General features: G+C 66.4%; 60 protein-coding genes and 1 pseudogene (1 of these 61 cut by a window edge). 32 read left to right on the top strand and 29 right to left on the bottom strand.

Features of this window, described 5'->3' with window-relative positions:
* From GV832_RS13255 to trpS, 7 genes are all read right to left on the bottom strand, one after another.
* A protein-coding gene (locus GV832_RS13255) for a GNAT family N-acetyltransferase (protein WP_354001965.1) crosses the window boundary here: on the bottom strand, positions 1–170 show its 5' end (the start). Its footprint begins 241 nt before the window's first position; only the first 170 of its 411 coding nucleotides appear in the window; the start codon lies at positions 168–170; its stop codon lies beyond the left edge, outside the window.
* A complete protein-coding gene (gene tsaB / locus GV832_RS13250) occupies positions 167–775 on the bottom strand; it encodes a tRNA (adenosine(37)-N6)-threonylcarbamoyltransferase complex dimerization subunit type 1 TsaB (protein ID WP_168775356.1) in 609 nt (202 codons plus the stop codon). Before tsaB ends, GV832_RS13255 begins: the two co-directional genes overlap by 4 nt.
* Positions 765–1,322 (bottom strand): NifU family protein, encoded by a 558-nt coding sequence (locus tag GV832_RS13245; protein WP_168775355.1) that lies wholly within the window; start codon positions 1,320–1,322, stop codon positions 765–767. The genes tsaB and GV832_RS13245 overlap by 11 nt, the downstream gene beginning before the upstream one ends.
* A gap of 73 nt (positions 1,323–1,395) precedes the next feature.
* Positions 1,396–1,548 (bottom strand): hypothetical protein, encoded by a 153-nt coding sequence (locus GV832_RS13240; protein ID WP_168775354.1) that lies wholly within the window; start codon positions 1,546–1,548, stop codon positions 1,396–1,398.
* A gap of 95 nt (positions 1,549–1,643) precedes the next feature.
* Positions 1,644–2,102 (bottom strand): DUF2867 domain-containing protein, encoded by a 459-nt coding sequence (locus GV832_RS13235; protein ID WP_354001964.1) that lies wholly within the window; start codon positions 2,100–2,102, stop codon positions 1,644–1,646.
* Positions 2,099–2,554, bottom strand: coding sequence for a universal stress protein (locus GV832_RS13230; protein ID WP_168775353.1), 456 nt, complete (start codon positions 2,552–2,554; stop codon positions 2,099–2,101). The genes GV832_RS13235 and GV832_RS13230 overlap by 4 nt, the downstream gene beginning before the upstream one ends.
* 246 nt (positions 2,555–2,800) lie before the next feature.
* Complete coding sequence (gene trpS, locus GV832_RS13225) at positions 2,801–3,841, bottom strand: tryptophan--tRNA ligase (RefSeq protein ID WP_168775352.1); 1,041 nt, start codon at positions 3,839–3,841, stop codon at positions 2,801–2,803.
* 75 nt (positions 3,842–3,916) lie between these two features.
* Here trpS and GV832_RS13220 point away from each other — a divergent pair, with 75 nt between their 5' ends.
* Positions 3,917–4,618 carry a rhomboid family intramembrane serine protease gene (locus tag GV832_RS13220; protein WP_168775351.1) on the top strand — a complete coding sequence of 234 codons (702 nt, stop codon included), beginning with the start codon at positions 3,917–3,919 and terminating at the stop codon, positions 4,616–4,618.
* Positions 4,619–4,747: 129 nt separating this feature from the next.
* Here the strand turns inward: GV832_RS13220 and GV832_RS13215 are convergent, their stop codons facing one another.
* The 3 genes from GV832_RS13215 to GV832_RS13205 form a co-directional block, all read right to left on the bottom strand.
* Positions 4,748–6,763: a M3 family metallopeptidase gene (locus GV832_RS13215; RefSeq protein WP_168775350.1), complete on the bottom strand. Its 2,016-nt coding sequence runs from the start codon at positions 6,761–6,763 to the stop codon at positions 4,748–4,750.
* An 81-nt stretch (positions 6,764–6,844) separates the two neighbouring features.
* On the bottom strand, positions 6,845–7,642 hold the full coding sequence (locus GV832_RS13210; RefSeq protein ID WP_354001963.1) for an amino acid ABC transporter permease: 798 nt from the start codon (positions 7,640–7,642) through the stop codon (positions 6,845–6,847).
* Positions 7,643–8,428: a transporter substrate-binding domain-containing protein gene (locus GV832_RS13205; protein WP_168775349.1), complete on the bottom strand. Its 786-nt coding sequence runs from the start codon at positions 8,426–8,428 to the stop codon at positions 7,643–7,645.
* Positions 8,429–8,664: 236 nt separating this feature from the next.
* Here GV832_RS13205 and GV832_RS13200 point away from each other — a divergent pair, with 236 nt between their 5' ends.
* Positions 8,665–9,459 (top strand): DODA-type extradiol aromatic ring-opening family dioxygenase, encoded by a 795-nt coding sequence (locus GV832_RS13200; RefSeq protein ID WP_168775348.1) that lies wholly within the window; start codon positions 8,665–8,667, stop codon positions 9,457–9,459.
* A 171-nt stretch (positions 9,460–9,630) separates the two neighbouring features.
* On the opposite strand, the gene GV832_RS13195 is transcribed toward GV832_RS13200, so the two are convergent.
* The 4 genes from GV832_RS13195 to GV832_RS13180 are packed head-to-tail and all read right to left on the bottom strand — an operon-like array spanning position 9,631 to position 13,383.
* Positions 9,631–10,734, bottom strand: coding sequence for a HesA/MoeB/ThiF family protein (locus GV832_RS13195; protein ID WP_168775347.1), 1,104 nt, complete (start codon positions 10,732–10,734; stop codon positions 9,631–9,633).
* Positions 10,735–10,744: 10 nt separating this feature from the next.
* The gene (gene dut / locus GV832_RS13190; protein WP_168775346.1) at positions 10,745–11,209 is read right to left on the bottom strand and encodes a dUTP diphosphatase; all 465 of its coding nucleotides are present in this window, start codon (positions 11,207–11,209) and stop codon (positions 10,745–10,747) included.
* 29 nt (positions 11,210–11,238) lie between these two features.
* Positions 11,239–12,480, bottom strand: coding sequence for a bifunctional phosphopantothenoylcysteine decarboxylase/phosphopantothenate--cysteine ligase CoaBC (gene coaBC, locus GV832_RS13185; protein WP_168775345.1), 1,242 nt, complete (start codon positions 12,478–12,480; stop codon positions 11,239–11,241).
* 39 nt (positions 12,481–12,519) lie between these two features.
* Entirely contained in the window at positions 12,520–13,383 is an 864-nt protein-coding gene (locus tag GV832_RS13180) for an RNA polymerase factor sigma-32 (RefSeq protein ID WP_168775344.1), read from the bottom strand.
* A 48-nt stretch (positions 13,384–13,431) separates the two neighbouring features.
* Here GV832_RS13180 and cobU point away from each other — a divergent pair, with 48 nt between their 5' ends.
* From cobU to GV832_RS13135, 9 genes are all read left to right on the top strand, one after another.
* Positions 13,432–13,983 (top strand): bifunctional adenosylcobinamide kinase/adenosylcobinamide-phosphate guanylyltransferase, encoded by a 552-nt coding sequence (gene cobU / locus GV832_RS13175; RefSeq protein WP_168775343.1) that lies wholly within the window; start codon positions 13,432–13,434, stop codon positions 13,981–13,983.
* 70 nt (positions 13,984–14,053) lie between these two features.
* On the top strand, positions 14,054–14,917 hold the full coding sequence (locus GV832_RS13170) for a glutathione S-transferase (RefSeq protein ID WP_168775342.1): 864 nt from the start codon (positions 14,054–14,056) through the stop codon (positions 14,915–14,917).
* Positions 14,918–15,096: 179 nt separating this feature from the next.
* Positions 15,097–16,092 carry a BMP family lipoprotein gene (locus GV832_RS13165; protein ID WP_168775341.1) on the top strand — a complete coding sequence of 332 codons (996 nt, stop codon included), beginning with the start codon at positions 15,097–15,099 and terminating at the stop codon, positions 16,090–16,092.
* Complete coding sequence (locus GV832_RS13160) at positions 16,092–17,645, top strand: ABC transporter ATP-binding protein (RefSeq protein ID WP_168775340.1); 1,554 nt, start codon at positions 16,092–16,094, stop codon at positions 17,643–17,645. The genes GV832_RS13165 and GV832_RS13160 overlap by 1 nt, the downstream gene beginning before the upstream one ends.
* Complete coding sequence (locus GV832_RS13155) at positions 17,642–18,757, top strand: ABC transporter permease (protein ID WP_168775339.1); 1,116 nt, start codon at positions 17,642–17,644, stop codon at positions 18,755–18,757. The genes GV832_RS13160 and GV832_RS13155 overlap by 4 nt, the downstream gene beginning before the upstream one ends.
* Positions 18,757–19,722, top strand: coding sequence for an ABC transporter permease (locus GV832_RS13150; RefSeq protein ID WP_168775338.1), 966 nt, complete (start codon positions 18,757–18,759; stop codon positions 19,720–19,722). Before GV832_RS13155 ends, GV832_RS13150 begins: the two co-directional genes overlap by 1 nt.
* Positions 19,722–20,519, top strand: a complete 798-nt coding sequence (locus tag GV832_RS13145) for a purine-nucleoside phosphorylase (RefSeq protein ID WP_168775337.1) — start codon at positions 19,722–19,724, stop codon at positions 20,517–20,519. The genes GV832_RS13150 and GV832_RS13145 overlap by 1 nt, the downstream gene beginning before the upstream one ends.
* A 108-nt stretch (positions 20,520–20,627) precedes the next feature.
* Positions 20,628–21,545 (top strand): sulfite exporter TauE/SafE family protein, encoded by a 918-nt coding sequence (locus GV832_RS13140; RefSeq protein ID WP_168775336.1) that lies wholly within the window; start codon positions 20,628–20,630, stop codon positions 21,543–21,545.
* Positions 21,542–22,285, top strand: coding sequence for a TIGR02186 family protein (locus GV832_RS13135; RefSeq protein ID WP_168775335.1), 744 nt, complete (start codon positions 21,542–21,544; stop codon positions 22,283–22,285). Before GV832_RS13140 ends, GV832_RS13135 begins: the two co-directional genes overlap by 4 nt.
* Positions 22,286–22,343: 58 nt before the next feature.
* Here the strand turns inward: GV832_RS13135 and GV832_RS13130 are convergent, their stop codons facing one another.
* Positions 22,344–22,811, bottom strand: a complete 468-nt coding sequence (locus tag GV832_RS13130; RefSeq protein WP_168775334.1) for a PaaI family thioesterase — start codon at positions 22,809–22,811, stop codon at positions 22,344–22,346.
* Positions 22,812–23,249: a PaaI family thioesterase gene (locus tag GV832_RS13125; protein ID WP_168775333.1), complete on the bottom strand. Its 438-nt coding sequence runs from the start codon at positions 23,247–23,249 to the stop codon at positions 22,812–22,814. It abuts the gene before it with no gap.
* A gap of 77 nt (positions 23,250–23,326) precedes the next feature.
* On the opposite strand from GV832_RS13125, the gene GV832_RS13120 reads away from it, so the two are divergent.
* The 12 genes from GV832_RS13120 (at position 23,327) to GV832_RS13065 (ending at position 33,282) form a co-directional block, all read left to right on the top strand.
* Entirely contained in the window at positions 23,327–23,704 is a 378-nt protein-coding gene (locus GV832_RS13120) for a MerR family DNA-binding protein (RefSeq protein ID WP_168775332.1), read from the top strand.
* 81 nt (positions 23,705–23,785) lie between these two features.
* On the top strand, positions 23,786–24,175 hold the full coding sequence (locus GV832_RS13115; RefSeq protein WP_168775331.1) for a MerR family transcriptional regulator: 390 nt from the start codon (positions 23,786–23,788) through the stop codon (positions 24,173–24,175).
* 3 nt (positions 24,176–24,178) lie between these two features.
* Positions 24,179–25,900 carry an acyl-CoA dehydrogenase gene (locus GV832_RS13110; RefSeq protein ID WP_168775330.1) on the top strand — a complete coding sequence of 574 codons (1,722 nt, stop codon included), beginning with the start codon at positions 24,179–24,181 and terminating at the stop codon, positions 25,898–25,900.
* A gap of 126 nt (positions 25,901–26,026) precedes the next feature.
* The gene (locus GV832_RS13105) at positions 26,027–26,236 is read left to right on the top strand and encodes a hypothetical protein (protein WP_168775329.1); all 210 of its coding nucleotides are present in this window, start codon (positions 26,027–26,029) and stop codon (positions 26,234–26,236) included.
* Between the two features lie 112 nt (positions 26,237–26,348).
* The gene (locus GV832_RS13100) at positions 26,349–26,969 is read left to right on the top strand and encodes a glutathione S-transferase family protein (protein ID WP_168775328.1); all 621 of its coding nucleotides are present in this window, start codon (positions 26,349–26,351) and stop codon (positions 26,967–26,969) included.
* 9 nt (positions 26,970–26,978) lie between these two features.
* Positions 26,979–28,184: an acetyl-CoA C-acetyltransferase gene (locus GV832_RS13095; RefSeq protein ID WP_168775327.1), complete on the top strand. Its 1,206-nt coding sequence runs from the start codon at positions 26,979–26,981 to the stop codon at positions 28,182–28,184.
* Between the two features lie 191 nt (positions 28,185–28,375).
* Complete coding sequence (locus tag GV832_RS13090) at positions 28,376–28,795, top strand: hypothetical protein (protein WP_168775326.1); 420 nt, start codon at positions 28,376–28,378, stop codon at positions 28,793–28,795.
* A gap of 45 nt (positions 28,796–28,840) precedes the next feature.
* Complete coding sequence (locus tag GV832_RS13085; protein ID WP_168775325.1) at positions 28,841–29,281, top strand: hypothetical protein; 441 nt, start codon at positions 28,841–28,843, stop codon at positions 29,279–29,281.
* A 1-nt stretch (position 29,282) separates the two neighbouring features.
* Positions 29,283–29,753 (top strand): cupin domain-containing protein, encoded by a 471-nt coding sequence (locus GV832_RS13080; protein ID WP_168775324.1) that lies wholly within the window; start codon positions 29,283–29,285, stop codon positions 29,751–29,753.
* Entirely contained in the window at positions 29,750–30,691 is a 942-nt protein-coding gene (locus tag GV832_RS13075) for a cupin domain-containing protein (protein ID WP_168775323.1), read from the top strand. The genes GV832_RS13080 and GV832_RS13075 overlap by 4 nt, the downstream gene beginning before the upstream one ends.
* Positions 30,692–31,123, top strand: coding sequence for a hypothetical protein (locus tag GV832_RS13070; RefSeq protein ID WP_168775322.1), 432 nt, complete (start codon positions 30,692–30,694; stop codon positions 31,121–31,123).
* Positions 31,120–33,282 (top strand): FAD-dependent oxidoreductase, encoded by a 2,163-nt coding sequence (locus tag GV832_RS13065; protein ID WP_168775321.1) that lies wholly within the window; start codon positions 31,120–31,122, stop codon positions 33,280–33,282. Before GV832_RS13070 ends, GV832_RS13065 begins: the two co-directional genes overlap by 4 nt.
* Here the strand turns inward: GV832_RS13065 and GV832_RS13060 are convergent.
* The 6 genes from GV832_RS13060 to GV832_RS13035 form a co-directional block, all read right to left on the bottom strand.
* A complete protein-coding gene (locus GV832_RS13060) occupies positions 33,255–33,872 on the bottom strand; it encodes a Hint domain-containing protein (protein WP_168775320.1) in 618 nt (205 codons plus the stop codon). The genes GV832_RS13065 and GV832_RS13060 overlap by 28 nt on opposite strands.
* Before the next feature lie 86 nt (positions 33,873–33,958).
* Positions 33,959–34,609 carry a sulfotransferase family 2 domain-containing protein gene (locus tag GV832_RS13055; RefSeq protein WP_168775370.1) on the bottom strand — a complete coding sequence of 217 codons (651 nt, stop codon included), beginning with the start codon at positions 34,607–34,609 and terminating at the stop codon, positions 33,959–33,961.
* Positions 34,610–34,780: 171 nt separating this feature from the next.
* Positions 34,781–35,722, bottom strand: coding sequence for a 2-hydroxyacid dehydrogenase (locus GV832_RS13050; RefSeq protein ID WP_168775319.1), 942 nt, complete (start codon positions 35,720–35,722; stop codon positions 34,781–34,783).
* Positions 35,719–36,060 (bottom strand): tRNA-binding protein, encoded by a 342-nt coding sequence (locus GV832_RS13045; protein WP_168775318.1) that lies wholly within the window; start codon positions 36,058–36,060, stop codon positions 35,719–35,721. Before GV832_RS13045 ends, GV832_RS13050 begins: the two co-directional genes overlap by 4 nt.
* On the bottom strand, positions 36,057–36,854 hold the full coding sequence (gene proC, locus GV832_RS13040) for a pyrroline-5-carboxylate reductase (protein ID WP_168775317.1): 798 nt from the start codon (positions 36,852–36,854) through the stop codon (positions 36,057–36,059). The genes GV832_RS13045 and proC overlap by 4 nt, the downstream gene beginning before the upstream one ends.
* Before the next feature lie 54 nt (positions 36,855–36,908).
* Positions 36,909–37,412 carry a type III secretion system chaperone family protein gene (locus tag GV832_RS13035; protein WP_168775316.1) on the bottom strand — a complete coding sequence of 168 codons (504 nt, stop codon included), beginning with the start codon at positions 37,410–37,412 and terminating at the stop codon, positions 36,909–36,911.
* Positions 37,413–37,720: 308 nt separating this feature from the next.
* Here GV832_RS13035 and GV832_RS13030 point away from each other — a divergent pair, with 308 nt between their 5' ends.
* The 4 genes from GV832_RS13030 (at position 37,721) to GV832_RS13015 (ending at position 40,530) form a co-directional block, all read left to right on the top strand.
* On the top strand, positions 37,721–38,047 hold the full coding sequence (locus GV832_RS13030) for a hypothetical protein (protein ID WP_168775315.1): 327 nt from the start codon (positions 37,721–37,723) through the stop codon (positions 38,045–38,047).
* A gap of 29 nt (positions 38,048–38,076) precedes the next feature.
* Entirely contained in the window at positions 38,077–39,012 is a 936-nt protein-coding gene (locus tag GV832_RS13025) for a copper uptake system-associated protein (protein WP_168775314.1), read from the top strand.
* 41 nt (positions 39,013–39,053) lie between these two features.
* A complete protein-coding gene (locus tag GV832_RS13020) occupies positions 39,054–39,605 on the top strand; it encodes a 2OG-Fe(II) oxygenase (protein WP_168775313.1) in 552 nt (183 codons plus the stop codon).
* 286 nt (positions 39,606–39,891) lie between these two features.
* Positions 39,892–40,530 (top strand): pyridoxamine 5'-phosphate oxidase family protein, encoded by a 639-nt coding sequence (locus GV832_RS13015; protein WP_168775312.1) that lies wholly within the window; start codon positions 39,892–39,894, stop codon positions 40,528–40,530.
* Between the two features lie 159 nt (positions 40,531–40,689).
* On the opposite strand, the gene GV832_RS13010 is transcribed toward GV832_RS13015, so the two are convergent.
* Positions 40,690–41,001, bottom strand: a complete 312-nt coding sequence (locus GV832_RS13010) for a hypothetical protein (protein WP_168775311.1) — start codon at positions 40,999–41,001, stop codon at positions 40,690–40,692.
* Positions 41,002–41,350: 349 nt separating this feature from the next.
* On the opposite strand from GV832_RS13010, the gene lepA reads away from it, so the two are divergent.
* From lepA to GV832_RS22530, 3 genes and pseudogenes are all read left to right on the top strand, one after another.
* Positions 41,351–43,150, top strand: coding sequence for a translation elongation factor 4 (gene lepA / locus GV832_RS13005; RefSeq protein WP_168775310.1), 1,800 nt, complete (start codon positions 41,351–41,353; stop codon positions 43,148–43,150).
* Positions 43,151–43,196: 46 nt separating this feature from the next.
* Positions 43,197–44,219: a hypothetical protein gene (locus tag GV832_RS13000; RefSeq protein ID WP_168775309.1), complete on the top strand. Its 1,023-nt coding sequence runs from the start codon at positions 43,197–43,199 to the stop codon at positions 44,217–44,219.
* Positions 44,220–45,095: 876 nt separating this feature from the next.
* Positions 45,096–45,530 (top strand): annotated as a pseudogene (locus GV832_RS22530) (Pycsar system effector family protein); the annotation flags it as partial.
* Positions 45,531–45,613: 83 nt separating this feature from the next.
* On the opposite strand, the gene GV832_RS12995 reads toward GV832_RS22530, so the two are convergent.
* On the bottom strand, positions 45,614–45,847 hold the full coding sequence (locus GV832_RS12995) for a hypothetical protein (protein ID WP_168775308.1): 234 nt from the start codon (positions 45,845–45,847) through the stop codon (positions 45,614–45,616).
* A gap of 483 nt (positions 45,848–46,330) precedes the next feature.
* Positions 46,331–46,786 carry a nucleotidyl cyclase domain-containing protein gene (locus GV832_RS12990; RefSeq protein WP_168775307.1) on the bottom strand — a complete coding sequence of 152 codons (456 nt, stop codon included), beginning with the start codon at positions 46,784–46,786 and terminating at the stop codon, positions 46,331–46,333.
* A 362-nt stretch (positions 46,787–47,148) separates the two neighbouring features.
* Between GV832_RS12990 and GV832_RS12985 the strand changes: the two genes are divergently transcribed.
* Positions 47,149–49,056: an oxidoreductase gene (locus GV832_RS12985; RefSeq protein ID WP_168775306.1), complete on the top strand. Its 1,908-nt coding sequence runs from the start codon at positions 47,149–47,151 to the stop codon at positions 49,054–49,056.
* A gap of 132 nt (positions 49,057–49,188) precedes the next feature.
* The gene (locus tag GV832_RS12980; protein ID WP_168775305.1) at positions 49,189–50,025 is read left to right on the top strand and encodes an EamA family transporter; all 837 of its coding nucleotides are present in this window, start codon (positions 49,189–49,191) and stop codon (positions 50,023–50,025) included.
* An 86-nt stretch (positions 50,026–50,111) separates the two neighbouring features.
* On the opposite strand, the gene GV832_RS12975 is transcribed toward GV832_RS12980, so the two are convergent.
* The 4 genes from GV832_RS12975 to GV832_RS12960 form a co-directional block, all read right to left on the bottom strand.
* Complete coding sequence (locus tag GV832_RS12975) at positions 50,112–51,317, bottom strand: M24 family metallopeptidase (protein WP_168775304.1); 1,206 nt, start codon at positions 51,315–51,317, stop codon at positions 50,112–50,114.
* A gap of 399 nt (positions 51,318–51,716) precedes the next feature.
* Positions 51,717–51,914: a hypothetical protein gene (locus GV832_RS12970; protein WP_168775303.1), complete on the bottom strand. Its 198-nt coding sequence runs from the start codon at positions 51,912–51,914 to the stop codon at positions 51,717–51,719.
* 343 nt (positions 51,915–52,257) lie between these two features.
* Positions 52,258–52,902: a response regulator gene (locus GV832_RS12965; RefSeq protein WP_168775302.1), complete on the bottom strand. Its 645-nt coding sequence runs from the start codon at positions 52,900–52,902 to the stop codon at positions 52,258–52,260.
* Positions 52,899–54,272: a sensor histidine kinase gene (locus tag GV832_RS12960; RefSeq protein ID WP_168775301.1), complete on the bottom strand. Its 1,374-nt coding sequence runs from the start codon at positions 54,270–54,272 to the stop codon at positions 52,899–52,901. The genes GV832_RS12965 and GV832_RS12960 overlap by 4 nt, the downstream gene beginning before the upstream one ends.
* Between the last annotated feature and the right edge of the window lie 29 nt (positions 54,273–54,301).

The following is a 54,301-nucleotide window of genomic DNA, read 5'->3' as shown; positions in this document are numbered from 1 at the left end:
GTCAGAAGCTCGGCCTCTCCGGCCACGACCTGGGCCATGAGAAAGCCGCCGGGCCGCTCCAGCGTGAAGGAGAACCGCCCCTCCTGCGTGGCGGCCAGCTCCTGCGCCGACCAGGGCGGCGGCAGGGTGAAACAGGCGGCATGGAGCCGCGCCATCTCGTCGGGCGTCACAGGATCACCGGGGGCGGGTCGGAGGGCGGGAGAGCATCGGCGCCCCGCAGGTAAAAGGGCGCGGGCGCGCCGCCCTGCCCCGCAGCCGCCACCCTTGCGATGTTCAGCACCAGGGAGGGCGTCGGCAGGACCGTCCCGCCAAAGCGCAGGGCCAGGTCATCCGCCCGGTATCCCACGGTAAAGGCGGGGGAAAACCCGGAAAGCTCCTCCCATTCGGCCAAGGCAGCCGCGCCCTCTCCCTGCACATAGACCGCACCGCGCCTGGCGTCGAGACAGGCCAGGGCCCCCTCATGCCCAAAGCGCAGCGCCTGGAGCGATGTCACGCCGACCAGCGGCACGCCAAGGCCCAGAGCGAGCCCCCGCGCCGCCGCCACCGCGATCCGCACCCCGGTGAAATTCCCCGGCCCCGTGCCCACGGCCAAAAGCGTCACATCTGGCCAGCCCAAGCCCTGCCCGGCCAAAAGCGCCTCGACCATGGGCATCAGCCGTTCCGCCTGGCCGGTGGCCATCTCTTCGAAAGCCTCGACCTCTCTGCCCCGGAAAAGCAAAGCGGCGGCGCAATGCGCCGCCGATGTGTCGATGGCCAAAGTGACCTCAGGCCGCAACGGGGCGGACCTCGGTCACTTCGGGGATATAGTGGCGCAGCAGGTTCTCGATCCCCATCTTCAGCGTCAGGGTCGAAGAGGGGCAGCCCGCGCAGGCGCCCTTCATATGCAGGTAGACCACGCCCCGGTCAAAGCCGTGGAAGGTGATGTCGCCGCCGTCCTGCGCCACGGCAGGCCGCACGCGGGTATCCAGAAGCTCTTGAATCTGCTTGACGATCTCGCCATCCGGGCCGTCGTGGACCGCATGGGCCGCCGCCTGCTCGCCCTCGATCACCGGGGCGCCCGACTGGAAATGCTCCATGATGGCGCCGAGGATCGCGGGCTTGATGTGCTGCCACTCGACGCCCTCGGCCTTGGTCACCGTCACGAAATCGGTGCCGAGGAAGACCCCGGTCACGCCCGCCACCGCGAAGACGCGGGTGGCCAGCGGCGACTTGGCCGCCACCTCGGCATTGGGGAAATCGGCGGTCCCCATGGCCAACACTTCCATCCCCGGGAGGAATTTCAGCGTGGCGGGGTTCGGCGTGGATTCGGTCTGGATGAACATCCGGTATCTCCTGACAGTTCCTGTCGGATATGCGCCCCAAGGGGCGCCAAGTCAAGATTGGAATGGTTCCAGATCAGCCGTAATAGCCGAACATCTGCTCCAGCGCGGCAAGGGGCGCCGAAAGCACGGGCGCCGGAGCCGGGGGGGCCTTGGACAGCTCGGGGAGGAAATAGGACAGGCCGGGAACTTCGGCGCGGAAGGCGGCGGGGGATTGCGGCTTGGACATGTGAACCCTTTCTTCCTCCCTGCCGCCTTTTGCGCCCAAGGCCCTTGCGGCACCAGCGCCAAGCCCGCCAGGCCGCCATGCCGAAAATGCATGGCTCAAAGCCCGCGCAAAAGCCGCCGCAGCATGACCCGGACGATCAGCCGATGGGCGGGGCCGACCACCCACATATAGGCCCGGCCAAAGCGGTTGTGCGTGACGACCGAGGCCGTGATGCCAAGGCGCAGCCCGCCCGTCACGCAGATCATCACATCCAGGTGGCGGTCGCGGGCGGTCAGGGTCAGGCGACCCGGCTCCTCCCCCTCGACGAGGAAGAAGTCCAGCCGGTCGCCGACCTTCGGCGCGGCCACGGGGGCGCCCGAAAACCCGCCGATCCTCGCCACCCCGAACCGGGCCGAGATCGCGTCCCGGATGCGGAAGGCCAGCGCCAGGCCCGGCAGCGGATCGGCCATGATCCGCCCCCAGGCCTCGACCGGGCTCATCGGGCGCGGCAGGTCGACCGCAGCTTCGTGCAGGAAGGCAAGGTCCTGCGGCAAGGCGACCAGAAGCGGCGTCACGAGATGCTCTCCAGCCGTTCCTTGCTCATGTCGCCGGGCACAATGGTGATCGGGATGGGGAGCGTCCCCGAAGACCGCGTCAGCGCCGTCACCAGGGGGCCGGGCCCGTTCTTCTCGTGACTGGCCCCCAGGACAAGGACGCCGACCTCGGGGTCCTCGCGCACCTGGGAGAGGATCTCGGCCACCGGGTCACCCTCGCGGATCACCAGCTCGGGATTGACGCCCTGCTTGTCGCGCATCCACTTGGCGAAGACCTCGAAATGCGCCTCGATCCGCTCGCGCGCCTCGGCCCGCATCAGGTCGGCCACGCCCATCCAGTGCTGGAACTCTTCCGGGGGGATGATCGAGAGGATCTGCACGCCCCCCCCGGTATGCGAGGCCCGAAGCGCGGCAAAGCGCATGGCATTCAGACATTCCCGCGTGTCGTCGAGCACGACCATGAATTTCCGCATGGCACTCTCCTTCGCGCCCCTTATCGCCCAAAGGTCCCCCCCGGACAAGTCTTTCAATTTGGCCAAGATATCCCGGGGGCTGCGCCGGCAAAAAAGAACCCCCGGTCGGCGACCGGGGGTCAAGAACCCGAGAGAGACCCGCGCAAGGGGACGGCGACGGGGTCAGGGCGAGGCAAGCTGCCTGAGGCTATCCTGCCGCCGGCTTGAATCGATTCCGTGACGCCCTTGGCTTTTTCTGGGGATAAGTCACCGCGAGCGGATCATCCCGACGATGTCCTTGACCTGGGCCAAGATCGGCTGGGCGATGGCATCGGCGCGCTCGGCCCCCTGGCCCAGGATGCGGTCGATCTCGGCCGGGTCCTTCATCAGCCGGTTCATCTCGGTCGTGATGGGCGAGAGCTTGGCCACCGACAATTCCGCCAGTTTCGGCTTGAAGGTCCCGAACTGCGCGCCGGCATATTCCGCCACCACCGCCTCGGGCGTCATCCCCGCGAGCGCGGCATAGATATTGACCAGGTTCTTGGCCTCGGGCCGGTCTTTCAGACCCTCCAGCGTCTCGGGCAGGGGCTCGGGGTCGGTTTTCGCTTTCCTGATCTTCTGGGCGATCATGTCGGCGTCATCGGTCAGGTTGATGCGGCTCTGGTCGCTGGGATCGGATTTCGACATCTTCTTCGTCCCGTCGCGCAAGGACATGACCCGCGTCGCGGCACCTTCGATCAGGGGTTCGACCACCGGGAAGAAATCCACCTTGTAGTCGTTGTTGAACTTGATCGCGATGTCGCGGCAGAGCTCCAGGTGCTGCTTCTGGTCGTCGCCCACGGGCACCATGGTCGCATGATAGGCGAGGATGTCGGCGGCCATCAGCGAGGGATAGGCAAAGAGCCCCAGCGAGACGTTTTCGCTGTTCTTGCCCGCCTTGTCCTTGAACTGGGTCATCCGGCTCATCCAGCCCATCCGGGCGATGCAGTTGAAGATCCAGCCCAGTTCCGCATGGGCCGTGACCTGCGACTGGTTGAACAGGATCGACCGCTTGGGGTCGATGCCCGCCGCGATGAAGGCCGCAGCCCCCTCGCGGGTCTGCTGGCGCAAGCGTTCGGGGTCTTGCCAGACGGTGATCGCATGCAGATCGACGAGGCAATAGATCGTCTCGATCCCCTCATCCTGCTTTTCGACGAACCGCTTCAGGGCGCCGAGATAATTCCCAAGGGTCAACCCGCCCGAAGGCTGGATGCCCGAGAAGATCCGGGGCTTGAAGCTGGACTGAGGCGTTTGGACCGGCTCGGTCATGAGAGACTCCATCTGGAAAGTTCAGGCTCAAGGGCTTATCCAAGGCCCCTGCCCCCGTCAAACGAATTGGCCGCCATGACCGAGACACCTGCGCCCCTGAACCCCCTGCCGATGATCGCCTGGGTCCTGGCCCTGCCGATGATCGCGCTGGAGATCGTGCTTTCGGCCGGCGAGAACGGCCTGGCCGGGGGCCCAACCGCCATTGGCTGGCGGGCCGAGGCGATCCAGCAACTGGCCTTTGCGCCGGACTATCTGCGCCAGATGCTGCTCTTGAACCAATGGCCGCTGGACGGGCTGTGGCGGCCCTTCACCCATGTCTTCGTGAACGGCGACCTGACCGGAGCGCTCTTTTCCGTCGTCATCCTCCTGGCCTTGGCCAAGTTCACCGGGGAGGTCTTTCGGTGGTGGGCCGTGACGCTGATCTTCTTCGCCTCGGCCCTGGGCGGCGCCCTGGCCTATGCGGCGATCCCCTGGACCCATGCCGGGCTCTATGGCGGTTGGCCCGCGATCTATGGGCTGATCGGCGGTTTCACCTGGGTGCAATGGATGCGCGAGAAGATCACCGGCATCCCGAACAACGCCTTCCGGCTGATCGGCTTCCTGCTGGGGGTCCGCGTGGTCTTCGGCGTGGCGGCGCTGACCATGGGCGGGCTGGACCAGTCCGAGGGCTGGATGTGGGTGGCCGATGCCGCAGGCTTCGCGGTGGGCTTCGGCCTGTCGTTCTTCGTCATTCCCGGCGGCGCCCGAGCGCTTCTGACCCGCATCCGCAAGCGGTAAGGAGGCTCCGGGTCGGGGCCCGGAGCAGCCTGGCGCTGCTGGCACGGCAAACTCGGGGCGGAGAGGGCCCGGAGCGCGGGGTGGGCGGGTGGGAGCGGTCCGGGCCCTCTCCCTTCCCAGCCTCTCCCCTCACACCTCTTCCAAGAGCCCCCTGCCCTTCAGCAAAGGCTCCACCCCCGGCATCTTGCCCCGGAAGGCCAGGTAGGCGGCATCGGCCTCCTGGCTGCCCCCGGCCGAGAGGATATGCTTCTCCAGCCGCGCGGCCGTTTCCGGGTCGAAGGCAGAGCCCGCCTCTTCGAAGGCAGCGAAGGCATCGGCATCCATGACCTCGGACCACATGTAGCTGTAATAGCCGCTGCTATAGCCGTCACCGGAAAAGACATGGGCGAAATGCGGGGTGGCGTGGCGCATGCGGATGGCATGGGGCAGGCCCATCTCCTCCAGGACCTCGGCCTGACGCGTCATGGGGTCGGCAGGCGGCGCGCCCTCGTGGAAAGCCAGGTCCACCATGGCGGAGGAGACGAATTCCACCGTGGCAAAGGCCTGGTCATAGGTCCCCGCCGCCAAAAGCCGTTTCAGCATATCGGCGGGCATCGGCTCGCCACTCTGCCAATGGCGGGCGTATTCCTGCAGCACTTCGGGCACTTCCAGCCAGTGTTCGTAAAGCTGGCTCGGCAGCTCCACGAAGTCCCGCGCGACATTGGTGCCCGCGATGAAGCCATAGGTCACGTCGCTCAGCATCTGGTGGAGCGCATGGCCGAACTCGTGAAACAGCGTCCGCGCATCGTCATAAGAGAGCAAGCAGGGCTCGCCCTTGGCGAAGTTGCAGACATTGACGACGATGGGCCGCTGCGCGCCGCCAAGCTTCCTTTGCCCCCTAATATCCGAACACCAGGCGCCGGACCGCTTGGAGGGCCGCGCAAAGTAATCCCCGATGAAGACGGCAACATGTTTGCCCTTGCGGGTCACCTCCCAGGCACGGGCGTCGGGGTGGTAGAGGGGCACGGAGAGCTCCCGGAACTCCAGCCCGAAAAGCCTGGTGGCACAGCCGAACATGGCGGCCAGCATCGCCTCGAGCCCCAAATAGGGCTTCAACAGCGCCTCATCCAGGTCATGCTCGGCCTTCCGCCGCTTTTCCGAGTAATAGCGCCAATCCCAGGCCTCCAGCGGCCCCGCGATGCCATCGGCACGCAGCATCGCCTCCAGCACCGCGGCATCGGCTTCGGCCTTCTTCTTCGCCGGCGCCCAGACCCGCATGAGCAGATCGCGCACCGCGCCGGGCGTCTTGGCCATCTCGGGCTCCAGCTTGAAATCGGCAAAGCTGGCATAGCCCAGAAGCTGCGCCCGCTCATGCCGCAAGGCAAGCGTCTCGGCCGCGATCCCCCGGTTGTCGGTCTCGCCGCCATTCGCGCCCCGCGCCACCCAGGCCGCATAGGCCCTCTCGCGCAGGTCCCTGCGCGGCGAGAACTGCAGGAAGGGCACGATCAGCGACCGGTTCAAGGTCACGCAAGGCGCGCCATTGCCGCCCGCAGCCCTGGCCGTCGCCACGACGAAATCCGGCAGGCCTTCCAGGTCCGCCTCCGAGAGCTCCATCTTCCAGGCCCGCTCATCGGCCAGCACGTTCTGGCTGAACTTGGTCCCCAGAACCGCCAGCCGCGCCTTGACCTCGGTCAGCCGCGCAGCCTTCTCCCCCTCCAGGAGCGCGCCCGACCGCACGAACATCCGCCGATAAAGCTCCAAGACCCGCAAGCGCTCGCCCGAGAGCGCCCCACGCCCCTGCCAGACCGCCTCGATCCGGGCGAAAAGCGCCTTGTTGTTCGAAACCCAGGAGGAATACTCCGAAAGCTTCGGCGCCATCTCCGACTGCAAAGCCTCGCGCGCCTCGTTCGAATCCGCGCCCACGAGGTTGTAGAAGACCCCGCAAACCCGGCTCAAAGCCTCTTCGGACAGCTCCAAAGCCTCGATGACATTCTCGAACGTCGGCGCCGCCGCATCCTCGGCAATCGCCGTCACCCGCGCCCGCGCCTCCTCCAGCGCCGCGGCAAAGGCCGGGGCGAAATCGGCATCCGAAAAGGCGCCATAGGGCGGCAAGCCAAACTCGGTCTTCCACTCGGTCAGCAAAGCGTTCACGGCACCCTCTTTCATCTTTTCATAAATATCCCGGGGGGGCTGGGGGGCTGGCCCCCCAGCTTTTGCATGGTCTGGGGGCAGCGCGCCCCCAGGGGTTCACCCACCCTGTCCCACCACTTTCATCCCGCGCTCAAACCGCCGCAAGGCCAGGCTCAGCGAGATCGTCATCAAAAGGTAGAGAAGCGCCACCATGTTATAGGTCTCGAAATAGCGGAAGTTGCCCGCTGCCATGACCTTGCCGATCTGGGTGATATCGGCCACGCCGAGGATCGAAACCAGCGACGAATCCTTCACCATGGCCACGAAGTCATTGCCAAGCGGAGGCAGGATCACGCGAAAGGCCTGGGGGAAGACGACATGGCGGAACCTCTGCCACCCATTCAGCCCCAAGGACATCGCGGCCTCGGTCTGGCCCTTGTCCACCGATTGCAGGCCCGCCCGGAAGATTTCGGCCAGGAAGGCGGAATAGGCGAGCGTCAAGGCCATCACGGCCCGCGCCAGAAGCGGGAAGTCGCGCGGCCGGACCGGCTCCATCCCCAGGAAGCCCGTCACCCCGTTCCAGGCCCAGACCATGCCCGGCGCCACGACGAAGGCGACATACAGAAGCAAAACCATGATCGGCACGCCCCGGATCACCTCGATCCAGAGCCGAGCCGCCTGGCGCAGCAGCCGGAACCGCGAGAGCCCGGCCATGGCCAGCCCCAGGCCCATCAGGCAGGCCAGCACATAGGCCACCACCGTCACGCCAATGGTGATGCCGATGCCCTTCACAAGCCCCGCCATCACATCCGAGTAGATCTCGCTGGCCCAGACCTCGTACAAGGCCCAAAGGCCGGTGGCCGCAACGACCACCAGCCACCAGGGAAAATCCTCTCCTTGGGTCTTCGGCTGCACTCAGTTCATCTTGTAATCAAGGAACCACTTCTTGTTCAGCGCATCGAAGGTCCCATCGGCCTTCATCGCCTCGATCGCCGCATTCATCGGCGCGGCGAGGTCAGAGCCCTTGGGGAAGATGAAGCCGAAATCCTCGGTGCCGAGCGGCTCGCCCACGAGCTTCAGGCCCCCGTTCGAGGCATCGACATAGCCTTTCCCGGCGGTCATGTCGGTCAGAACCGTGTCAACATCGCCCGCCTTCAGGGCCTCGACGGTCGCGCCGAAGGTCTCCATCAGCTTGATGCGCGGGTTCTGCTCGTTGCCATCCAGCACGGAATAAACGGCGGTGTAGAAGGGCGTCGTGCCGGGCTGCGCGCCGATCAGAAGGTCGGCATTGGCGGCGAAAGAGGCCGCATCGGTGAAGCGCGTCTCATCGCCGCGCACCATCATGATGCTTTCCGACCGCATATAGGGCTCGGAGAAGTCGATCTTCTCCTTGCGCTCATCGGTGATGGTGATGCCGGTCATCCCCATGTCGAACTGGCCTTCCGAGACCGCCGGGATCATGGCGTCCCAGGAGATGTTCTCGTATTTCACCTTGAAATTCAGCCGCTTGGAGATCTCGGCAATGGCGTCGTATTCCCAGCCGATGGCCTGGCCGTCCTTGTCGAGGAACTGCAGCGGCGGATAGGCGTTTTCCGTCACGATGGTGATCTCGCGGCCGCCCAGGTCGGGAAGGGCTTGGGCGAAGGCGGCGGTGGACATCAGGCCCAAGGCAAGGCCAGCAAGGGTTGAGGCGAATTTCATCGGATGACTCCCTGTCACGAAGCGATGGCGGATCAAACCCCAAGCCGGGGCGGACCGCAAGGGGCGGGATGGGAAAGACGCCCAGCACGGTCGTGTTAAGGTAGGGTGCGTGCTTGCACGCACCGCTCCCCAAGACCGCGCCGGGCGGTGCGTGCAAGCACGCACCCTACCCCTCTCCTCATGCCCAATTGCGCAGCGCTGTTCCCGCGCGCATCTTGGCCCCAAGGAGGTGACACATGTCCCGTATGCCCACTTACTTCATCTCTCACGGCGGCGGCCCCTGGCCCTGGCTCTCCAACATGCGCGCCATGTTGAGAAACCTGGAGGTTTCTCTCGCCCGCATGCCCTCGGAACTGCCCGAAAAGCCCAAGGCGATCCTGATGGTCTCGGGTCACTGGGAGGAGGATGATTTCGCCGTGATGACCTCGCCCCGCCCGGGCATGGTCTATGACTACAGCGGCTTCCCGCCCGAGACTTACAAGATCACCTATCCGGCGCCCGGCGCGCCCGAAATCGCCCAGCGGACGGCCGAGCTGATCCGCGCGGCGGGCCTGCCGGTCAGCCTTGACGCGAAACGCGGCTTCGACCACGGCACCTTTGCGCCCGCCGTGGTGATGTATCCTGAGGCCGATGTGCCGGTCTACCAGGTCTCGATGATGCATGACTATGACCCCGCCCGCCACTTCGCCCTGGGCCGGGCGCTGGCGCCCTTGCGCGACGAGGGCGTCCTGATCGTGGGCTCGGGGCTTTCGTATCACAACCTGCGGCTCTTCGGGCCCGGCGCGAAGGTCCCCTCGGCAGCCTTCGATGCCTGGCTGGAGCAAACCATGGCCCTGCCCGGGCCCAGGCGGACCCAGGCGCTGATGGACTGGGAGACCGCGCCTTACGCCCGCACCTGCCACGCCCGCGAGGATCATTTCGTGCCCCTCTTCACCGCGCTTGGCGCGGCGGAGGAGGAAGAGGCCGTGCGGGTCTATCACGACACCGATCTCTTTGGCGGCGTCACGGCCTCCAGCTACAAGTTCGGCTGAGGCGGATCGCGACGGGGCTTCACAGTCTCGCCGATCGCATGTGGAACGCCCGGGGAGGTTTCACACCTCCCCGGACCCCTCCGTGGGATATTTTTGAAAAGATGAATGGGAAAGGGGCGCGGGCTTTGGCCTTGCGCCTTTTGTGACAAGGGTGGGGACGGCGGGGCGCGCTTATCCTTGGCCGCAGATGGGGCAGTCGGGGCGGCGGGTGATTTCGAAAGACCGGGCCTCGGTGTAGAGCGCATCGTAAAGGTAGAGGCGGTTCTTCAGGGTCTCGCCGGCCTCGGTCAGGTGCTTGAGGGCCTCCATGGCCATCATGGCGCCGAGGATCCCCGGCAGGGGGGCGGCCACGCCCGCCTCGGCGCAGGTGGGGACCATGCCGGGGGCGGGGCGCTCGGGGAAGCAGCATTGGTAGCAGGGCGTGCCCAGGGCGGTGTGGAAGAGCGAGATCTGGCCCTCCCATTGCGTGATGGCGGCCGAGATCAGGGGCTTTTTCGCCGCGTGGCAGAGGCGGTTCACCAGGTAGCGGGTGTCGAAATTGTCGCAGCCGTCGAGGATCAGGTCGTAGTCGGCGATGAGATGCGCGGAGGTCTCGTCCAGCCGCATGTCATGCGGGATCACCCGGATATGGGGGTTCAGCGCCGTCATGGCGGCTGCGGCAGAGGCGACCTTGGGCTGGCCGACGGTGGCGGTCCGGTGGATGATCTGGCGCTGCAGGTTGCTGTCATCGACCACATCGGCGTCGATCACCCCGATGGTCCCCACGCCCGAGGCCGCGAGATACATCAGCGCCGGAGAGCCAAGGCCGCCCGCGCCCACGACCAGGACCCGGGCCTCCTTCAGCGCGCGCTGCCCGGGGCCGCCGATCTCGCGCAAGAGGATATGGCGGGCATAGCGCGACAGTTCCGAGGGCGAAAAGGCGCCGGGCTTCGCCGGTTGGGGCGCGCCGCTTTCGTCCCCCTTGGCCGTGGCAGGAGGCCGGGGTTCCGCGCTGCCCAGCCAGTCGGCGGGGACACGGCCCGAGGCCCGGGCCCGCGCGCGCAGTCGGCGGAGCCCCGCCCGATAGGCCAGGACCAGCGCGCCCAGCACGCTCAGCGCGGCCCAGGACCGCCAGCCACCCAGCCGCAGCGCGAGGTCAGAGCCGGGCGCCGCCACCAGCACGGCGCCTGACCCGAACCAGACCAGCCCCATCGGGATCAGCCGCTTCCAGGGCGCCACGTCGAAGACCCAGCCCAGCACCCAAAACCCAGCCAGAAGCCCCAGGATCGCGGTCATGCCCGTTCCCTCATGACCGGCCCGTCGAGCCGAAGCCGCCCGTCCCGCGCTCGGTCTCGTCCAGCGCGGTGACCACCCGGTAGCCCGCCTGGACCACCGGGGCCACCACGGCCTGGGCGATCCGGTCGCCATGCCGCACGAGGTAATCCGTGCCCGAGAGGTTGACCAGCGCCACGCCCAAAGGCCCCCGGTAATCGCTGTCGATCGTGCCCGGCGCATTGACCACGGTCACGCCGGATTTCACCGCAAGGCCCGACCTCGGCCGGATCTGCATCTCGTAGCCTTCCGGGATCGCCACCCGGATCCCGGTGGGCAGGATCGCCCGCCCCATCGGCGGCAGGACCACCCCCGTCGCCCGGCTCTCGGGCGGCAGATTGGCGCGCAGGTCGGCACCCGCTGCGCCCAGGGTCTCGTAGGACGGGAGCGGCAGGCCCTGGTCGGCCCAGTCCTCCCAGAGGACAGCGATTTCGATCATCGGATTTCCTTGACGGTCAACGGGGCGGCTCATGCTGTGCCCGAGGCCTTGTTCCTGGCCGCCCCAGGCGCGGAGGTTCCAGGCGTCACCGCCGCCCCCAGGGCCTCGGCGATGCGCAGGGCGAGGCGGCGGGCGACCTCTTCCTTCGGCGCCCGCTCCCAGGTCTCTTCCCCCGAACCGGTGATCAGCGTCACGGCATTCTCGGAGCCGCCCATGATCCCGGTCGCCGGAGATACATCATTCGCCACGATCCAGTCGCAGCCCTTGCGGAGCCGCTTGGCCCTTGCATGGGCCAGGACGTCATCGGTCTCGGCGGCAAAGCCCACGACCAGCGCAGGCCGCGCCGCGCCTTTCGAGACCGTGGCGAGGATATCGGGGTTCTCTGCGAAGCTGAGCACAGGCAGCGCGCCCGCCACCTTCTTCATCTTCGAGGCCCCCGCATTCTCCACCCGCCAATCGGCGACCGCCGCCGCCATCACCGCCGCATCGGCGGGCAGCGCGGCCTCAACCGCGACCAGCATCTGCGCCGCCGTTTCCACCCGCACGACGTCCACCCCCTGCGGCGGTGGCACCGAGGCAGGCCCCGTGACGAAGGTCACCCGGGCCCCCAGGTCCCGCAAGGCCGCCGCAATCGCCGTCCCCTGCGCGCCCGAACTGCGGTTGGCGATATAGCGCACGGGGTCGATGGGCTCATGCGTCGGACCCGAGGTCACCAGCACATGACGGCCACTCAAGGGCCCCTCGAACATCCCCTGGATCGCCGCAAAGATCGCCGCAGGCTCGGCCATCCGCCCCGGGCCATATTCACCACAGGCCATCTCGCCCTCGTCAGGGCCCACGAAGCGCACCCCATCAGACCGCAGCGTCGCAAGGTTCCGCTGTGTCGCCGGGTGCTGCCACATCCGCACATTCATCGCAGGCGCCACCAGGACCGGCGTATCGGTCGCCAGAAGCAGCGTCGAGGCCAGGTCATCGGCTCGCCCCGTCGCCATCTTGGCCATCAGATCCGCCGTCCCGGGCGCCACCACGATCAGATCGGCCGAGCGGGAAAGCTCGATATGGCCCATCTCGGCCTCTGCGGTCAGGTCGAAGAGCGCCTCATGGACCTTCTCCCCGGCCAGGGCGCCCACCGACAAGGCGGTCACGAATTCCGACCCCGCCCGGGTCAGGACCGGGGTCACAGCATAGCCCGCGCCCTTCAAGAGCCGGATCAGCAGCAGGCTCTTGTAGGCCGCGATCCCGCCGCCGATGATCAGCAAAACCCGTTTCATGGCGCCCCCTTTTGCGGCCAAACTAGGCCGCATCAAGGGTCAGCGCAACAGGTCGCCCATGCCCTGCGCCTCGAGCTGGCGGCGCAGCTTGACGAAGGCCGCAGCCTCCAGCTGGCGGATGCGCTCCTTGGACAGCTTCAGCTCCTCGCCCAGGCTCTCCAGCGTGCGCGGCTCATCCGAGAGCTGCCTTTCCCGCACGATCAGCCTTTCGCGGGGCGAAAGCGTCGCCATGGCATCGGCCAGCTTGCGGCGCAGGATCGCCTGGTCGTGGTCCTGGACGAAGGGGGCGGGCTGGTCGTCTTCCAGGACGTCGATCCACTCGCGCCCATCCTCGTCCGAAGATTGCGTCGCGTTCAGGCTGGCGTCCGAGCCCGCAAGCCTTCCCTCCATCATCAGGACGTCATGCAAGGGCACGCCCAGCTCTTCGGCCACGGCCCGCGACAGGGCCTCGCCCTCCAGCTTTTCACCCCGGGCCGAGGCCTCGCGGGCCAGCCGCGCCTCGACCCGGCGCATGTTGAAAAAGAGCGACTTCTGCGAGGTGGTGGAGCCCGTCCGCACCAGCGACCAGTTGCGCATCACATAGTCCTGCAACTGCGCCTTGATCCAGAACATCGCATAGGTCGAGAAGCGCACCCCCCGGTCGGGGTCGAACTTCTCGGCCGCCTTCATCAGGCCAAGGGCGGCTTCCTGCGTCAGGTCGCCCATCCCGGCGCCATAGCGGCGGAATTTCATCGCCATCGAGATCGCCAGCCGCATATAGGCGGTGATCAACCGGTCCAGCGCCGCGCTGTCGCGGTGGTCGCGCCAGGCCCGGGCGAGGGCGCCCTCCTGCTCGGCGCTCAGAAGTTCGGCGCGGCGAGCGCGAAGCGCCAGCCTCGGGTCGGCGAATTGGTCCAAAGCCATCACGACCTCCTTTGCTGTCTTGTCTTTTCCCTGATACGCACCAAATCCATGACCGGATCACTGAACCTTCCGAAATTGTCGCTGGTCCTGGGCGGGGCGCGCTCGGGGAAATCCGCCCTGGCCGAGAGGCTGGTGACGGGATCAGGCCGCGCGCGTCACTACATCGCCACGGCCGAGGCATGGGATGACGAGATGCGGGCGCGGATCGCCGACCACCACAGGCAGCGCGGCCCGGATTGGGTGACGCATGAGGCGCCGCGCGACGTGGGGGCCGTGCTGGCGCAGGTTCCGGCCGATGCCGTGGTGCTGCTGGACTGCGCGACGCTCTGGCTGACCAATGTGCTCTTGGCGGAGGGCGATATCCCGGCGGAAAGCGCCGCCCTGATCGCGGCTTGCCTCGCGTGCCCCGCCCCGGTCGTCGTGGTCTCGAACGAGGTGGGCTGGGGCATCGTGCCCGAGAACAAGCTCGCCCGGGCCTTCCGCGACCACCAGGGGCGGCTGAACCAGCAGATCGCCCGGGCTTCGGGGCTTGTGGTGGGCGTCATGGCGGGCCTGCCCATGGTCTTGAAGGCTCCCCCGGGGTTCCATCACGATCTTTGATGGACGCCGCCACATTTCCGCGTTTCCTTATGCCGCAGGGCAGCGCTAGCCTGCGGAAAAGGAGACCCCAATGACCTATGAACTCGTGATCGGCGACCGTGGCTATTCCTCCTGGTCCCTGCGCGGCTGGCTGCTCTTCGACGCCTTCGGCATCCCCGTGAAGACCATCTCGGCCCGGCTCTACACCGACGAGCTGCCCAATCTTCTCAAGGACTTCGCGCCCTCCCGCACCGCCCCCACGATGCGCACGCCCGAGGGCTGGGTCATCCCCGAGACCATCGCCATCGCCGAAGAGCTGGCGACCCGCCACCCCGAGGCGGGCATCTGGCCCGCCGATCCGCACAAGCGCGGCGTGGCCCGGGTGCTCGCGGCCGAGATGCATGCGGGCTTCGGCGCGCTGCGCGACCATTGCCCGATGAACCTGCGGACCAGTTACACCGACTGCGCCCCGCCGGAGGCCGTCCTGAAAGACCTCGAACGGCTGGAAACCCTCTGGGCCTGGGCCAAGGCGCAGACCGGGGGCGCCTGGCTCGCGGGCGATTACTCCGCCGCCGATGCCTTCTTCGCCCCCGTGGCCACGCGGATCGCGACCTACAACCTGCCCGTCTCGCAGACCGCAATGGACTATGTGAGCCAACACCTCTCCCATCCCTCCTTCCGCAAATGGCGGGCCATGGGGCTGGTGGATGGCGCGGATCAGCCCTTCTACTTCCGCGACTACCCGACCCGGCCCTGGCCCGGCCCCGCCCCCCTGCCCGCAAAAGCGGCAGAGGGCACCACGGCCGAAAACACCGCCTGCCCCTATTCGGGCAAGCCCGTCACCCATGTCCTGGAGCTGGAGGGCCGCCGCTTCGGCTTCTGCAACGCCTTCTGCCGCGACAAGACCGTGGCCGACCCGGAAGCCTGGCCCGCCTTCATGGCGCTGGTGAAGTGACGCAGCGTCAAGCGGCGGGAGAGCGCCCGTTCTTTGATCGTATGATCAAAAAGCAAACGCCCCCGCCGTTTTTCCCGTTGACGATGGGCCCTTGCTGCACCCTTAATCAGCGGTGAACGCCCGCGACCCGGACATGAGTCTGGCGGACAGGGCATCGCTTTTGACAACGGGAGATAGACATGACCCTGATGAAATCGCTCTTGGGCGCTTCTGCGCTGATGGCGCTGACCACCGTTTCGGCCCTGGCCGAGCCGGCGATCATCTATGACGTGGGCGGCAAGAACGACAAATCCTTCAACGAGGCCGCCTTCAACGGCGCGACCAAGTGGGCGACCGAGACCGGCGGCACCTTCAAGGAACTCGAGATGCAGAACGAGGCCCAGCGCGAGCAGGCCCTGCGTCAGCTGGCCGAATCGGGCGCCAATCCGATCGTCATGACCGGCTTCGCCTTTGGTGACACGCTGAACGCCGTGGCCGCCGACTATCCCGAGACCAAGTTCGCGATCATCGACATGGTCGTCGATCAGCCGAACGTGAAATCGGTGGTCTTCACCGAAGAGCAGGGCTCCTACCTCGTCGGCCTGATGGCGGGCCTGGCCTCCAAGACCGGCACCGTGGGCTTCATCGGCGGCATGGACATCCCGCTGATCCGCAAGTTCGGCTGCGGCTATGCCCAGGGCGTGATGGCGGCCAACCCGGCGGCCAAGGTCGTGCTGAACATGACCGGCACCGATGGTTCCGCCTGGAACAACCCGGTGAAGGGCGCCGAAATCGCCAAGTCGCAGCAGTCCCAGGGCGCTGACGTGATCTATGCCGCCGCTGGCGCCACCGGCGTGGGCGTGCTGCAGGCCGCTGCCGACCTCAAGATCCTCTCGATCGGCGTGGACAGCAACCAGAACTACATGCACCCGGGCTCGGTCCTGACCTCGATGCTCAAGCGCGTGGACAATGCCGTCTACGAAGCCTTCAAGGAAGGCGCCGACCTGAAGACCGGGATCAATGTCATGGACCTCGCCGCCGGTGGCGTGGACTATGCGATGGACGAGAACAATGCTCCGCTCGTCACCGACGACATGAAGGCCAAGGTCGAAGCGGCCAAGGCCGGCATCATCGACGGCTCGATCAAGGTGCATGACTACATGTCGGACAACACCTGCCCGGCGGCGACGTTCTAATGTCCCTTGGGACCTCTTCGGGGCGGCAGGCAACTGCCGCCCCCTTTGCCATCGAATTGCGGGGGATTTCCAAATCCTTCGGCCCGGTGCAGGCCAACCGCGACATCAACATTGCCGTGCCCAAGGGCACGATCCACGGCATCATCGGCGAGAACGGTGCGGGGAAATCGACGCTCATGTCGATCCTCTACGGCTTCTACAAGGCCGATGCCGGGACGATCCTGATCAACGGGACCGAGACCGCCATCCCCGACAGCCAGAGCGCCATCCGCGCCGGCATCGGCATGGTTTTCCAGCATTTCAAGCTGGTGCAGAATTTCACGGTGCTGGAGAATATCATTCTCGGCGCCGAGGATGGGCCTTTGCTCAACACCTCGCTGGCCCGGGCCCGCAAGGCGCTGACCGACCTTTCCCGCGAATATGACCTGGATGTGGACCCGGATGCCGTGGTCGAGGACCTCTCGGTCGGCCACCAGCAGCGGGTCGAGATCCTCAAAGCCTTGTATCGCCAGGCCGATATCCTGATCCTGGACGAGCCCACCGGCGTCCTGACGCCCGAAGAGGCCGACCACCTCTTCCGCATCCTGGGCGGGCTGCGCGACCAGGGCAAGACCGTCATCCTGATCACCCACAAGCTGCGCGAGATCATGGAGACGACCGACAATGTCTCCGTCATGCGGCGCGGGACCATGGTCGGCACCGTCAAGACCGCCGAGACCAATCCCGAACAGCTGGCCGAGCTGATGGTCGGCCGCAAGGTGCTGTTGCAGGTCGACAAGGACGCGGCCAACCCCGGCCGCGAGGTCCTGCGGGTCGAGGACCTGCGCGTCACCACCGATGGGGTGGAGCGGCTGAAGGGTGTCTCCTTCTCGATCCGCGCGGGCGAAATCGTGGGCATCGCCGGTGTGGCGGGCAATGGCCAGTCGGAACTCCTGGAGGCCTTGGGCGGCATCGCCGAGGCCCGTGGCCGGATCGTCATGAACGGCGCTGACTTGGCCCTGAAGGGCCTCAACGGCCAGAGCCGCCGCGAGGCCGGGATCGCCCATGTGCCCGAGGATCGCCAGGTCCTGGGCCTGATCATGGACTTCGCCGCCTGGGAGAATGTGGGCTTCGGCTATCACAACGACCCGAAATACCAGAAGAACGCCGTCCTGATGGACAACGCGGCCTTGCGGGCCGATACCGAGGCCAAGATGGCCCGGTTCGACGTGCGCCCGCCCATCCCGACGCTGGCCGCCAAGAACTTCTCGGGCGGCAACCAGCAAAAGATCGTCGTGGCCCGCGAGATCGAGCGCAACCCCGACCTTCTGCTCATCGGCCAGCCGACGCGGGGCGTCGATATCGGCGCCATCGAGTTCATCCACAAGCAGATCGTGGCGCTTCGCGATGCGGGCAAGGCGGTTCTCCTGGTCTCGGTCGAGCTCGACGAAATCCGGTCCCTGTCCGACCGGGTGCTGGTGATGTTCGACGGCCAGATCATGGGCGAGCGTCCGCCGCAGACCGACGAGCGGGAACTGGGCCTCTTGATGGCCGGGATGACGGAGAAATCATGACCAAACTCCCCCGCTGGGCCGATGTCGTGCTGGTGCCGCTCATCTGCCTTGCCATCGCTTTCGTCTTTTGCGGCATCCTGATCGCTTCCATCGGGCAAAGCCCCGTCGTGGCCTTGACCTCGATGATCACCGGCGCGCTCGGCACCCAGACCGGCTGGGGCTACACGCTGTTTTACGCCACCAACTTCATGCTGACCGGGCTCGGCGTCTCGATCGCCTTCCACGCCAGCCTCTTCAACATCGGCGGAGAGGGTCAGGCGACGCTGGGCGGCTTTGGCGTGGCGATTGCCTGCCTCTTCTTCCCCTGGCCGCATTGGTCCATGGCGCTCTTGGGCTCGATCACGCTTTCGGCCCTGTTCGGAGCCCTCTGGGCCCTGATCCCCGCCTGGCTGCAAGCCAAGCGCGGCAGCCATATCGTCATCACCACGATGATGTTCAACTTCATCGCCTATGCGCTGATCTCTTACCTCCTCGTGAATGTCCTCAAGCCCGAGGGCACGATGGACCCGGCCACGGCGCGCTTTGACAAGGCCTTCAACCTGCCGAAACTGGCCGATATCTTCGGCGCCGTCGGCATCCCCTTCTCCAAGGCGCCACCGGCCAATATCATGCTCTTCGTGGCGCTCGGCCTCGCCTTTGCGACCTGGGTGCTTCTGTGGCACACGCGGCTTGGCTATGCGATCCGCGCCTTCGGCAAGCAGGAGAAGGCCGCCGTCTATGCGGGCATCGGCCCGGTCCGCATCACGCTTTACGCGCTCCTGCTTTCGGGCGGGATCTCGGGCCTGATGGCGGTCAATGCCGTGCAGGGCGGCGCGCATCGCCTGGTCTTGAACTCGGTCGAGGGCGCGGGCTTCATCGGCATCGCCGTGGCGCTCATGGGCCGCAACCATCCTTTCGGCATCGTCCTGGCCTCGCTGCTGTTCGGCTTCCTCTACCAGGGCGGCAACCAGCTGGCGCTCGCCACCGACCCGGTCACGGGCGAGCAGCTGAAAATCCCGCGCGAGGTCATCATCGTGCTTCAGGCGCTTGTCATCCTCTTCACCGGCGCCCTGCCCTATATGGTGCAACGCCCGCTTGAGAAGCTTTTCGCCAAGCTGAAAGGGGCCGCCTGATGGACCTGATCGCCATCCTGCAAATCCTGGAATCGACGATCCGCATGTCGACGCCGCTGCTCTTCGCCTGCCTCGCCGGGCTTTATTCCGAACGCGCCGGGGTCTTTGACATCGGGCTCGAGGGCAAGATGCTGGCCGCGGCCTTTGCCGGGGCGGCGGCGGCGGCGGTCACGGGCAGCGCCTTGGCGGGGGTCCTGGCGGGGATCGGCGCCGCGCTGATCCTCGCGGCTGTGCATGGCCTGGCCTCGATCACCTTCCGGGGCAACCAGTTGATCTCGGGCGTGGCGATCAACTTCTTCGCCTCTGGCCTGACCATCGTCCTGGGCGCTGCCTGGTTCGGCCAAGGCGGCCAGACCCCGGCCCTGTCGGAAGGGCGCCTGGCGCAGACCCCGATCCTCGACCTCTTCGGCATCGACGGCCATGCCCATCCGGTGCTGGAGCTGTTCCTCGGCCATGGCATCCTGGTCTATGTCGCGCTTCTGGCCGTGCCCTTCACCTGGTGGCTTCTGTATCGCACCCGCTTTGGCCTGCGCCTGCGCGCGGTCGGAGAGAACCCGGCTGCCGTCGATACCGCAGGCGTCTCGGTCGTGCGGCTGCGCTATGCGGCGGTCGGCATCACGGCGGTCCTCTGCGGGCTGGCCGGGGTCTATATGTCGATGGGGCTGAACACTTCGTTCCAGCGCGAGATGACGGCGGGGCGCGGCTATATCGCGCTGGCCGCCCTGATCTTCGCCAAGTGGAAACCGGTGCCCGCGCTTTGGGCCTGTCTGCTGTTTGGTTTCCTCGACGCGATCTCGATCCGCTTCCAGAACATCGACCTGAACGGCATCGGCATCCCGGTCGTGATCCCCGGCCAGTTCACCAATGCCCTGCCCTTCATCCTGACCGTGATCATCCTGGCGGGCTTCGTCGGCAAGGCCATCCCGCCCCGTGCCGGCGGCGAGCCCTATGTGAAGGAACGCTGATGACCCCGGTTGACATCATCCGCGCCCGTGCAGGCACGGAGCCCGTGGCGCTTGGCCTGATCCTGGGCTCGGGCCTGGGTCACCTGGCCCATGCGGTGGAGGGTGTGGCGATCCCCTATGCCGACCTGCCGGGCTTCCCCCATGCCGCCGTGTCGGGCCACAATCCGAACCTGCATGTGGGCATGCTGGAGGGCGTCCGGGTCGCCGTCTTCGGCGCCCGCGAGCATTACTACGAAAAGGGCAACCCCGCCGCGATGCGCGTGGCCCTGGAGACGCTCAAGGGCCTTGGCGCCAAGGCCCTGATCGCCACCAATGCCGCCGGCAGCCTGGTCGAGACGACGCGGCCCGGCGACCTGATGCTTCTTTCCGACCATATCAACTTCTCGGGCCTCAACCCCCTGATCGGAGAGCCCACCGAAGCCCGCTTCGTGCCGATGACCACCGCCCATGACCCCGAGCTGCGCGCGGGCCTCAGGGCCGCCGCCGCGCGGCAAGGCATCCCGCTCGCCGAGGGCGTCTATGCCTGGTACTCAGGGCCCTCTTTCGAAACCCCCGCCGAGATCCGCGCCATCAAGATCCTCGGCGGCGATGCCGTGGGCATGTCCACCGTGCCCGACGTCATCCTGGCCCGTTTCCTCGGCCTGAAGGTCGCGGCGATTTCCTCGATCACCAATATGGCTGCGGGCATGTCCTCCGAGAATATCTCCCACGAGCATACCAAGGCCATGGCCCCGCTCGGCGCGGCGAAACTCGACCGGATTATTCGTGATTTCCTCAAGGAATATAAGGCCCTGTGACCGATTTGCCCTATCGCGGGCATTTGGCGGGAATCGCTCCCCAGGGGGCGATTTCCCCTTTGACAGGGGGCTGAAAGCCGCGCATCGCTGGGGGAAAGGGCCCTGTCGATGCAGCTTTACCTTCCGATTGCCGAGGTCTCGGTCAATGCCTTCGTCCTTCTGGGGCTAGGCGGGCTCGTGGGGTTTCTCTCAGGGCTCTTCGGCGTGGGCGGCGGGTTCCTGATCACGCCTTTGCTCATGCTGATCGGCGTGCCCTCGGGCGTCGCGGTGGCTACCGGGGCGAACCAGGTCGTGGCCTCCTCGATCTCGGGCGTGCTCGCGCAGTTCAAGCGTCGGGCGGTCGACATGAAGATGGGGACCGTGCTGACCATAGGCGGCCTCGTGGGCTCGACCGTGGGGGGCTATGTCTTCGACCTGATGGGCAAGCTGGGCCAGACCGACCTTTTCGTGCAGCTGTCCTATGTTCTCTTCCTCGGCCTCGTGGGCGGGATGATGCTGACCGAAAGCATCCGGTCACTCCGCCGGGTCGGAGCGCCCAAGGTCCGGCGCGGGACGGTCCATGCCATCGTCCATGAACTGCCTTTCAAGGTGAAGTTCCGCGCCTCTGGGCTTTATATCTCGATCATCCCGCCGCTGGTGGCGGGGTTCTTCGTGGGCTTCCTTTCGGCCATCATGGGGGTGGGCGGCGGCTTCATCATGGTGCCGCTGATGATCTATATCCTCGGCATGCCCACCAAGGTCGTGGTGGGGACCTCGCTGTTCCAGATCACCTTCGTCACCGCCTATACGACGCTTGTCCATGCCGTCACCCATCACACGGTGGACATGATGCTGGCGCTGCTTCTGATCCTCGGCGGAGTGATCGGGGCGCAGATCGGCACCAAGGTCGGCATCCGGCTGAAGGCCGAACAGCTGCGGATCCTCCTGTCGCTGTTGGTCCTGGCCGTCGCGGTCAAGATCGGCTTCGACCTGGTCCTGACGCCCTCCGAACTCTATTCGGTCACGACCCTGGGGGTGGGGCGATGAGATGGCTCCTGCTCCTCCTGGCGCTGGCCCTGCCGCTGCGGGCCGAAGAGATCGTCTCGGGCGTCTCGACTTCGGATGTCTCGATCGACACCAGTTTCAACGGCACGGCCATCCTGATCTATGGCGCCGCCATGCGCGAGGCGCCGCCGCCCGACTGGCCTCTGCTGCAGGTCATCGTCACGGTCGAGGGGCCGGCGACGCCCCTGGTGATCCGCAAGAAAGAGCGCGTGGCGGGGATCTGGCTGAACCGGGGCGCGGTGCAGATCGCCTCGGCGCCCTCCTTCTATGCCGTGGCCACGACCGGAGAGCTTGGCGATATCCTCAGCCCGAAAGAGGACGCCAAGCACCATGTCTCGATCCCCTCGACCATCGAGGCCATTGCGGGGGCCGAGGATGAAGAGGCCTATGTCCAGGCCCTGCAACGCATCCGCGAAGGGACGGGGCAATATCGGCTGGCGCAGAACGCCGTGCTCTTGCTGCGCCAATCGCTGTTCCGCACCGATATCACCCTGCCCGCCAACCTGATCGAGGGCGATTACCGGGTCCGCATCTTCCTGACCCGGGGCGGCGAGGTCGTGGACATGCAGGAAAACGTCATCGATGTGCGCAAGGCTGGGATCGAGCGCTGGCTTTACAACCTCGCCATGGAGCAGCCCCTGGCTTACGGCCTGCTCTCGCTGATCATGGCGATGGTGGCGGGCTGGGGGGCGTCAGAGCTCTTCCGGCGGTTCCGGTGGTAGGGGCCTCAGTGGGGCTCTGCCCCACACCCCGGGATATTTGGGTCAGTATGAAAACCTGTCACGGCATCAGGAAATGCGCGGTGGCGGCGACGAAGGGGCGGGCGCGGTTGTCCTGCCAGGCCTCGACATGGACGCTGGCAAAGCGCCGCCCTGACCGGTTGACCCGGGCCCGGGCATAGGCATCGCGCGGCAGGCCCGTGCGCAGGTAATCGACGGTGAAGGTCACGGTCTTGGGCAAGGCGATCTCGTCCGAGAGGCGCCCGGCCTCGATATCCTCCCAGAGATTGGTCCAGGCCAGTTCGATGATCGCCGTGACCTCGAGGAAGGCCGCCGTGGCGCCGCCATGCAGGGCAGGAAGCTGGGGATTGCCGATCAGCATGGGGGAGAAGGGCAGATGGGCGGTCAGCTCGTCGCCGCGCCGGTCGAAACGGGCGCCGAGGAAGCCGATATAGGGCACCGAGGCCACGAGCCGCGCCAAGGCCGCCTCGCGCCGGGATTTCACCACTTCGACGGGTTCGGGGGGCATCTATCGCTCCAGCGTGAAAGTGCCGGTGCCCTGGGCCACCGGACGTGCGGTATCTTCGTCGCAGGCCGTCACCCGGATGAAGGCGACCGAGCGCGTGACATGGGTCACCTCGGCCCTTGCCGTGATCCTCTGCCCCGGGGTCGCGGGGCGCATGTAGTCGATGCGCAGGTCCAGCGTCGCAGTCGAGCGCGGCGCGGAAGGGTGCGACATGACCGAGGCGCCCGAGGCCGTGTCCATCAAGGCCGAGATCGCCCCGCCATGGATCACTCCCGTCGCAGGGTCACCCACCAGCCGCGGGTCATAGGGCATGGTGATCACGGCCTCCCCGGCGCCGAGGTGGACAAGGTCCATCCCCAAGGCGGCGGAATGGGGCAGCGCGCGGATGAAACTTTGGGCCAGGGCAAGTCGGGGATCTTGGGGGCGGGGATCTTCGGTCATGGCTCCATCTTGGCGCAAGGCACGGCGCCTGCAAGAGGCATTTGCCCCGGGCCGCAGTTGACGTTAAGGTAAGGTCCATGAATGAGACCCTGATCCCCTTCAAGGAGATGTGCGCCCGGTTCGACGTGACCCCGCGCACCCTGCGTTATTACGAGTATATTGAACTGCTTGCCCCGCAAAAGCAGGGCCGGGCGCGGTTCTATGGCCCGCGCGAATCCGCGCGGCTGACCCTGATCCTGCGCGGCCGCCACTTCGGCTTTAGCCTGGAAGAAATCCGGCAGTGGCTCTTGATCTATGACCAGAAGGGCACGCGGCCGCAGCTGGAAGCCTGGCTGGAACTGGCCGACCGTCGCCTCGCCGCCCTGGCCGAGGAAGAGGCCGAACTCGCCCGCCGCATCGCCGACCTGCGCGCCTTGCGGGCCGCCTCGGCCGAGGAGCTGTCCCGCCTGCCGTGACGCCACGTTACCTTGACGTCAACGTCAATTTGTCTTTTCACGGCGCCCAAGCCGCGCCATCCTTTGCCCATGGAGACTGCAATGGACGATGTCCTGACGATCGGCGAAATGTGCGAGACCTATGAGGTCACTGCCCGCACCCTGCGCTTTTACGAGCAGAAAGAGCTGATCTGGCCGATCCGCCGGGGGGCCCGGCGGCTTTACGACCGCAAGGCGCGGGCCAGGCTTCAGCTGATCCTGCGCGGCAAGCGCTTTGGCTTCAGCCTCGAGGACATTCGCCAGCTGTTGAACATGTATGAACGCGATGGCTCGAACCAGGCGCAGCTGGAACGCACCTATGAGCTGGCGGTGGACCGCCTGGCCCAGATGGAGGCGCAGCGGGCGGAACTGGACCTGGCCATCGCAGAGTTGAAACAGGAAATCGCCGAGGGCGCCGCGATGATCGCGGCCTTCAAGGCGGCTGCGGAGTAGGAAATGGGATATCGGGCGCCCCTGGGAGAGATCGACTTCGTCTTGCACCGGGTTCTGAAGGTGCAGGACAGCGCGGTTCCGGGCTATGCTGATCTGGACCCGGGCTTCACCGGGGCGATCCTCGCGGAGGCGGGCAAGCTGGCCGAAGAGGTCCTCGCGCCCCTGAACGCGGTGGGCGACCGCGAGGGCTGCAAGCTCGAGGGCGGCAAGGTCAGGGTTCCGGGGGGCTTCCAGGCGGCATTCGATGCGCTGCGGCAGGGTGGCTGGACCGCGATCGACTGCGACACGGACCATGGCGGCCAGGGCCTGCCTTACGTCCTGCATACGGCGGTCAACGAGACCTTCGTCAGCGCCAATATGGCCTTGCAAATGTATCAAGGCCTGACCCATGGCGCCTATTCCGCCCTGCGGGCCCATGGGACCGAGGCGCAGAAGGCGCTTTACCTGCCGAAGCTTGCCACCTGCGAATGGACCGGCACGATGAACCTGACCGAGCCGCACTGCGGCACGGACCTTGGGCTCATCCGCACGAGGGCAGAGCCGCAGGACGATGGCTCCTACAGCATCACCGGGACGAAGATCTTCATCTCGGCCGGCGATCACGAGATGGCCGAGAACATCATCCACCTGGTCCTCGCCAAGGCCCCGGGCGGGGGGGAGGGGACCAAGGGGATCAGCCTCTTCGTCGTGCCGAAATATATCGACGGGGTCCGGAACGCCGTGGCGCCGGGCAAGGTCGAAGAGAAGATGGGCATCCATGGCAGCCCGACCTGCGTGATGAATTTCGACGGCGCCAAGGGCTGGCTGGTCGGCGATCTCCACAAGGGGATGCGCGCCATGTTCACCATGATGAACGAGGCGCGGCTGGGCGTGGCGCTGCAGGGCTATGCCCAGGCCGAGGCGGCGCACCAGGCCTCGGTCACCTATGCGAAAGAGCGGTTGCAGGGTCGCGGCGTGACCTCGGGCCCGGGCGCGCCCGAGCCCCTGATCGTCCATCCCGACATCCGCCGCATGCTGATGGACCAGCGCGCCTTTATCGAGGCGGCAAGGGCGCTGACCTATTGGGGCGCATCGCTGATCGACCGGGCGCACCGCCAGGGGGACCGCGAGGCCGATGCCCTGGTCTCGCTTCTGATCCCGGTGATGAAGGGTTTCCTGACCGACAAGGGCTTCGAGACCACGGTGACGGCCCAGCAGGTCTGGGGCGGCCATGGCTATATCGAGGACAACCCGGTCAGCCAATATGTCCGCGATGCGCGGATCGCCATGATCTACGAGGGCGCCAATGGGGTCCAGGCGCTGGACCTGGTGGGCCGCAAGCTTGCGGCCGAGGGTGGCAAGCCGGTCATGGCCTTTTTCGAGCTGGTCAAGGCCGAATGCCGCGACGAGACGCCGGGGATGGCGGAGTTCACCGGCCCCTTGAAGCAGGCCTCCAAGCAGATGCAGCAGGCGGCGATGTATTTCCTCGACCGCGCGATGAAGGCGCCCGAGGATGCCCTGGCGGGGGCGACGGATTTCCTGCACCTGGCGGGCCATGTCTGCCTCGGCCTCATGTGGGTGCGCATGGCGCGCGCCGCGTTGGAGATGGACGACGCCTTTGGCCGCGCCAAGCTGGTCACCGCGCGGCATTACATGACCCGCATCCTGCCCGCCTGCGCCCTGCACCTGGCCCGGATCGAGGCCGGGGGGAGCACGGTCATGGGCCTTGCGGCGGAGGAATTCTGACGGCCTCCCGGCCCGAAGCGCGGGGGCCCTGCCCCCGCACCCCAGGGATATTTGGGTCAGTATGAAAGGGAGGGGCGTTGCGGCGCGTGGCGAAGAGGTTCAGGCTGGCGGCGAAAGGAGGGCCCGATGCCCAAGCGATTTCGACTGACCCGGCGGTTTCCCGTCGCCATGACCGAGGACGGCTACCGCCGCCTGCGCCGCTTCGCTGCCGAGGCGGGGCTGGAGGAGGGGGAGGCGCTGTCGTTCCTCTTCGAGCATTTCGACAGCGTCACCGACCAGGAGAAGCTGGTCCACCGGATGCGGCTCTTCCAGGCCGAGTTGGAGGACAGGAGATGACAGGCCAGGGCCCGGGCGGGCCTTCGTGCGCGGGGCGGTTCGGCTGAAGACCAGGGCGGGGACGGGCCCTCGGCGGGGGGAACGGGCGGCCTGACAAGATGGAGGAGGGGAGATGAAGCTTTACGGATTTGGCGAAAGCGGCAATGCCTACAAGGTCGCGCTGATGCTGGAGCTGACCTGCACGGCGTGGGAGCTGGAGTTCGTCCCCTTCTTCCAGGGCGGGGCGCGGACGGAGGGCTTCAAGGCGCTCAACGAAATGGCCGAGGTTCCGGTCCTGGTCGATGGCGACCTGACGCTGTCGCAGTCCGGCGTGATCCTCGACCACCTCGCCAAGCGGACCGGGCGCTTCGGGCCCCGGGATGACCACGAGGCGCGCGAGATCCTGCGCTGGCTTTTGTGGGACAACCACAAGCTTTCCACCCAGATCGGCACCTGCCGTTTCCTGATGAACTTCCTGCCCGAGGAAAAGCGCCCGCCAGGCGTCATCCCCTTCCTGCAGGGCCGTCTCAAGGCCGCTTACACCGTTTTGGAAACCCACCTGACCGGGCGCGGCTGGATCGTGGGCGGGGCGCCCACCATCGCCGACCTCTCCTGCTGCGGTTACCTCTACTACCCCGAGCCCTTCGGCTTTCACCGCGACGACTGGCCTGCCATCGGCGCCTGGCTGGACCGCCTTGTGGCCCTGCCCGGCTGGCGCCACCCCTATGACCTCATGCCCAGAGCCTTTCTTTAGGAGACCAGAATGGACGCCTATATCTTCGACGCCATAAGATCGCCGCGCGGCAAGGGGCGGCCTGACGGCGCGCTGCACGAGGTCACCTCGGTCGCGCTTTCGGCGCAAATCCTGGACGCCTTGGCGGCAAGGAACGGCATCCGGGGCCCGGTGATCGAGGATGTGATCTGGGGCAATGTCACCCAGGTGGGCGAACAGGGCGGCTGCCTGGCGCGCTCTGCCGTCCTGGCCTCGGGCCTCGACCAGGCCATCCCGGGCCTGTCGATCAACCGCTTCTGCGCCTCCGGGCTCGAGGCCGTGAACCTCGCCGCCCAGCAGGTCCGCGCCACGGGCGGGGCCTTTATCGCGGGCGGGGTCGAGATGATGAGCCGGGTGCCCATGGGCAGCGACGGGGCGGCGATTGCCGTGGACCCTTCGCTCGCCATGGCCACGCGCTTTGTGCCGCAGGGGATTTCGGCCGACCTGATCGCCACGGAATATGGCTTCACCCGCGAGATGGCCGATGCCTTGGCCGTCGAAAGCCAGCGCCGCGCCGCCCGCGCCTGGGCCGAGGGGCGCTTTGCCAAGTCCATCGTCCCGGTGCGCGACCGCAACGGGCTGATGATCCTGGAGCATGACGAATACATGCGCCCCGGCACCGATATGGCGACCTTGGGCGCCCTGAAACCCGCCTTCCAGGAGATGGGCGAGGTCATGCCCGGCTTCGACAAGGTCGCCCTGATGAAATACCCCCACCTGGAGCGCATCACCCATATCCACCATGCCGGGAACTCCTCCGGCATCGTCGATGGAGCGGCAGCGGTGCTGGTGGCCTCCAAGGACTGGGGCGAGGCGCATGGGCTGAAGCCCCGCGCCCGCATCCGCGCCGTGGCCCGCATCGGCACCGAGCCCACGATCATGCTGACCGGCCCCGTCCCGGTGACCGAGCGCGCCCTCGCGGCGGCGGGGCTGGGGATCGGCGACATCGACCTCTTCGAGGTGAACGAGGCCTTCGCCGCCGTCGTCCTGCGCTTTCAGCAGGCTTTTGACGTCGATCCGGCCCGGGTCAATGTCAATGGCGGAGCGATTGCCATGGGCCATCCCCTGGGCGCGACAGGGGCGATGATCCTTGCTACACTCCTCGATGAGCTGGAACGCAGCGACAAGACCCTGGGTCTTGCGACACTTTGCGTGGCCAGCGGGATGGGGGCGGCAACCGTGGTGGAAAGGCTTTGACATGAAGCACTCGGCCGGGGCAACGCTGTCTTGTGACCCGCCTTCGGGCCGCGCTCTCCAGCCATGCCCGCAACGCAAGGCCGAGTTTCTGGTCGATTTTGTCGCGCAATGCGTCGCTTTTGAAGCGTGGGACTTTCGGCAAAGTTGTATCGACGCCTCTCCTTCAAAGCGCTTCGGAGAATCCGACCCAAATGTATTCCCAGCTGGAAAAGCTGCTGCAACGCCGTATGACGCTCCTGATGACGGGGCGCATGCAGGAACTGGCAGAGGAATATGTCTATCCCTTGCCGATCTACGTGGCAGGCCGGCAAGAGGTCATGCGGGATGCCGAAGAGATGGTCACGACGCTGACCCGGCTGGCCGCGATCCAGAAGTCCAAGGGCGTGGCCAAGGTGGATCTTTTGCTCGACGCGCTGGAAATGCCGCGCCACGGCCGCTTCCGCATCTGGCTCACCCATATCAACCGCGATGCCCGGGGCGAGATCGTGGAACAGGGGCAGTTGGTGCATTACTGCCGCGTGACCGAAGCGGGCATCAAGATCGAGATGTCGGACTATCCCGATTGCCAGGTCGACTGGGTGATCCGCAGCCCGCGACGCGCCCTGGCCTGAGGCGCGGGCCCTGCGGGTCGAAAGCCCGCCATCGGGGAGGCCGGGATGCCTGAACCCGATATGGCCGATCTGTCCGACCGCCTGACCCGCGCCCTGATCACCGGGAATTTCGACCTTTACGCCCAGGTCATCGCCCTGCCCATGCAGTTCACCCCGCGCGGGGAGAAGCCCTATGTCCTGCACACAGAGGCCGAACTGCGCGAGGATTTCGAGGTCTATGTCGGCATCATCCGCACCCATGGCGTGACCGACATCTACCGCAAGCTTCTGACCCTGCGGCAGACGCCGACGGGCGTCGAGGCGCGCTGCCTGACCCATATCCTCGTGCGCGCCAACCTTTTGACCCAACCCTTCGAAACCCGTATCCGCGCCATCCCCACCGAGGGCGGCTGGAAGATCGCCGAGATCGAAAGCTCGGAAGGCCATATCCACTGGTCCATGGGCCAGGCCGAGATCGCCGATGGCAGCTTCAAACCCAAGGAGTGACATGACCAAGCTCGACCTCTCGAAAGTCCCGGTCAAGACCGGGTCGATCTATCCCGAACCCTATGCCGCCATGATGGCCGGGCGCTCCTCGCTGCGGCTGGGCGATGCCGGGGGGCTGACACAGTTCGGCGTCAACCTGGTGACCCTGCAACCCGGCGCCATGTCCTCCCTGCGCCACTGGCACCTGCATGAGGACGAATTCGTCATGGTGACCGAAGGCGCGCTGATCATGGTCACCGATGCGGGCGAGACCGCGATGGGCCCGGGCGACTGCGCGGCCTTCCCGGCCGGGCGCCCCGATGGCCACCATTTCCTCAACCGCAGCGACCGCCCCGCCTGCTTCCTCGTGGTCGGCACCAAGGCGCCGTCCGAGGTCGCGACCTATTCCGATGTCGACATGATGGTCCATATGTCGGCCGGCCGCGCCCGCTTTACCCACAAGGACGGCAGCGACTGGAGCGGCCCGAAATGATCATCTCCCCGCCCAAGCCCCAGACCAGGGAGGGGCTGACCAGCCTGGCCCTGTCGGATGCGGGCGGGATCACGCAATTCGGCCTTCACCTCGAAACCCTGGCCCCCGGCGCAAGGACGGGCCAGCGCCATTGGCATTCGGCCGAGGACGAGATGCTTTACCTGCTGGCAGGCGAGGCCACGCTTCTCGACGATGACGGCGAGACCCCGATGCAGCCCGGCCAGGCCGCCTGCTTCCGCCGCGGCGATGCCAATGCCCATGCCATGGCGAACCGCGGCGATCTCCCCTGCACCTGGGTCATGCTGGGCACGCGCGCCCTGGGGGATATCTGCACCTATGAAGACGGCAGCCGCCAGGTCAACACCGCCACAAATTGGCAGGTGGAAAGCGCCCAAGGCGCGCGGCTCCGGGGCGGCCCCCTGCCCCCCCATCTCCTGAACCTGGCCGAGCCATGGGGCGCGCCCTCGCCAGACGCCCCCCGCGTGATCCGCCCCGGCGCGCCCATGACCTCGCGGGGTTATGTCCATCCGATCCTGGGCGGCGGCCTTGGCGACTACGACTACCACCTCCTCTCCGACCCCGGCGGTCTGACCCAGATCGGCGCCTTCGTCGAAATCCTGCCCCCCGGCAGCCGCTCCTCCTTCCGCCACTGGCACGCGGAAGAGGACGAGTTTGCCCTGGTCCTGAATGGCCACCCGACCCTGGTCGAGGACCGCGAAACCCGCCTCTCCCCCGGCGATGCCCTGGCCTGGCCCAAGGGCAGCGGCCCCGCCCATTGCCTGAGGAACGACAGCGACCAGGCGGTGTCTTACCTCGTCGCAGGCACCCGCTTGCCCCGCGACGCGGTGCATTACCCCGACCACGACCTGATCGGCCACAAGGACGGCGCCGCCCGCCGCTTCACCCATGCCGACGGCCGCCCCAGGGGAGCCGTTTGAATGGACAGCAAGGGCATCCTGCAAGCCTATCTCGACGAGGTCTCGACCGCGACGCTGAAAGGCGACTGGGAGACCTACCGCGACCATGTCGCCCTGCCCTGCGCCGTCATCAGCCATGACGAAAGCAAGATCATCGAGACCGAAGAGGATCTGCGCGCGGGCTTCGACCAGTTCCGCGGCTCGCTCCAGGCCCTGCGCGTCACCGATTACATCCGCCTCGTTGAAAATGCCGCGCGGCTGGACCACGACCTGATTTCCGGCAGCTACATCAGCCATATCATCGCGGGCGGCCAGCGCATCGTCGCCCCCTATCGCTCCATCATGACACTGCGACTGGTGGGCAACCGCTGGAAGGCCGCCTCTGTCACCAACGGGCTCGCCAACAGCCGCTGGCCCCTGATCCGCCTGGAACTCCCAAAGGAGGGAACATGACCGATTTCACCTATGACCTCGATGCAGATGGCGTGGCCACGATCACCTGGGACGTGCCGGGGCGGTCGATGAATGTCATGTCCATGGCAGGCTTTGCCGAGCTGGAGGCGCTGATCGACCGGGGCCTCGCCGAGGCAAAGGGCATCGTCCTGACCTCGGGCAAGAAGGATTTCGCGGGGGGGATGGACCTGAACGTCCTGGCCCAGATGCAGGCGGGGGGCACGCAGGCGGTCTTTGACGGGATCATGGAAACCCACCGCTTCCTGCGCAAGATCGAGCGCGCGGGCATGGACCCCAAGACCCTGAAAGGCGCCAAGCCCATCGTCTGCGCCATGCCCGGCACCGGGCTTGGGATCGGCTTTGAAATCCCCTTGGCCTGCCACCGCATCATCGCGGCCGATAATCCCAAGGCCAAGATCGGCCTGCCGGAAATCCTTGTCGGCATCTTCCCCGGCGCGGGCGGCACCACCCGCCTCATCCGCAAGATGGGCGTCATGCTGGCCGCGCCTTTCCTGATGGAGGGCAAGCTCCTCTCCCCGAAACTCGCGAAAGCCGAGGGCCTGATCGACGAGGTCGTCCCCCCCGAAGACCTGCTGAAACGCGCCAGGGAATGGGTCCTGGGTGCGAAAGACACCGACCTGGTGAAGCCCTGGGACCAGAAGGGCTACAAGCTCCCCGGCGGCGCGCCCTATTCCCCCCAGGGTTTCCAGACCTTCGTCGGCGCCAATGCCATGATCCTTGGCAAGACCCAGGGCGTCTATCCCGCCGCCCAGGCGCTGTTGCAGGCGGCCTATGAGGGCACGCTCGTCCCCTTCGACACCGCTTTGCGGGTCGAGGCCCGGGCCTTCACCGGGGTCCTGATGGACCCGACCTCCTCCGCCATGATCCGCTCGCTCTTCATCAACAAGGAGGCGCTTGAAAAGGGCGCCCGCCGCCCGGCGCTCCCCGATGAAAGCGTGAAGGTCCTGGGCGTCGTCGGCGCCGGCATGATGGGCGCGGGCATCGCCTATGTGGCGGCCAATGCCGGGATCGATGTCATCCTGATCGACGCCACCCAAGAGGCGGCCGAGCGTGGCAAATCCCATGCCGAGGGCATCCTGGAAAAAGGCCTCCAGCGCCGGAAAGTCACGCCCGAGAAGAAGGCCGAGGTCCTGGCGCGGATCACCCCCACCACCGATTACACCGCCCTCGCCCCCTGCGACCTGGTGATCGAAGCCGTCTTCGAAGACCCCGCCGTCAAGGCCGAAGTCACCGCCAGGATCGAGGCCGCAACCGGGGCGATCCTCGCCACCAACACCTCGACCCTGCCGATCTCGGGCCTGGCCAAGGCCAGCCAAAGGCCCGGCCAATACATCGGCATCCATTTCTTCTCGCCCGTAGACAAGATGGCCCTGGTGGAAATCATCCGGGGCAAAAAGACCGAAGACCGCGCCGTCGCCAAGGCCATGGACCTGGTCCGCGCGCTGAAGAAGACCCCCATCGTGGTGAACGACGCCCGCTTCTTCTACGCCAACCGCTGCATCATCCCCTATATCAACGAGGGCCTGCGGATGGTCGCCGAGGGCGTGCCCCCCGCCCTGATCGAAAACGCCGCGAAGCTCCTCGGCATGCCCGTCGGCCCCCTGCAACTGGTGGACGAGACCTCGATCGACCTTGGGGTCAAGATCGCCAAGGCGACGAAAGCCGCCATGGGCGAGGCCTATCCCGACAGCGCCGTCGATGAGGTCCTCTTCAAGATGGCCGACCAGGGCCGGATGGGCCGCAAGGCCAAGGCGGGCTTCTATGCCTATGACGAGACGGGCAAACGCCTCGACCTCTGGGAGGGCCTGGGGACCCTCTGGCCCGAGACCCAGAGCCCCGACCTCCCCACCGTCCAGCACCGCCTCCTGATGATCCAGGCGCTGGAGGCCGTCAGGGCGCTGGACGCCGGCGTCCTGACCGATATCCGCGAGGGCGATGTGGGCGCCATCCTCGGCTGGGGCTTTGCGCCCTGGTCGGGCGGGCCCTTCTCCTGGCTCGACCGGATCGGCGCCGCCAAGGCGGTGGAGATCTGCGACACCCTCACCGCGCTTGGCCCCCGCTTCCAGGCCCCGCAAAGCCTGCGCGACATGGCGGCGAAAGGCGCGCTCTTCTACGCCCCCCTGGCCAGGGCCGCCTGAACCATCCCCTCCCCGGTCGCCGCGCCGATCAGCGTGGCGACCAGGTGCCTTGCGGCGGCAAGCGGCAGAACCGGCCGCTCCGGCGCCGACAGAAGCCGCGTCAAGAGATCAGCCTGCGCCTCCTCCGAGCCCTCGAGCCCCACGACCACCCCCGGCCCGGCCTCGATCAGGCTCGACCGGTCCAGCCGCAGCTGCCAGATCGGCGCCGTCGTGGCCCTTGCGACCGGCACGATCCCCCGCCAGCCCTCGAGGCTCGAGGCCGGAACCAGCGCCTCGGCCTCCCCGGTATAGGGCATGGCGAAATCGGTCTGCACCAGGACGGGCTGGCCCGGAGGCAAAAGCAGGTCCGCCCCGTTCTCCAGGGCCCCCGCCGGGATGCGCACGGCCCAAAGCGCGGGGCGTTCCTCGCGGGTCAGGCTGACGACCGGGCAAAGCCCCCGGTCGCGGGTCAGGACCAGCTCGCCCGGGCAAAGGCTCTCGATCGGCGCCCAGCCCAAGGGCGTGCGCAAGAGCGTTCCGGCATAAAGCCCGCGCGCCAGGCCCGCGCGGCCGGATATGGCGATGGTCAAGGCGGGATCGTGGCGACCCATGGCAAGCCCTCCGATGGTTTCCCAGCAGAAAGCGCCCAAGCCCCGCCCGGCTTGCGGAGGAATTGCGGCAAGCTGGCGGCGCTTGCTTAAACTTCGAAGCGATAGCCGAAGCGCGCGATATCCTCGGCGCAAAGCTCTGCCACCAGGGCCGCCGAGGCGTCAGAGTAATAGGGCCGGAAATCTCGCCCCCTCTCGCTTTCATTGGCGCGCGGCATGGAAAGCCGGAACCCCAGATGCGCCTCGAAAGGCGCGATATCCTCGGCCAGGTGCTCCAGCCGGATATAAAGACTGGCCCGCTCCGCCCCGAAACGGTCCCGCATATAGGCGCCATAGGGCCAAAGCGTCAGCGCCATGCGGGTCTGCGGATGGGCCAGGAAATCCCCAAAACTCAATGCCTTGGCAAGCCCCACCGCCGGATGGGCAAAGCCCTGCGCCCGCAGCCAATGGTAATAGCTGACCATCCGGTCCCAGGGGTTGCGCACCAGGGTCAACGTGAAGAACTCCGCCACCTCCTCATCCGACACCAGCCCCGCGATATCGGAAAGCGTCGAGTGCTTCCAAAGCCGCCCCTGGGTCTTGACCCCCGCAATCCGCCCCTTCCGGGCCCGCGCCTTCGGCGTATCGCCGATCAGGATGTCATCCGCCTTGGCCCGGGCCTCGAGCGCCAGGGTCAGGGCCGTGCCCCCGGTCTTGGGGATATGGATGAAGATATAGCGCCGCCCGCGCGACAGGATCATGGCGCGGCCCCGGTGGAGAGGGCGCAAGCGAGTATTTGGGCAAGTATGAAAGGCAAAGGCGCGGGGGCGGAAAGGTCGGACGCTCCGCGGGGGATATTTATGCCAGTATGAAAGACATGACCCCTTTCATACTGACCCAAATATCCCCGCCGGAGGCATCCGCCGCGCATCTCAGTTGACCGGGTTCAGCAAAGGGCGCCCCTCGGCCCAGGCGATCAGGTTGTCCACCGCCATCATCCCCATGGCCTCGCGCACCTCGAGCGCCGCCGTGCCGAGATGCGGCAGCAGGGTCACGTTTTCCATCGCCATGAGCTCCGGCGAGACCCGGGGCTCGAATTCATAGACATCGAGACCCGCCCCGGCGATCTGACCCGCCTTCAGGCTTGCCACCAGGGCAGCCTCGTCCACCACATCGCCGCGCGCGATGTTGACGAAGATCGCATGGGGCGCCATCTGCGCGAATTGCGCGGCGCCCAGGAGGTGCTTGGTCGCAGGCCCGCCCGGCACCGCCACGACGACCACATCGGCCCCCAGGACCTCCTCCAGCCCCACCTGCCGCGCCGGGAAGCCCGGATCAACCGCAGAACGGTTGTGGAAGACCACCTCCATGCCGAAGCCAAAGTGACAGCGCCGCGCAATCGCCTGGCCGATCCGCCCCATGCCGATCACGCCCAGGCGTTTGCCCGAGACATGCAGCCCCAGCATCTGCGTCGGATGCCAGCCGGTCCACTCCCCCCGGCGGAGCATCCGCTCGCCCTCGCCCGCCCGCCGCGCGGTCATCAGGATCAGGGTCAGGGCGATATCCGCCGTGGCATCGGTCACGGCACCCGGCGTATTGGTCACCGCCACCCCCGCAGCCCGGGCCGCCGCCACGTCGATATGGTTATAGCCCACCCCGAAATTGGCCAGGATCTTGGTCCGAAGCGCACCCCCGAAGACCCCCGCCCCCAGCATATCGCCCAAAGTCGGCAGGACGGCGTCGTACTCTTGCAGGGCAGCGGTCAAGTCGGCAGGGCCCATGGGGGTGGGCCTGTTGCGCCAGGTGACGTCGAACCGCTCCATGGCGCGGCGCACCACGGTTTCGGGCATCGAGCGGGTGATCAGAAGTTTCAAAACAGCCTCCCGCCCAGCGGAACCTCTTGCCCCGGCCCGATCAGCACCACGGCGCCATCCGCATCCGGCACGCCAAGGACCAGGACCTCCGACCGAACCGGCCCGATCTGGCGCGGGGGGAAGTTCACCACGGCCAGAACCTGGCGCCCGACCAACTCCTCCACCCCATAATGCACCGTCACCTGGGCCGAGGAGCGCTTCTCCCCGATCTCCCCGCCGAAATCGACCCACAGCTTGTAGGCGGGCTTCTTCGCCTCGGGGAAAGGCTCGGCGCGGGTGATGCGCCCGACCCGGATATCCACCTTCTCGAAATCTGCATAGGTGATGGGCCCCGTCATTTCCCGAGCTCCCGGCCCCGCTCCGCCGCCGCATGGACCGCTTTCAGCATCAAGGGCGGCAGCCCCTCCATCAGATGCGCCAAGGCCGCCGCCGTGGTCCCGCCCGGAGAGGTCACATTGATCCGCAGTTGCGACGCCGTCTCCGGCGAGCGATAGGCCAATTCCCCCGCGCCGCAGACCGTGGCGCGGGCGAGCTTCATGGCGACCTCTTCGGAAAGCCCCTCGGCCACGCCAGCCGCCGCCATGGCCTCGATCAGGTGAAAGACATAGGCGGGACCCGAGCCCGAAACCGCCGTCACCGCGTCGATCTGCGCCTCGCTCTCCAGCTCCACCACCTCACCCACCGCCGCCATCAGGTCGCGCGCCAGGGCCAAGCCGCCCTGCCCGGCCTTGTTCGCACAGATCCCGGTGATGCCACGCCCGACCATGGCCGGCGTATTGGGCATGGTCCGCACGATAGGCGTCTGAGCCCCCAAGGCCGCCTCAAAGGTGGCAATCGAGGTCCCGGCCGCGATCGAGACAAAGAGCGTCGTCCCATTCCCCAGGGCCTGCAGCGCGGGAAGCGCGGCCCCCATCATCTGTGGCTTCACGGCCAGCAAGGCCACGGCAGGCGCAGGCGGCACGCCCTCGTTCAGATGCACGCCCGAGGCCTTCAGCCAGTCGGTCGGATTGGGCTCGATCACCCAGACCGAGGCGGCGGGCACCCCCGCCTCCAGCCAGCCGGTCAGAAGCGCCGTCCCCATCTTGCCGCAGCCCAAAAGCACCAGACCCTTGCGGGCGACCTCATCCAGCATCCCTGCCTCCCTCTTTGGCGGCAGGTTATGCGGTTTCACGGCAAGGGCAAGGCTTTAGCAGCGGCCATAGGCCTCGGCGATGGCGACCTTCAGCGCGTCCGCGGGCATCTGGTCGGACCAGGAGACCAGCTGGAAGGCCGGGTAGAAGCGCTCGCAGGCCAGGATCGCCTGGGAGATCAGCGTGTCGACCTGTTCAGCCGAGGCCGAATGTCCGCCCGCCAGCACCAGGCCATAGCGCCAGACCATCAGCTTCTGCTCGGCCCACCAGGTGAAGGCCCCGGTCCAGACCATGTCGTTGCAGCGGTTGATCAGGTCATAAAGCGGCGCCTGGCGGCCCTCTGGGGGCTCCATCTCGAAGGTGCAGATCAGCCGCAGCGTCTCGTCCTGGGCCGACCAGGCGAGGGTCAGCGAATAGGTCCGCCACTGGCCCTCGACCGCCATGGCGATCTGGTCATCGGTGACGCGGTCGAACTCCCAGGCGTGGTATTCGGCAAGGCTCTCGACCACGTCGATCGGATGGAGGTCGTCCATCTCGGCGAAATCTTCTGCAATCGACATGCCCGGCCTCTCTTTGGTGGGCCTTGGGGAATAGACCCCTAGCCGCAGGGTGTCTGGCAACCAACTGCGATGCCTGACGCAGTCCTTACTAGATATAGTGAGGCCCTTTTGGGAAGCAGTAAAGCATTTTGTGCGGAAATCTTCTGTGGACAAATGCGCCACGGGGGAGGGCGGGCCGAAACAGGCGGTGACACCACAGCCCCCGCCCGCCGTCCCGGGGTATACCCCGGGCTACGCAGCGGCGCCAAAGCCCCCCTGCGTCACCCCGCAGCATGGACAGGCCCCGTGCAAGGCGCTATCCAAGGCCCATGCGCCTGATCCTGGCCCTCTTCCTCTCGGCTCTCCTCGCCCTCGCCTCCGTTACCGAGGCGGTGGCCCGGTCCGAGATGGCCGGCGCTTCGGCCCAAGAGCTCTGCGGCACCGGCACCATCCTCATCGACGCCACGGGCAAACCCCTCCAGGCCCAACCCTGCACCCATTGCCTCGCCGCCTCGGTCACGGCAACCCTGGTCTCCGCGCCAGCCCTCGCCCGGCCCCTGACCCGCGCCGCCCGCCTCCCCCCCGAGGCGACAAGCCCCGCGCTCTCCCAGCCCCTGCCCCCCGCCCAGGCCCGGGGGCCGCCCGCCCTCCTCTGATCGCGAACCCAAATCCAGATCACGAGGACATGATGAACAGCATCTCTCTCGCCCTTTGCGGCGCCCTTTTCGCCCTTCCCGCCTTCGCCCATGACGGGGTCCACATCACCGACCCCTTCGCCCGCTTCACCGGCCCCTCGGGCGCGGCCTATTTCCAGATCACCAACCACGCCCACGAGGCCGACCGCCTCGTCTCGGCCTCTTCGCCCGATGTCGGCATGGTGATGATCATGACCAATGCCGCCGACGAGAACGGCGTCATGAAGATGATCGACCTGCCCGAAGGCATCGCGGTCGAGGGCGAGACCTCCCACGACCTCGCCCCCGGCGGCGACCACGTCATGCTCATGCATCTCAAGCATGACGTGAAGGACGGCGACACGGTCTCCGTCACCCTGGTCTTCGAACATGCCGGAGAGGTCACCCTGGCTGTCCCCGTGATGAACGACCGCAAGGATGCCCCCGGCGATGGCCCGACCGAGTTCGACGCGGCCTCGGGCGAAAAGCACTCCGCCGTCGAGACCGGCGCGATGAGCACCACCGACCAGGGCGCGATCATCGCCACGATGAAGGCCATGTTCGACAAGCCCGAGGCGCCGCTGACCGTCGATCCGGTCGTCGTCATGGGCGACAGCGCGCTGGCCTCCTGGGCCCAGGGCGACATGGCGGGCCGTGCGCTCCTGGCCCGCAAGGACGGCGCCTGGGAAATCGTCCTCTGCGCCGGGCCCGAGCTGCGCGCGGCCGATTTCCTGGCGCAACACGGGGTTGCAGGGGCCGAGCACCTCTCGGCCATGTTCAACGCCGCCGAAGACGGGCTCGGCGCCGAGGCGGTGGCTCGCTTCTCGACCTTTGCCGAGGTGGTGATGGTCTCCGACCCCGCGGCCCATGCCGACCACGCCGCCCATGGGACGGATGGCCAGGCCGCCGATCCCCATGCCAACCACAAGCACGGCACCGCCCCCTGACCCAGACCGGGGGGGCGCTTGCCCCCCCAAGGACCGAAGCCATGACCCCCTTCCACCTGATCCCCGAAGCCCTCAGCCCCGCCGAATGTGACGCGCTGATTGCGCTTTGCCAGGGCCATGAGATGAAGGACGCGGGCCTGGTGCGCCAGACCACGGCGCACCAGATCCGCCGGGCCGAGCTGTCCTGGCTGGACGATATCCCCGAAGCGTCATGGGTCATGGACCGCATGATCCGCCTGGTGGCCGAGGCCAACCGCGCGGCCTTTGGTTTCGACCTGACCGATTTCCTCGAAAGCCCCCAGGTCGCGCGCTATGGCGCCGAGCGTGAGGGCCATTTCGACTGGCATTCCGACATCGGCTCTGGCCAGGTGGCGGCCAAGCGCAAGCTGACCATCGTGGTCCAACTCTCCGACCCCGCCGATTACCAGGGCGGCGTGCTGGAACTCCGCCCCGACAGCAACATCCGCGAGGTCGAGCGCGCGCGCGGCACGGCGGTCCTCTTCCCCTCCTTCGTCCTGCACCGCGTCACCCCGGTGACCGAGGGCACAAGATGGAGCCTGACGCTCTGGACCCATGGCCCGGCCTTCCGGTAGGGTGGCGCCACAAGCTGCGTGTGACCACGAGCCCTCCCCATGGCACATGGAGACGCGCCAAATCACGCCCCCTCCCCCAGTCCAATCGACCCCACCTTCCGGTCATGGTGCGTGAGATCACGCCCCCTGCCCCCGCCGCGCATGCGGCGTGCAGGTTTGCCCCACAAGGTGCGTGTGAACACGCCCCCTACCCCGCGCCCCATTACCTCCACTGCGGCGCGAGACATCCGCCCTATCCCGCCCAGGGTGCGTGCTTGCACGCACCGCCCCCCCCGAAAGCCCCGCCATGACAGAACCCTCCGACCGCACGCGCCTCCGCCGCTTCCCGGGCAAGGCCGATTACGACGCCGCCACGATCCATGCCGTGATCGATGCCGCCCCCCTGGCCCATATCGCCTATCAGATGGAGGGCGCGCCCATGGTCCTCTCGACCCTGGCCTGGCGCGAAGGGACAAGGGTCTTCTGGCACGGCTCCTCGGCCAGCCGGGCGCTGCGGGCGATGGCGGGGCAGCCCATCTGCCTTTCCGTGACGACGCTGGACGGGCTGGTCCTCGCACGCTCGGCCTTCGAGCATTCGGTCCAGTTCCGCTCGGTCATGGTGATGGGACGGGCGGAGGAGGTGACCGAAGGCAAGGCGGCCCATCTGGAAGCCATGGTCGAACGGCTCTTCCCCGGCCGCTGGGAGCAGTTGCGCCCGATGACCGCGCAAGAGGTCAAGGCGACCAAGGTCATGGCGCTGGACCTCTCCGAGGCCTCGGCCAAGATCGCCACGGGCGGCCCCGAGGACCCCGAAGAGGACCGCGCCTGGCCCGTCTGGGCCGGGGTGATCCCCCTGTCCCTGCAGGTCGGAGAGCCTCAGCCCGAAGCCGACAGCCCCCCGGACGCTCCCCCACCCGTGCTGCGCTGGAGCCTTGAAACGGACTGACGGCGGCCTTCTGGTAGGCTGCGTGATCTCACCCGCCCTGCTCCGCCCCGCCCCGTAGCCCGGGGTATACCCCGGGTCCCCCCCCAGCAGACGAACCGGCAAACGAAAAGGCCGCCCGAAGGCGGCCTCTCACGCGGGTTCCCCCCGGCCGAGACGGTCTCAGCCCTGGCAGGCCATGGCCGCCTGTTGGCCAAAGACCTCGTAGCGGTCCCAGAAGGCATCGTCGCGGGCCGATTGCGACATGCGCACGGTCTGGGCCTTGTCGGGGTTCTTGAAGAACGAGGCCACGAGCCGCTGATCGCCGCCGCCCAAGGTCACATTGGCGACGCGCTGGATGCAGGAGCACAGCTGCCGATTGGCCGCATCGCGGTCCGAGCGCAGGCAGGCATTCTCGATCGGACCCGCAAAGGCCCCGCCCACCATCATCAGGGAAAGGCCCGCAACCGCGGCGCCGAAAAGCATTCTGCTCATGTCTTGCCTCTGCTCCGAAGGGCTGCACCTGCGCGCCCTTGCTGTTTTTCTTGCCCGCATTATGACGATTCGGAACGCTTTTTTCAACCCGGGCAGAGACTTGCGCGGATTTCCGCCCTTTCCCCTCCCCCCGCCCCAGATCGGGTAGGCCCCAGACTCCGCCCCGCAATATCTGCCCCGACCCCAAGCCCCTTTCACCTTGGCCCAAATATCCCGGAGAGGTCCGGAGAGGCAGCGCCTCTCCGGGGCTGCCGCCCGTGCCACGCCCCCCGCCCGAATCCCTTGCGAATCCCCAAGGAATCCCGCCCGCCCCCTTCCCCGCCACGCCGCCTTCCGCTATAGGCAGCCCATGACCGATCTCGCCCATATCCGCAATTTCTCCATCGTGGCCCATATCGACCACGGTAAATCCACGCTCGCCGACCGCCTGATCCAGGCGACCGGCACTGTCGCCCAACGCGACATGAAAGAGCAGATGCTCGACTCCATGGATATCGAGCGAGAACGCGGCATCACGATCAAGGCCAACACGGTGCGGCTGAACTACCGCGCCAAGGATGGGCAGGACTATATCCTGAACCTCATCGACACCCCCGGCCACGTCGACTTCGCCTACGAGGTCTCCCGCTCCATGCGCGCCGTCGAAGGCTCCCTCCTGGTGGTGGACGCCTCGCAAGGGGTCGAGGCCCAGACCCTGGCCAACGTCTACCAGGCGCTCGACGCCGGCCACGACATCGTCCCCGTCCTGAACAAGATCGACCTTCCGGCGGCCGAGCCCGAACGCGTCCGCGCCCAGATCGAAGACGTCATCGGCCTCGACGCCAGCGACTCTGTCCTGATCTCCGCCAAATCCGGCATCGGCATCCCCGATGTGCTGGAGGCCATCGTCACCCGCCTCCCCGCCCCGAAAGGCGACCGCGACGCGCCTTTGAAGGCCATGCTGGTCGACTCCTGGTATGACGCCTATCTCGGCGTCGTCGTCATGATCCGCGTCATCGACGGCGTGATCAAGAAGGGCGACCGCATCCGCATGATGGCCACCAACGCGGCCTATGGCATCGACAAGCTCGCCGTCCTCCGCCCCCAGATGGTCGACATCCCCGAACTCGGCCCCGGCGAAATCGGCATCTTCACCGCCTCGATCAAGCAGGTCCGCGACACCCGCGTCGGCGACACCGTCACCCACGAACGCAAACCCTGCGACGCCCCCCTCCCCGGCTTCAAACCCGCCCAGCCCGTCGTCTTCTGCGGCCTCTTCCCCGTCGACGCCAACGACTTCGAGACCCTGCGCGATGCGATCGAGAAACTGGCGCTGAACGACGCCTCCTTCTCGACCGAGATGGAGACCTCCGCCGCCCTCGGCTTCGGCTTCCGCTGCGGCTTCCTCGGCCTGCTGCACCTCGAAGTGATCCGCGAGCGCTTGGAGCGTGAGTTCGACCTCGACCTCATCACCACCGCGCCTTCCGTGGTCTACCACCTGCACATGAAGGACGGCGAGGTCCGCGACCTCCACAACCCCGCCGACATGCCCGACCTGACCTATGTCGACCATATCGAAGAGCCGCGCATCAAGGCCACGATCATGGTCCCCGACGAATACCTGGGCGACATCCTCAAGCTCTGCCAGGACCGCCGCGGCATCCAGCAGAACCTGACCTACGCCGGCTCCCGCGCCATGGTCGAATACGACCTGCCCCTGAACGAAGTCGTCTTCGACTTCTACGACCGCCTGAAATCGGTGACCAAGGGCTATGCCAGCTTCGACTACACGATCAGCGAATACCGCGAGGATTTCCTGGTCAAGATGTCGATCCTGGTGAACGACGAGCCGGTGGATGCGCTCTCGATGATGGTCCACCGCGACCGCGCCGAGATGCGCGGCCGTGGCATGGTCGAGAAGCTGAAAGAGCTGATCCCCCGCCACATGTTCAAGATCCCGATCCAGGCGGCCATCGGCGGGCGGGTCATCGCGCGTGAGACGCTGAGTGCGATGCGCAAGGACGTGACCGCCAAGTGCTACGGCGGGGATGCGACCCGGAAGAAGAAGCTCTTGGAGAAGCAGAAAGAGGGCAAGAAGAAGATGCGCCAGTTCGGGAAGGTCGAAATCCCGCAGACGGCGTTCATCAACGCGTTGAAGATGGATTCATGAGGGGTAAGGCGGCCTTGGCGCTAACTTCAATTGGGAGAAAACAACTATGAACCTCGATGAAATGCAACGCCAACTCGCTAGCATTTACCCGAATGCAGATATTCCTGTTCAGTTCATGGTCAACCGGATTTCGGCCAATACTGGGGTGGTGGTAACAAACCACCTTGCAGGAACGGTGCACGATGACCCGTTTGTAGAGATTGTGGCGTGGTCAATTGCGATTTTCTCCAAGGCTCGCAAAAGTTTCTGGCAAGAAATTCTGCTGCGTTACCCAAATCAATGCTATCGCTGCCTCGAGCCCGTGTGCATCTGCAAGCCAAGCGGCGGCGCACCGCGAGAGGTACCAATTTGGCGAGCAAGGGAAGAGCGAATTTCCAGGGGCAATGCGATTATCAACTCAATTCTTAGTGGAGCCCACACAGGAAAGTCGGGACGAATCCCTTATATTTCAGAGCCCCCGACGCTTGACCAAGTTTCCGAAATGCTAGCTCGAATTTACAGCAGAAATGACACGAGGCACCAGTATAACAGGGACTCAATCTTTACCGATGTTCTGCGTTGCTTGGGGCGCCTTTCTCACGAAATGTGCAAAAAGGATAACGATGCTTCCCGAGAGGCACTGACCGATCATGTTCTGTCGCTTCTCGCATGGATTTTGGCTGTTTGGCGCCTTAGCTCAGAGGGCAGACCAACATTCAGTCCTACAGAAGCGTTTCAACGCAGATACTTGAGAGGCTGCCCAATCTGCGCCCGCGTACCTTGCACATGTGGCGACAACAGATTCAATCGCCTCTCATCGTTTGATATCGTAGCTAGCGATATGTCCACGAATGACCCCAGAGTTGAGTTCCTTGCTCAACTTGCGAAGGTAAACACGCTCTTGCAGCAGGAAGCGCTAGATGCGCTTCCAGTCGAAATGGCGGGATCCAACAAGAACACTATCTTGGAGCGACTTGAGAGCAAACGGAAGGCATTGGAGAGCATCGACAAAGCTTCTGACTCGATTGGATCAATCGGAAAGAAGCTTGCAGCGCTGACTTCTTGGGTTATTGACAATCTACCCGGCTAAGCGAACAGTTGAATTCACTGCGAGCTACCAGATGTGTCAATACTGCGCGCGCTCGCGCGGCCACTACTCACCGAGATAGTTGTGCGTGAATTCAAACACCGCAACCGCCCTGCAGCGCCCGCCAATTCAACTAGGCATAGTGCGAGAAATCACGCGTCCTATCGCAAATCCAGGGGGATCGAGTAATAGGGCTCACCCATGGGCAGCGCGATCGACTAGTTCTTCATCGGGTCTAATCTGGAAGCTGGAACTCACCCTCCCGCTCACGCACAAAGCGCACCTCGTAGCCCGGGGCCAGTGGCCCCGGGTTTAACCGCCCGACCGACGCCAAACTACCACAAAACCCCAAACCTCTCCCCCCACCGTCCCGGGCTTGACCCGGGACCTCGACCAGACGAGCGCAACCGCTCTACCCAACCCCGAGGCCACGGCCCCGGGCTACGCTACCCCCCACCCGATCACCCCACGGCCCACCCCACCCGCGCCCACCGCCCCGCCCGCGAAAGCTTTCGCGGGCGTTCGGACCTCAAATCGGTCCACTGGACCGATTTGACCCCATGGCCCAAGGGCCATGGGGTCGGTCCGAACCCCAAAAACCGCAACCGCTCCACCCACCCCCGGGGTGCCCCCCGGGCTACGGGGCTACGCTATCCCCCACCCGAGCACCCCACGGCCCACCCCACCCACGCCCACCGCCCCGCCCGCGAAAGCTTTCGCGGGCGCATCGCGCCTCAAATCGGTCCTCACGCCACCCGCGCAAGCCCTTAACAAAACCCTAACAAAAAAACGAAAACCGTGTATTATCCGAGCCTTGCCCCCTCTTGCACACGTGCAAGAGCCCCTGACTCCGCCGAGCAACCCTCAGACAGGCCCGCCATGCCCCCGACCCGAGACCCCCACGAACACCTGGAATGGCTCCTCCAACTCCAGCTCGACTGGATCAAGACCGCCGAAACCAAGGCCGCCGCCGTCGTCTGCCTGGCCCTCCTCTCGGTCGGCGCGGCCCTCATGGGCAGCGGAAGGGCCAGCTACCTGACCCCGGCCCTCATTGCCCCCGGCTTCGCCCTCCTGGCAGCCCTCTTTTGCTGCCTGATGGTCGTGGCCCCCCGCTCCGGGGGTCCGGCCGGCTTCATCTATTTCGGACACATCCTGGACAGGACCCTCGATGACTACCGCAAGGCCATGGCAGCCCAGGGTTTTCTAGTCCCCACGACGGACCTCCTCGCCGCGATCCACGCCTGCGCGGGCTTTGCCAAGACCACGCACGAGCTGGTCGGACGCGCCATCCATTTCCTGCTCTTGGGCCTCGCCCTCACTGCCCTGGTCGATTACCTGCAGATCCAGGCCTGGCGTCCTCCCCGCGAAACCCCGCGGAGAGGAGCCCTCATTCCGCCTCAGGAGACCACGACCCGCCCGTCCTTGCCGATGGGGCGCCAGGTGCCTTCCCCGTCGTGGACGAAGTGCAGCACGAACTCCACCCGGTCACCGACCTTGACCTTGGCCCCACCCATTTCAACGGTGAAGGGACCATGCTCACGTGCCGCATATTCGTCGACCTTGACCTTGACGAGGCCATCCACTTGCCGGACTTCGCCCTGCAGCGTGGTGCCCCCGCGAATGACCTGCATGGCCTTCTTGTGCGGCTGTCCGGGCTTGGCGACGAAACAGACGACCTCCCCAATATAAGGGGTCCCCCGCGGACGAAGTTAGCGAAGACGCAGATCATCTGCTCCTTCTCGGGGTTGTGACGCTGGATCCAGGCGGAGTTCCCCGCCGCGTTGAATGCCTTGCAATGGCCAACCATGGTGGTCTCGGCCAAGCTGGTGAGGGTTGCGAAGCCAGCCCCCGTTTGCGTGAAGTTGGACGGCACCGGCACATGGGCCCCACCAACCGTCGCGCTTGCCCTGTGTCTGGGCCGCGTTGGCCGAAGAACCGGGAGGTCCATCCCACCTCATAGGCCGGGGTCGGCGGCAAGCCCTTCAGGGAGAGCCGCCCCAGGAACTTGGTCAGATTGCCGGCATCGTCGGAAATCAGGCCCAATTCCCGGCTCATGAAGCGCCACTTGATGTCGCCGTTCATCGCCGTGTTGATGATGATTCCATTGGGAGCAATCACCGAATTGAGGCGGAAGACCGCGTCGACTTCCTCGCCGACATAGTCCTCCCCCCCTCGACCACGCCCACTTTCCAGTTCACGACGCTCGCGTTGACGATGCCGGCAGAGACCCGGACCTGCATCTTCGCGTCGATCTCGCGCTCTTCGCGCAGCTTATCGAGTTCTCTCTGGATCGCCACAGCGGCCCGCAGGGCATCGTCTTCGGGATCACGTTCAAAGGGCGGGAAGGCGAACGGGAACCCGTCGCCCGGGAACTTGACCACGCGACCATTGTACCTTGTGACCACGGCAAGGATCACCGGCATGCAGTTGTCGTACTGTGCCCGCCAGGTCGTGGCATCGGCATGCGACCTAAGGGAACTGGAATTCACGAGGTCGACCACCAGGACGACGATGTCCTTCTGGTGTTTACCGTGCACCAGGTCGAAGTTGTAAAGTTGTGCATCCGTCATGGCGCGTCACTCCCCGGAGAAAGCAACGGTCGGCTGGGCGCGAAGCCCCCTGACGCGGGTGGAGATGCCAAACGTTACGCATGCCCCCCTTGCCAGATTTTTGGAAAAAGGCATCAGTCGGCATGCCGACCTATCGACGTATTGCATGGCATCTCCAATTGTTGAGAAATTTACTTAGGCGTTTTTCAAGGTAGTTTTATGGCGCGCCTCCCACGAGAGGCGACACGATACTCATAAATGCCGCATCGCAAAAGCCAACCGGGGGCTGCAGGAAAAAACGCGCCCCCCCTGCGCCTCCTCGCCCCAACGTTACGCTTTCCCTGCGGGGCCACCTCCGCCATCCTCCCCGCAAAGGAGGCCCCATGCACCCCCATCTCTTCACCCCCCTCCCCCTTCGCCCCTTCACCCTGAAGAACCGCCTTGTCATGGGGTCGATGCATACCGGCCTCGAAGAGCGCCACGATTGGCCCGCGCTGACGCGCTTCTACGCGCGTCGCGCCCAGGGCGGTGCGGCCTTGATCATCACCGGGGGCATCTCGGCCAACGCCGAGGGCGCGGTCTTCCAGGGCGCGGCCGAGTTGACGGAGGAGAACCTCCCCCACCATCAGAACCTCACCGCCGCGGTCCACCAGGCGGGCTCCCGGATCGTCCTTCAGATCCTTCACGCCGGCCGCTATGCCTTCTCCCCCGCCTGCGTCGCCCCCTCCGCGCTCAAGTCCCCCATCTCCCCCTTCGCCCCGACCGAGCTCACCGAAGAGACCATCGCCAAGCAGATCGCCGACATCGCCGCCACGGCCGCCCGGGCGATCCGCGCGGGCTATGACGGAATAGAGCTCATGGGATCAGAGGGTTACCTGATCAACCAGTTCCTTGCCCCCAAGACCAACCGCCGCACCGACCGCTGGGGCCTTGACCGCCGCCTCTTCGCCCGCGAGGTCACAAGCGCCACCCGTGCCGCCATCGGTGACGCGCTTCTCATCTTCCGCATCTCGCTCATCGACCTGGTCGAGGGCGGTCAGACCTGGGAGGACACCGCCGCCCTTGCCCGCGAGCTTTCCCCCCTCGTCGATATCTTCAACAGTGGGATCGGCTGGCACGAGGCGCGGGTGCCCACCATCGGGCAGATGGTCCCCCGCGCGGCCTTTGCGCCGCTGACCGCCCGCCTGCGCGCCCTGACCGATACCCCGGTCATCGCGGTCAACCGCATCCCCGACCCGCAGACGGCCGAGGCGATCCTGGCCAGCGGTCAGGCCGACCTCATCGGCCTGGCACGGCCCCTGCTGGCCGACCCGGACTGGCCGAACAAGGCCCTCAAGGGCCAAAGGATCACCCCCTGCATCGCCTGCAACCAGGCCTGCCTGGACCACACATTCGAGGGCAAGGCCGCGACCTGCCTGACCAATCCCGCCGCCGGGCGCGAGGCGGAGTTCGCGCCCCTCCCCGCCACGCCCCGCCGCATCGCGGTCGTGGGTGCGGGGGCTGCGGGCATCGCCTGCGCCCTGACGGCGGCCCGGCGCGGCCACCTGGTCACGCTGTTCGAGGCCCTGGGCCAGATCGGCGGCCAGATGCGGCTGGCCGCGAAAATCCCCGGCAAGGAAGAGTTCCTGACCCTGCTCGCCTTCTATGAGGCCGAGCTTTCGCATCCCAACATCACCTTGAAACTGAACACGAAGGCGACCGAGGCCGAGCTTTCGGGCTTTGACGAGACGGTCATCGCCACGGGGGTCCGCCCCCGCAAGTCCGCCCTGCCCGGCCCGGACTACGCCCAGGCGCTGAACGGCGCGGCCCTGGGCCCCAGGGTCGCCATCATCGGCGCCGGCGGGATCGGCTTCGATGTCGCGGCTTTCCTTTTGGGGCACGAGGACTTTGCCAAGGAATGGGGCCTGGGCGATCCGGCCACGACGCCCGGAGGTCTGACCGCGCCTGAACCCAAGGCCCCCGCGCGGGAGATCTGGCTCTTGCAGCGGTCGAAGGGCAAGCCGGGGCGGGGCCTGGGCAAGACCACGGGCTGGATTCACCGGGCGCATCTGGCGGCCCATGGGGTGCGGATGCTGGGCGGGGTGGAGTATCTGCATTTCGACGCGCAGGGGCTCCATATCCTGCGCGACGGCCTGCCCGAGATCATCCCGGCGACCGACCTTGTGATCTGCGCGGGCCAGGAGCCGGTGGCCGAGCTGATGGGGCAAAGGATCGGAGGCGCGCGCGATGCGGCGGGCATCGACGCCAAGCGCGCCATCGAAGAGGGCACAAGGCTGGGCTTGCAGCTTTAGACCTTGCGGTGCGGGGCCCCTGAAACCTCTTTGGGTAAGTCCAGCCCTGCCCCGCTCCCAAGTCCAACGCGTCGAAGACTGGACCGCGAGGTGACAGTTTTGTAACAAGGCCCATCGCAGCCCGAGGCGCCAATGTCCCTTTTCGTCATGCTGGCCGTCCTCGGCTCGGCCTTCTTCCATGCCCTGTGGAACACGCTGATCAAATCCGGCACCAACCGGATGGCGGCCACGGTGATCCTGAGCCTTGGAGAGATTCCCTTCGGCATCGCGGTCGCGGTCTCGCGTCCCATGCTGGCCACCGAGGCGCTGCCTTGGGTCTTCGCGGCGGGCTGCACGCATTTCTTCTACAAGCTGTTCCTGACCCTGGCCTATCAGCGCGGCGACCTCAGCCGGGTCTATCCCATCGCCCGGGGCACGGCGCCCTTGATCATCGCGGTGGTCTCGGCGACCTTCCTGGGCGAGGTCCTGACGCCGCATGAATTCGCCGGAATCATGGTCCTGGGGCTTGGCATCCTGATGATGGCCGGAGGGGCGATCCTTGGCGGAGAGAACCGGAGGCTGATCCCCTTCGCCCTGGGTTCGGCGGTGGCGACCTCGATCTACACGATGATCGACGCACATGGGGCGAAAGTGTCGGGCGATGCGGTGGCCTATGTGGCCTGGGTCTTCATCGCGGATGGGCTGTTCTTTTCGGTCGGCGTGACGGCCTGGAAGGGCCTGGGCTTCCTGCCGCGCGAGGTCAAGCCCTGGGTCACCGGCCTGACCGCGGCGGCGGCGAGCTATGTGGCCTATGCGATCTCGATCTGGGCGACGACGGTGGCGCCGGTGTCTTTGGTGGCGGCGCTGCGGGAGACCTCGATCCTTTTCGCCGTGGTCATGGGCTGGATCTTCTTCCACGAGCGGATGACGCGGTCCAAGGCCCTGGCGGCCTTGGTGATCGTCGGCGGCGTGGTGCTGACGCGGTTGTAACCCGGGGTATACCCCGGGCTACGCGGTTGCAAATCGAGCGCTCTGGTGTCGCAGCGTAGCCCGGGGTACACCCCGGGCCACCGGCCTCAGCCGACGATATTGGTTTCCGGCCCATAGGGATACTTGGTGATATCCTCGTTGCCATCCTCGGTGATGAAGAGGATGTCATGTTCGCGGTAGCCCCCCGCCCCCGGCTGGCCTTCCGGGATGGTCAGCATCGGCTCCATCGAGATCACCATGCCGGGTTCCAGCACCGTGTCGATATCCTCGCGCAGCTCCAGCCCCGCTTCGCGGCCATAGTAATGCGACAGGACGCCGAAGGAATGGCCATAGCCGAAGGTGCGGTATTGCAGCACCTGGTGTTCCTCGAAGAAGGTGTTCAGCTTGGCGGTGACCTCCGCGCAGGAAACGCCAGGCTTCAGGAGGCTGATCCCGTATTCATGCGCCGCCACGTTGATATCCCAGATCCGACGCGAGGCCGGGTCGCATTCTTTCACGAACATCGTCCGCTCCAGCGCCGTGTAATAGCCGGAGATCATCGGGAAAGTGTTCAAGGACAGGATATCGCCGCGCTTGAGCTTGCGCGAGGTCACCGGGTTATGCGCGCCGTCGGTGTTGATGCCGGACTGGAACCAGACCCAGGTGTCGCGGTATTCGGCATCGGGGAAGCGTTTCGCGATCTCCAGCTCCATGGCGTCACGGCCAGCCATGGCGATGTCGATCTCGCGCAGCCCCTCCTTGACCGCCTCACGGATGGCAAAGCCCCCCACATCGGCCACCGCCGCGCCGTGGCGGATGATCTCCAGCTCGGCCGCGGATTTGTGCATCCGCTGCTCCATGACGGCCTTGGAGATATCGACCCCGCGCTTCGGCTTGAGGAAAGCGTTCAGCTTTTCGGACTGCACCAGCGTCAGGTGATCGGCCTCGCAGCCGATGACGCGGCCCTCGCCCGTCACCGAGGCCACCGCGCGCCAGTAATTGTCGCGCTGCCAGTCGGTATAGGTGATGTTGTCGCCATGGCAGCGCCGCCAGGGTTGCCCCGCGTCGATCCCGGCCGAGATCGTCACGCTTTCCGTCGCCGTGACGACAAGCCCGTAGGGCCGGCCGAAGGAGCAATAGAGGAAGCCCGAATAATAGGCGATCGAGTGCATCGAGGTAAAGACACAGGCCTCGACGCCATGGTGCTCCATGATCTCGCGCAGATCGGCCAGGCGGGCGTCATATTCCGATGCGGCAAAGGGCAGGACCCGGTCGCCCTGGTGGAAGCGGTATTGTTGCGGACGGTTCGTCATCGCAGACCTCATGCAAGGGGTCCGCGCCGGACCCCGAAAGGTCCCGGCGTACAGGACGACAGCGGGCGGACCCGCAAGCGGTGGGAAGACCCGGGGCGACGCCATCGCCCATGCTCGCCGTCAGGATGGCTGGGGCGGAGCGGCTTTGCAAGCCCGTTCCCGACAGAAGCTGGCGCAAAAGGGACAGGCCGCGCCGCGAGGACGGAAAAGGGCGGGCCTCCCCCCGGAGCCCCGCCCATCAACGGCCCAAGGCCGTTGCCCACCGCAGTGGGGCTGGATGAATGTCGCGTGCCCTGGCTTGCGCCTGTGGGGTGTCATCCGGGGCCGGATCGCCGCAGGGCGGATCGACAGCCGCCGGGAAGGCTGGGGCAAGGCGACAGGCGCCCTGCCCCGACCGGATCAGCAGCCGGGCTTGCCCACGTCGCCCGCACCGTCGCAGCCCGAACCACCCGGGGTGCGCGGACGGCGACCGCGGCGGTCGAAGGTGTCCATCATCGAGATATCGTGCAGGCCGGCCTTCAGCACCGTGGCCGAAACGGGGGCGACGGTCGAGAGGGTGGCGGCGATCAGGGTGGCGGTCAGGATCAGGGTCTTCATGGGAACCTCCAGGTTGGTGTTGAGAGCATTGTTGCTCCGGTGAACCCAATCTGGCCGATTCTCCCCTTTCAGGGCACGGATGGAGGTCTGGCGAAAATCGGCCCTTTTCTTGGACCAGGGGCCCTGGCTTTTCAGACCAAAGGCCCTGTCCCTTGAAACCTTACCCGCCCAGGCCCTATCCGCTCTGGCCCAATCCAGCCTTGCCCAACCCGTTTCAAACCCGCCAACCCTGGGCGCATCCTCCCACCCGGAACCAGGCCGCCCCGCGTCAAGACCGCCCCGCACAACTTTCCCCCGGCAGCGCCGCCCGAGGGGGCTCGATGCCCCCTCGGGCGGCACCCCCTCACCCCTTCAGATGCTGCCGCGCCAGCATGGCCGCCTCGACCCGGTTCCTCACCTGCAGCTTCTGCAGGATCGAGGTCATGTAATGCTTGACCGTCTTCTCCTGCAAATCCAGCGCCTCGCCCACCTCCCGGTTGGACTTGCCCTGCGCCACCAGCTTCAGGATATCCTCCTCGCGCTTGGACAGGTCATCCAAGGGGTTCTCCGGCTTTTCCGCAGGCCGCCGCATCGCCACCAGCAAGCGCCCCGCAAGCCCCGGAGAGACGTAACTCCGCCCCGCAGCCAGTTCCCGCACCAGCTCCGCCAGCTCCTCCGCGCCCACGCCCTTCAGGATATAGCCCAGGGCCCCCAGCTTCAGGGCCTGCATCAGGTCCTCATCCGCCTCCGAGGCCGTCAGCATGGCCACCTTGGGCGGGGCCTCCAGCGCCATGATCCGCGCCAGGGCGCCAATGCCGCCGCCCTTCGGCATCGAGATGTCCAGAAGCACCACGTCAGGCCGCAGGCTGGCGACCAGCCCCGCCACCTCCTCGCCGTCCTTGGCCGCCCCCACGACCTCGATATCCGCTTCGTCGCCCAGGCTCATCACCAGGCCGTTGCGATAGATCGGGTGGTCGTCGGCCAGAACCAGCCGGATGATGTCGCTCATTCCACGCTCCGCAAATCAAGAACCATGCGCAATTCGCTGCCCTTGCGCCCATCGAGGCGCGGGGTCAAGGACAGCTCTCCGCCAAGGCTTTCCACCCGCCCCGCAAGCCCCGCCAGCCCCAGCCCGTAAAGGTCGTCGCCAATCCCCGCAGCGAGCCCCGGCCCCGCGTCCAGCACCTGCGCCACCAGGGCGCCGTCAGTCTCCGAGACCCTGACCTCCTGCCCGACCCCGCCCCCATGGCGGAAGGCATTGGTCAGCCCCTCCTGCACCAGGCGGCCCAGGCAGATCTTCACCGCGATCGGCATCTCGGGCCCCAGCTCCAGACTCAGCGCCACCTCCGTCCCGGTCCGCGCCGCATGGGCATCGACCAGGCCCCGGATCACCTCGCCCATGTCGCGCTTCTCGATCTCGGGCAAAGACACCCCGCGCGAGATATTGCGGATCTCGGAAATCGCCTCGCGGATCGCCTTCTGGATGCCGTCGATCTCGCGCTGCCCCCGCTCATCCGCCCCCTTGCGCAAGCTGTCCAACCGCAAAGCCGCAAAGCCCATCAGCTGCGCGGGCCCGTCATGCAGGTCTGCCCCGATCTGCCGCAAGGCCTGGTCGTTCAAGGCCGAGAACCGCGCCGCCGCCCCCTGGACCTTGATCCGCAGGCCGACATTGCGGCTGGCCATCTCGGCCAGGGCCTCGAGCTGGGCCTGGATGATCCGGCTGCCGCGCAGAACGATGGCAAAGAGCGTGCCGAAGATCCCCGCCATGACCATCAGCACAGCCATCCAGGACGAGAGACGCGCCTTCACCAGGTCGGTCTGCAACTGGGTCGCGACCTCGTAGAACTCCGCCACCGCGATGACCCGGCCCGAGCCCCTCTCGCGGATCGGCGTATAGATCTGCAACAGGGGCAGGTTCAGCGCCCGCTCCGCCGCATTCTCCTCGTCGTCCAGATGGTTGAACGAGGCCACGACTTCGCCCTTCCAGGCCTCGACCACGTCGCCTTCATCGGGAAAGCTCCGCCCCACCACCGCCGCATCGGTCGAGGCCACGACCCTTTGCCCTGCCCCCCAAAGCTTGAAGCTGACCACCCTCTTGCCCAGCGTCGTGCCGCGCAAAAGCTCGGCGATGGCGGCCTCGGAGGCGGGGGTCAGGGCCTCGGCATTGGCCATATCCTGGGCCAGGGGCTCGATGAAGCTTTCCATGTAAAGCGCGGTCGTGTTGGCGGCATTGCGCACCACCGCGCCCTCGATCCGGCCCGAGACCCAAAAGCCCACAAGCCCCGTGGCCAGCGCCATGACAAGGCCGCCGGCCAGGGCGAATTGCCCCGCCAGGCTCAGGTCGGACCACCAGTTGCGCGTGTCATCGGTCAGGCTCATGGGGTCAGCCTAGCGCCCGGGGGCCGCCG

It is taken from the genome of Stagnihabitans tardus (assembly GCF_009925085.1).
Classification (GTDB): domain Bacteria; phylum Pseudomonadota; class Alphaproteobacteria; order Rhodobacterales; family Rhodobacteraceae; genus Stagnihabitans; species Stagnihabitans tardus.
Note: the sequence above shows the minus strand (reverse complement) of the source record. Positions and strands in the feature narration are given on the sequence as shown.

Excerpts from the sequence above, each read along its gene's own strand:
- GV832_RS13125 (WP_168775333.1), bottom strand. The coding sequence starts at position 23,249 with ATGACCGAAGATCCCCGCCCCCAAGATCCCCGACTTGCCCTGGCCCAA.
- GV832_RS13060 (WP_168775320.1), bottom strand. The coding sequence starts at position 33,872 with ATGGGTCGCCACGATCCCGCCTTGACCATCGCCATATCCGGCCGCGCG.
- GV832_RS13215 (WP_168775350.1), bottom strand. The coding sequence starts at position 6,763 with ATGAAAGAGGGTGCCGTGAACGCTTTGCTGACCGAGTGGAAGACCGAG.
- GV832_RS12960 (WP_168775301.1), bottom strand. The coding sequence starts at position 54,272 with ATGAGCCTGACCGATGACACGCGCAACTGGTGGTCCGACCTGAGCCTG.
- lepA (WP_168775310.1), top strand. The coding sequence starts at position 41,351 with ATGACCGATCTCGCCCATATCCGCAATTTCTCCATCGTGGCCCATATC.
- GV832_RS13135 (WP_168775335.1), top strand. The coding sequence starts at position 21,542 with ATGAGATGGCTCCTGCTCCTCCTGGCGCTGGCCCTGCCGCTGCGGGCC.
- GV832_RS13245 (WP_168775355.1), bottom strand. The coding sequence starts at position 1,322 with ATGTTCATCCAGACCGAATCCACGCCGAACCCCGCCACGCTGAAATTC.
- GV832_RS13065 (WP_168775321.1), top strand. The coding sequence starts at position 31,120 with ATGACCGATTTCACCTATGACCTCGATGCAGATGGCGTGGCCACGATC.
- GV832_RS13035 (WP_168775316.1), bottom strand. The coding sequence starts at position 37,412 with ATGTCGATTGCAGAAGATTTCGCCGAGATGGACGACCTCCATCCGATC.
- GV832_RS13230 (WP_168775353.1), bottom strand. The coding sequence starts at position 2,554 with ATGCGGAAATTCATGGTCGTGCTCGACGACACGCGGGAATGTCTGAAT.
- GV832_RS13200 (WP_168775348.1), top strand. The coding sequence starts at position 8,665 with ATGTCCCGTATGCCCACTTACTTCATCTCTCACGGCGGCGGCCCCTGG.
- GV832_RS13130 (WP_168775334.1), bottom strand. The coding sequence starts at position 22,811 with ATGCCCCCCGAACCCGTCGAAGTGGTGAAATCCCGGCGCGAGGCGGCC.
- GV832_RS13155 (WP_168775339.1), top strand. The coding sequence starts at position 17,642 with ATGACCAAACTCCCCCGCTGGGCCGATGTCGTGCTGGTGCCGCTCATC.
- GV832_RS13170 (WP_168775342.1), top strand. The coding sequence starts at position 14,054 with ATGACCTATGAACTCGTGATCGGCGACCGTGGCTATTCCTCCTGGTCC.
- GV832_RS13085 (WP_168775325.1), top strand. The coding sequence starts at position 28,841 with ATGCCTGAACCCGATATGGCCGATCTGTCCGACCGCCTGACCCGCGCC.
- GV832_RS13080 (WP_168775324.1), top strand. The coding sequence starts at position 29,283 with ATGACCAAGCTCGACCTCTCGAAAGTCCCGGTCAAGACCGGGTCGATC.
- GV832_RS13240 (WP_168775354.1), bottom strand. The coding sequence starts at position 1,548 with ATGTCCAAGCCGCAATCCCCCGCCGCCTTCCGCGCCGAAGTTCCCGGC.
- trpS (WP_168775352.1), bottom strand. The coding sequence starts at position 3,841 with ATGACCGAGCCGGTCCAAACGCCTCAGTCCAGCTTCAAGCCCCGGATC.
- GV832_RS13205 (WP_168775349.1), bottom strand. The coding sequence starts at position 8,428 with ATGAAATTCGCCTCAACCCTTGCTGGCCTTGCCTTGGGCCTGATGTCC.
- GV832_RS12995 (WP_168775308.1), bottom strand. The coding sequence starts at position 45,847 with ATGCAGGTCATTCGCGGGGGCACCACGCTGCAGGGCGAAGTCCGGCAA.
- cobU (WP_168775343.1), top strand. The coding sequence starts at position 13,432 with ATGACCGGATCACTGAACCTTCCGAAATTGTCGCTGGTCCTGGGCGGG.
- coaBC (WP_168775345.1), bottom strand. The coding sequence starts at position 12,480 with ATGAAACGGGTTTTGCTGATCATCGGCGGCGGGATCGCGGCCTACAAG.
- GV832_RS13150 (WP_168775338.1), top strand. The coding sequence starts at position 18,757 with ATGGACCTGATCGCCATCCTGCAAATCCTGGAATCGACGATCCGCATG.
- GV832_RS13000 (WP_168775309.1), top strand. The coding sequence starts at position 43,197 with ATGAACCTCGATGAAATGCAACGCCAACTCGCTAGCATTTACCCGAAT.
- GV832_RS13160 (WP_168775340.1), top strand. The coding sequence starts at position 16,092 with ATGTCCCTTGGGACCTCTTCGGGGCGGCAGGCAACTGCCGCCCCCTTT.
- GV832_RS13075 (WP_168775323.1), top strand. The coding sequence starts at position 29,750 with ATGATCATCTCCCCGCCCAAGCCCCAGACCAGGGAGGGGCTGACCAGC.
- GV832_RS13120 (WP_168775332.1), top strand. The coding sequence starts at position 23,327 with ATGAATGAGACCCTGATCCCCTTCAAGGAGATGTGCGCCCGGTTCGAC.
- GV832_RS12980 (WP_168775305.1), top strand. The coding sequence starts at position 49,189 with ATGTCCCTTTTCGTCATGCTGGCCGTCCTCGGCTCGGCCTTCTTCCAT.
- GV832_RS12990 (WP_168775307.1), bottom strand. The coding sequence starts at position 46,786 with ATGACGGATGCACAACTTTACAACTTCGACCTGGTGCACGGTAAACAC.
- GV832_RS12985 (WP_168775306.1), top strand. The coding sequence starts at position 47,149 with ATGCACCCCCATCTCTTCACCCCCCTCCCCCTTCGCCCCTTCACCCTG.
- GV832_RS13195 (WP_168775347.1), bottom strand. The coding sequence starts at position 10,734 with ATGACCGCGATCCTGGGGCTTCTGGCTGGGTTTTGGGTGCTGGGCTGG.
- GV832_RS12975 (WP_168775304.1), bottom strand. The coding sequence starts at position 51,317 with ATGACGAACCGTCCGCAACAATACCGCTTCCACCAGGGCGACCGGGTC.
- GV832_RS13095 (WP_168775327.1), top strand. The coding sequence starts at position 26,979 with ATGGACGCCTATATCTTCGACGCCATAAGATCGCCGCGCGGCAAGGGG.
- GV832_RS13110 (WP_168775330.1), top strand. The coding sequence starts at position 24,179 with ATGGGATATCGGGCGCCCCTGGGAGAGATCGACTTCGTCTTGCACCGG.
- GV832_RS13010 (WP_168775311.1), bottom strand. The coding sequence starts at position 41,001 with ATGAGCAGAATGCTTTTCGGCGCCGCGGTTGCGGGCCTTTCCCTGATG.
- GV832_RS13180 (WP_168775344.1), bottom strand. The coding sequence starts at position 13,383 with ATGGCTTTGGACCAATTCGCCGACCCGAGGCTGGCGCTTCGCGCTCGC.
- GV832_RS13030 (WP_168775315.1), top strand. The coding sequence starts at position 37,721 with ATGCGCCTGATCCTGGCCCTCTTCCTCTCGGCTCTCCTCGCCCTCGCC.
- GV832_RS13140 (WP_168775336.1), top strand. The coding sequence starts at position 20,628 with ATGCAGCTTTACCTTCCGATTGCCGAGGTCTCGGTCAATGCCTTCGTC.
- GV832_RS13070 (WP_168775322.1), top strand. The coding sequence starts at position 30,692 with ATGGACAGCAAGGGCATCCTGCAAGCCTATCTCGACGAGGTCTCGACC.
- GV832_RS13045 (WP_168775318.1), bottom strand. The coding sequence starts at position 36,060 with ATGACGGGGCCCATCACCTATGCAGATTTCGAGAAGGTGGATATCCGG.
- GV832_RS13220 (WP_168775351.1), top strand. The coding sequence starts at position 3,917 with ATGACCGAGACACCTGCGCCCCTGAACCCCCTGCCGATGATCGCCTGG.
- GV832_RS13165 (WP_168775341.1), top strand. The coding sequence starts at position 15,097 with ATGACCCTGATGAAATCGCTCTTGGGCGCTTCTGCGCTGATGGCGCTG.
- dut (WP_168775346.1), bottom strand. The coding sequence starts at position 11,209 with ATGATCGAAATCGCTGTCCTCTGGGAGGACTGGGCCGACCAGGGCCTG.
- GV832_RS13100 (WP_168775328.1), top strand. The coding sequence starts at position 26,349 with ATGAAGCTTTACGGATTTGGCGAAAGCGGCAATGCCTACAAGGTCGCG.
- GV832_RS13145 (WP_168775337.1), top strand. The coding sequence starts at position 19,722 with ATGACCCCGGTTGACATCATCCGCGCCCGTGCAGGCACGGAGCCCGTG.
- GV832_RS13115 (WP_168775331.1), top strand. The coding sequence starts at position 23,786 with ATGGACGATGTCCTGACGATCGGCGAAATGTGCGAGACCTATGAGGTC.
- proC (WP_168775317.1), bottom strand. The coding sequence starts at position 36,854 with ATGCTGGATGAGGTCGCCCGCAAGGGTCTGGTGCTTTTGGGCTGCGGC.
- GV832_RS13015 (WP_168775312.1), top strand. The coding sequence starts at position 39,892 with ATGACAGAACCCTCCGACCGCACGCGCCTCCGCCGCTTCCCGGGCAAG.
- GV832_RS13025 (WP_168775314.1), top strand. The coding sequence starts at position 38,077 with ATGATGAACAGCATCTCTCTCGCCCTTTGCGGCGCCCTTTTCGCCCTT.
- GV832_RS12970 (WP_168775303.1), bottom strand. The coding sequence starts at position 51,914 with ATGAAGACCCTGATCCTGACCGCCACCCTGATCGCCGCCACCCTCTCG.
- GV832_RS13105 (WP_168775329.1), top strand. The coding sequence starts at position 26,027 with ATGCCCAAGCGATTTCGACTGACCCGGCGGTTTCCCGTCGCCATGACC.
- GV832_RS13090 (WP_168775326.1), top strand. The coding sequence starts at position 28,376 with ATGTATTCCCAGCTGGAAAAGCTGCTGCAACGCCGTATGACGCTCCTG.
- GV832_RS13055 (WP_168775370.1), bottom strand. The coding sequence starts at position 34,609 with ATGATCCTGTCGCGCGGGCGGCGCTATATCTTCATCCATATCCCCAAG.
- GV832_RS12965 (WP_168775302.1), bottom strand. The coding sequence starts at position 52,902 with ATGAGCGACATCATCCGGCTGGTTCTGGCCGACGACCACCCGATCTAT.
- GV832_RS13020 (WP_168775313.1), top strand. The coding sequence starts at position 39,054 with ATGACCCCCTTCCACCTGATCCCCGAAGCCCTCAGCCCCGCCGAATGT.